This is a genomic window from Actinomyces acetigenes, assembly GCF_031296635.1.
In the GTDB taxonomy this organism is placed as follows: domain Bacteria; phylum Actinomycetota; class Actinomycetes; order Actinomycetales; family Actinomycetaceae; genus Actinomyces; species Actinomyces acetigenes.
Genome location: NZ_JASPFC010000020.1, coordinates 1 through 57671 on the forward strand (window position 1 = coordinate 1; position 57671 = coordinate 57671).

Sequence of the window (57671 nt, forward strand, 5' to 3'; positions counted from 1 at the left end):
GACACCGGCCACGGCTGAAGCCGTGGCCGCCTGTGTCCAGGCCCGAACTGACATCGAGGCACAAAACGGTGCACCATTGTCTCTGTGACTCATAGCGACCTCCCTTCCACTCCATCGGGCAGCAGCCATGAACCGAGTCTTGATGCCGATCGGCTCATGCAACAGTCCGGCGTCGTACTGCACCTGGGGCGACTCATGCTCGCCGCCGGTGCCGGCTCCTACCGCATCAAGTCCTCCATGGCCAGAGCCGCCTCGGCGGTCGGTCTTGACCGTCACGAGGCGACTGTGACGATGACCGAGATCGTCACTTCGTCCTACGTCGGCAACCGTTTCCGCACCGAGGCCTGTGAGGTGCGTTGGGTCGGCGTCAATGTCGACCGCTTGGAGGCACTGCGCAGGATCGTCCACGATCTGCGTGCACACGAGACCGTTGAGCATCTCGAGGCCAAGCTTGAACAGGTCGAGAAGATGCACGGCCGCTATAACGTCTTCGCCAACGCCGCAGCATCGGGTGTGGCCTGTGCCGGATTCTGCTTCCTCAACAAGGGCGGTTGGGTCGAGTGCCTCACGGTGCTCGTCGCGGCATTCCTGGGACAGCTCATTCGCAGGCAGATGCTTGAGCGTCACTACCAGCACTTCTTCACCTGGCTCGTGTGCGGCGTCGCGGCGTCGGGCACCTACATGGGCGTCGTCACCGCGCTGAACGCTTCTGGTGTGGTGTCAGGAAACCACCAGGGCGGCATTATCTCTGCGATCCTCTTCCTCATCCCGGGTTTCCCGATGGTCACCGCTATGCTTGACCTGTTCCGACAAGACTTCTCTTCGTCCCTCTCGCGCAGCGCCTACGTCCTCATGGTCATGGCTGCAGCGGGCGTCGCCGTCTGGACCGTGACCTTCGTCTTCCGTTGGGATGTTGCAGCGGCCAGCGACGCCACTCTTGATGGACCTCTTCTCTACCTTCTGCGGTGCTTCTGCTCCTTTATCGCCGCCTACGGATTCGCCATGCTGTTCAATGCAGGCGTGAAGGCCAGCATGCTGGCTGCGGTGGTCGGGGCCCTGGCCAATACCGGCAGACTGCTTCTCATTGACGTCTTCCACGTGCCATGGCAGCTCGCGGTGGGACTGGCTGCGGTCACGATTGGGCTGCTCGCCCAGCTCTTCGTCTCCCGCGCGTCCCTGTCCCGGGTAGCTCTTTCCGTTCCCGCTGTGGTCATCATGATCCCCGGGGTTCCCTTCTACAGGGCTATCTCTGCGCTCAACACGCTCTCTGTGGACAAAGGGGGCGTCGACGTCGGTGACGCGGCTACGAACCTGGCTGAGGTCTTCTTTGTCATTACGGCTATCGGCGTCGGTCTCGCTTTGGCGCGCATCATCACCGACCACAACTGGCGCCACGACGTGGCCACCTCGGAGCACATCACGCTGCCTCGCACACACGTTGAGGCGGCGGAGCAGCCTCTGGAGGACTGACGTTCGGTCTGCAGGCTCCCAGTTGAACAATGGTGGCCCGCCGCTGACATTCAGCGACGGGCCACCATCGATGATGCGAGACCGGTGAGCCTGCGGTGAGCGGGTCACAGCCCGCCGAGGACCTGCGCGATGAAGATCTTGACGATCATGGCCACGGGATAGACCATCGCGTACCCCAGCGCCACTCGGGGGTCGGCACCAGTGCGCTCGTTGGCGAAGGCCAGAATCGCCGGCTGGGTCTGGGCGCCACCGATGAGACCGGACAGGCGAGTGCCACCCATCTTGACGATCCAGCGCATGGAGGCGTAAATCCCTAGCCCCACAATGGTGGTGACGACGAAGCCGGTGACGAAGATCCTCCACCAGTCACCACCGGTGAACGCGTGCGCGATCTCCCCACCGGCCTTCGTGCCCGCCTGGGCCAGGAAGACCAGGAGTCCGAACTCCGAGAGCACCGCCGTCGCGGTGAAGGGCATGGCGGTCACGAACTTCCCGATGCGGCCAATGCGCCCGAAGATGAGCCCGACCAGGAGTGTTCCGGCTGCCGACCCGATGGAGAAAGTGGCGCCGGTGGGCGTGAGGAACTTCCACTCACCGATGACGATGCCCAGTGCCATCCCCAGCCCCAGTGCCACCGGGTTGATGGAGGACAGGCCGCGCGAGGAGTCGCCGAAGTACGTGGAGATCTCCTTCATGCGTCCGGTCGGGCCGACGACGCGCACCCGGTCTCCCTGCTGCAGCACCAGATCCGGGGTGCCCACCATGTCCACGTCGCCGCGGCGCACCCGCGAGATCGTCGCCCCGAAACGGCTGTCGATATCCAGCTCACCGATGGTGCGTCCGGCCAGCTTCGGGTCCGAGACCGTGATCCGGCGGAAGTCGAGGTACTTGCGGTCCTCGATGAGTGAGTGCGACGAGCCGTGGCCCACCGCCTTGATCGCCTGATTGACGGCGTCCTGGGTGCCGACGACGGTGATGAGATCGTCCTTGTACAGCCGGTCGTCATTCTTCGGTCGGGTGATCGGGCCCTTCTCGCCCCGACGCAGACGAGAGAATCGCAGCTGCCCTGAGATGGTCTCAACGATGTTGCCCAGGAGCGGGCCGTCCTCGCGCTCCACCCGGATGGTGCGGTTGATGAGCGGGGAGGGAGTGTCCTTGTCGCTGCGCCGGTAGCGCAGCGCCAGCAGGCAGAAGAACAGCATACCGATGACGCCGTAGAGGTAGGTGACGGCATAGGCCACCGTGGCCTCATCCGGCCCGAGCTTGTCGCCGGCCGTGGCGGCGGCGTTACCGGCTGCGGCCAGGGCGGGCGTGTTCGTGACGGCACCGGCGAAGGCTCCCGCGATCATCGCCGCCTTGAGCCCGAGGAGACGCCCCACGCCCACGGCCGCCAGGGCCGCGACGCCCAGAACGCCCAGGAGGATCGCCAACGGCCCGCCGGCGGTTCGGATGACGTGGAAGAAGTTCGGTCCGGACTGGATGCCGATGGCGAAGGTGAAGATCGCCAGCCCCAGTGCTCCCAGGTCCTTGTGAACCTCAATGGGGGTGGAGGCGGACGCTCCCCAGGCCGCCAACGCGATGCCGCTGAACAGGACGGCCGCCGCACCCAGGCTCACGCCCTTGATCTTGATGTGCCCGAGCAGCATCCCGGCGCCGACCAGGAGGAACAGGACGAGAACCGCGTTCTTGGACAAGTGGTACAGGATATTGGCGTGCGCCAGCTTCCAGATCAGCAGGGCGGTACTGCCGATCAGGAGGGCCGTCGCCGGGACACGTATGCTCCTGCGCCTGGCGCGCCAGAGCAGCAGCCCGGAGCCAACCATGAGCAGGACGATGACAACCGGGTTGTCCAACAGATAGTCCAGGACCATAGCCACGTCGCTAGTGCCGCCTTCCGTGTCGCCGCTGAAAGTGACGCAGCGGACGTTTTGTCAGGAGTAATAGGAGCATTGTGTCATCTCCACCTGCACTGATGGCGTACCAAGGTCCGTGATCCGCGAGGGAGTGGAGAAGCCCCTCGCGTGGAGAACGGTCATGCCACCGGATCCGTGATTCCACGATGTGAGATTGTGGCCGTCTCATTATGACTCTGTGCGGAGACTGATCTAACGTTCATTACCCGGCAGGTCGCCGGGCAGTAGGCACGGAGAAGGAGAGCGAGTGATGACATGCGATGACGCTCCCGCACGTCAGGGCCAACAGGTCATGACAGGCGCCCAGGCTCTGGTGCGCGCGCTGGAGGAGCTAGGCGTCACAGACATCTTCGGGATGCCGGGCGGCGCCATCCTGCCCTTCTATGACCCCCTGCTCGCCTCGACGAAGATCCGCCACGTCCTGGTGCGTCACGAACAGGGCGCTGGCCATGCCGCCGAGGGCTATGCCATGGTCACCGGTCGCCCCGGGGTGTGTGTCGTCACGTCCGGTCCCGGAGCCACCAACCTCATCACCCCCATCGGTGACGCCCACATGGACTCGGTGCCCATGCTGGCCATCACCGGGCAGGTCGGAAGCCGTGGAATCGGGACGGACGCCTTCCAGGAGGCCGATATCGTCGGTGCCACGATGCCCTTCGTCAAGCACTCCTTCCTCATCACCCGTGCCGAGGACATCGTCCCGCGCGTGGCTGAGGCCTTCCACATCGCCTCAACCGGGCGCCCCGGCCCGGTCCTCATTGACATCTCCAAGGATGCCCAGGAGGGGGCCACCGAGTTCGTGTGGCCCCCGGCCCGAGACCTTCCCGGCTACCGCCTGCCGGGCAAGCCCAACCAGCGGCGCCTGGCTCAGGCCGCCGAGGTGATCTCTGCAGCCGAGCGACCCGTCCTCTACCTCGGTGGTGGCTTGAGCCGGGCGCAGGTTCCCACCGAGGAGCTCGCCAAGCTCATCGAGCTCATCGGAGCACCCTTCGTCACCACTCTGACCGCCCTGGACGTTATGCCCAGTGAGCACCCGCTCAACCTGGGGATGCCGGGCATGCACGGCACTGTGGCCGCTGTCGGGGCGCTGCAGCGGGCCGACCTCGTCGTCTGCCTGGGAGCCCGCTTCGACGACCGGGTCACCGGTAGACCGGACACCTTCGCCACCAAGGCCTCGGTGATCCACGTCGACGTCGACCCCGCCGAGATCTCCAAGATCCGCACCGCCGACGTCCCGATCGTCGGGGACCTGGTCGACGTCGTTCCCGCACTGAGCGCCGAGCTCCGCGACCACGTCGCCGCCGAGGGGCGGGCGGACATCGCCCCGTGGCGCAGCGAGGTCGAGCGCATCCAGTCCACTTACCCCACGGACTGGACCGATACCGACGACGGGCTGCTCCAGCCTCAGGAGGTCATCACCCATCTCGACCGGGCCGCCTCCGAGGACACCATCTGGGTCACGGGCGTGGGTCAGCACCAGATGTGGGCAGCCCACTACCTCACTTTCCGCCACCCTCACACCTGGCTCACCTCAGCCGGCGCCGGCACCATGGGATACGGCCTGCCCGCCGCCATGGGCGCCAAGGAGGCCCGCCCCGACCGGCCGGTGTGGCTCATCGACGGAGACGGCTGCTTCCAGATGACCAACCAGGAGCTGGCCACCTGCACCCTCAACAACATCCCCATCAAGGTCGCCATCATCAACAACTCCTCGCTGGGGATGGTGCGGCAGTGGCAGACGTTGTTCTACGGGCAGCGCTACTCCAACACCGATCTGCATACCGGTGCCGGAACGGCACGCATCCCCGACTTCGTCACCATGGCCGAGGCCTACGGGGCCGTGGGACTGCGCTGCGAGCGCCTGGAGGACTTAGATGACGTCATCGCCCAGGCCAACGCCATCAACGACCGCCCCGTCGTCGTCGACTTCATCGTCTCCGCGGACGCCCAGGTGTGGCCCATGGTCGCGGCCGGGGTGTCCAACGACGAGATCCAGCACGCCCGCGGCATGAGCCCGGTGTGGGAAGAGGAGTGAGCGCCGTGAGTGAGAAGCACACGCTGTCCGTCCTGGTGGAGAACAAGCCTGGCGTCCTGACCCGGGTCTCGGCGCTGTTCACGCGCCGGGGCTTCAACATCCACTCCCTGGCCGTGGGGCCCACCGAGCACGAGGACATCTCGCGCATCACGGTGATCGCCGATGCCGAGGGACTGGCCATGGAGCAGGTCACCAAGCAGCTCAACAAGCTGGTCAACGTCCTCAAGATCGTCGAGCTCGACCCCGACACCTCGGTCGAGCGCGAGCTCTACCTCATCAAGGTGCACGCCGATGATGCCAACCGCACGGCGGTGCTCCAGGTCGTCGACCTGTTCCGCGCGCACGTCGTGGACGTCGCCCCCACGTCGGTGGTCATCGAGACCATCGGCTCAGAATCCAAGGTCAAGGCTCTGCTGACGGCACTCCAGCCGTACGGCGTCAAAGAGATTGTCCAGTCCGGTGCCGTGGCGATCACGCGCGGCCCACGATCCATCACCGATCAACTCAAGGAGAAGTGAGAAGCAATCATGGCAGCTGAGAAGTTCTACGACGACGACGCCGACCTGTCCGTCATCCAGTCCAAGAAGGTCGCCGTCATCGGATACGGTTCCCAGGGGCACGCTCACGCTCTGAACCTGCGCGACTCCGGCGTCGAGGTCGTGGTCGGCCTGCGAGAAGGATCTTCCTCGGTGGCCAAGGCGGAGGAGATGGGCCTGCCCGTCAAGCCGATCGCCGAGGCCGTCGCCTGGGCCGATGTCGTCACCGTCCTGGCCCCCGACCAGGTGCAGGCCGCCCTCTACCGCGAGGAGATCGAGCCGAACATCAAGGCCGGCTCCACCCTCCTGTTCTCCCACGGCTTCAACATCCACTTCGGTTACATCAAGCCGTCCGCGGACATCGATGTCGTCATGGTGGCCCCCAAGGGGCCCGGTCACACCGTGCGCCGCGAGTTCGAGGCCGGCCGGGGTGTGCCCGTGCTCGTCTGCGTGGAGCAGGACGCCAGCGGCACTGCCTGGGACCTTGTGCTGTCCTATGCCAAGGCCATCGGCGGCACCCGCGCCGGCGCCATCAAGACCACCTTCCGCGAGGAGACTGAGACCGACCTCTTCGGCGAGCAGACTGTCCTGTGCGGTGGCGTCTCCAAGCTCATCCAGTACGGCTTCGAGACCCTGGTCGAGGCCGGCTACCAGCCCGAGATGGCCTACTTCGAGGTCTGCCACGAGATGAAGCTCATCGTCGACCTCATCAACGAGGGCGGCATCTCCAAGCAGCGCTGGTCCTGCTCCGACACCGCCGAGTACGGCGACTACGTCTCCGGTCCGCGCGTCATCACCCCCGAGGTCAAGGAGCACATGAAGGAGGTCCTCGCCGACATTCAGGACGGGACCTTCGCCAAGCGCTTCATGGACGACCAGGCCGCCGGCGCCCCGGAGTTCAAGAAGCTCCGCGCCGAGGGCGAGGCGCACCCCATCGAGGCCACCGGCCGTGAGGTGCGTTCCATGTTCGCCTGGCGCGCCGACGTCGACAAGGACTACACCGAGGGTTCCGTGGCCCGCTGATGGAGTAGATGGCCGTGCCGTACGGCAGATTACTGTAGGCCTACCAGCGTATCCAGGCTGGTAGGCCTACAGTTGTCATGGACACAAGTATATTGTGTAGATTACACTTAATCTTGCGGTAGTATCAGGGGAGGACATTTCTATGCTTACGCGCTTTGAAGTATCGGGGTTTAAGAATCTTAATGACGTTGTCGTAGAATTTGGACCTTTCACCTGCGTCGCAGGACCAAATGCCGTCGGGAAGTCAAACTTATTCGATGCAATTCGTTTTCTTTCGGGTCTTGCGGACAGTACATTTACGGAGGTGTGCGCCGGGGTCCGTTCCGTGGAGAAGGGGTACTCCAGCAATCTAGGATCCTTATTCCCTGAGACTGTAATGTGGTGGGGGGGGCGAGAGCTTTCGTTTAGCTGCCGAAATGATTGTCCCCGGAAAAGTTGTTGATGACTTCGGTCAAGAAGTTTCTCCAGCAAGAAGTTATTTACGCTATGAGCTGGAGTTCAAGATTGAGCGAGATTCGAATGGTGTTTCGGGTAATGCTCGCTTACGTTTGGAGAATGAGAAACTTCAGCATGTGCGCATAAAGGAGCGTCCATTTTATTTCAAGGCTCATCCATGCTTGAAGAAATATTTGACTGGGTCAACTAAGCCTAAAGACTACATGACGCTTCACTCGAAGGAAGATCGCCCATACGTGTCGGTTCCTTTCGAGAAAAGTGGTCGTCCGAGGCAGATACCTATTGCGGATGCTCCAAGGACCATACTTTCTTCTCTAGCTTCAGCTGAGTATCCCACTCTACTTGCGGCCAAAACAGAGATGGTTTCGTGGCGCTTCATGGCGCTGGAGCCCACTGCGATGCGTGCTCCTGATGAGAGGATGGAGACTCGTCCAATTGATGCCGCTGGAGCGCATGTCCCGGCTTCTCTCTACCGGCAATCAGTTGCTGATGGAAATCAAGAGGTGTATCGGCTCTTATCTAATGATGTCGGCGAGTTAGTTGACATCAAGCAATTGCGTGTCGTCGAAGATAATGTTCGGCAGACACTTGAGCTACGTGCTCAAGTCGGAGGTGCGCCCGAGTTGCCTGCTCGTTCTCTGTCTGATGGTACGTTGAGGTTCCTCACTCTTGCTGCTATGGCATATTCGCCAGGGTATATTGGATTGCTGGGGATGGAAGAACCTGAAAATGGGATACATCCGGCAAAAATTCGCGCAATGCTTGATCTTCTGCTACGCCTTTCTCGGCCCAGGAATGGTTGTTTGAGTCAAGTTCTTATCAATACGCATTCTCCGTATCTTGTCCAAGGCGTATTGGAAGAAGGTGCCGATAAAGTGTTGTGTGCGGTTGCCTGGCGTCGTCAGAATAAAGGTGGGGGAGAACTGGTGTCGACATCATTTCATCCACTTCAGGATACTTGGAGATCTGAAAGACCTGGGGATTCGGAGGAGACTCTTCGGTCGCAGGCTCCGGTGTCTAAGTCGAAGTTGTTTGCATTTCTCAAGAGTCCTTCGAGCTGGGCGGAGTGCGAATCGTGAGTGACTGGTGGAGCTGCGGGTTCGTGGGTGAAGGAACTTCCGATGATGCTCTTGTAGATGTTCTTGGGAGGCTCACAATGAGTCTGCGTCCGGGTGACGACATCGACGTCTCTAAGCATCATTGGATTGAAAGACCCTCTGATCGCTCGGTGAAGGGCAAGGTTGAGGCATTGAGAACCGAGCCTTATGACTTGATATTTATTCACCGTGACTCCGATGCTATGGGGTGGGAACCACGAGCAAAGGAGATTCTGGGGTGCTGTGATGAGAGAGTGGTCCCTGTAATTGCTGTTAGGATGACAGAGGCTTGGGCAATTGCACATCTCTGGTCTAACGGGGAGTTTCGTGGCTGGGCGAAATCTAAAGGAGTTAGCCTGAAGGCAATTGAGAGTCAAGCCGATCCCATAAGGTTATTGAGAGAGCATTGTAGCCGTAACTTACGGGAGTTGATTCCTGAAGCCGAGTTTGGGTATGAGCGGGCTCGCATTATAAAGAGTATCGATATTGATGGTTGTGTCTCGGAGCTGAAGGCTTGGAAGAAGCTGTGTGAGCAAATAAAGGAAGCCATGGTGAGAGTCAAGCCTTATATTGCATGGGTAAACTAGTTTAATTGAACTTGGGTGTTATCGAGGCTTATTCGCGGCATCCGCCGAAGGTGCTGTGACCTGCGCAGATGCCAGCGTCGGCTAGCTCTGTGAATAAGCCTCATCGAGCTTGTGACGCTGGAGGCGAACGGCAAGGGCAACCAGCGCCATCACCGCGCCCATGAGACCCACGAGAAGCGCGGCGCCGCGTCCAGGTCCGGTGCCGACGACGGCCCCCAGGCCGGTGGACAGTGGCTGTCCGGACTCCAGCAGGGGCTGAAGCACCCGGTCGACCAGCACCCCGGAGCACAGATAGGCCACCAGGTATCCCATCTGGGTGACCAGACTGATAGTGCCCCAGGTGCGTGCCTGCCGAGTGTTGTCGACCTGCGTGCGCACCAGTACCTCCGCCCCAGCCTGGGACAGGGGTAGACAGGCGAAGGTGAGAAACCCGCAGGCGGCCACCCACCAGGCTCCAGGTCCCAGAGGGACCAGCACCATGGCGACACCGGTCCCGGCCAGCCCTGCGGCGAGCAACGTCGTGGGCTGAGCGCTCTTCCAGGCGGTGACCAGGGCCGCGCCCACAAGCATGCCGGCGGCTGCGACAGTCTCGACCACCCCCATCTCGGCGGTACTCACGGTGGGTAGGAGAATCGGCTTGATGAGGACCTGGATGACGCCGATAGCGAGGGTCGCCAGCGTCATGAGAACCACGAGGGTGCGCAGGCCGGGAGAGGCGGTGATGGTTCTCCAGCCCGCCAGGACGTCGTGGTCGTCACCGGGCTGGGCCGCTGCGCGTCGCGACGCACCTGCTGCCAGAGCCCGGCGCACTGTCATGGTGCACCCCACGGTGACCAGGCAGGTGCTGGCGTCCAGCAGGAGGAGGCCCCGGACGCCGACGAGCGGCATGAGGAACCCTGCCGCGGCCGGAGCCAGCAGGTACTTCGCCGCGGATGCCAGCTGAAGCAGTCCGGAGGAGCGCACGTAGTCCTCCTCGGTCACCAGGTCAGTGACGCTCGCCCGCAGCGCCGGCTCTGTGAGCGCCGCCAGGCAGGAGGAGATGACAGCCCCCGCGCAGACCCAGGCCAAGGACGGCCGGGGAGAGGACAGGGCCGCCAGGATGATGCCCAGGCCGAGGATCGAGCCGGCGTCGCCGATGATCATCATGAGGCGGCGGTCGTAGCGGTCTGCGAGGGCCCCGGCCAAGGGCGCCAGAAGAACAATGGGGGCGAAGGCGCTCATCTGGACGGCCGCCACTGAGGAGGCCGTTCCGTAGGTGCGCAGTATGACGACGGCCAGGCCGAAGGCGCTCAGCCCCGTTCCCAGCGAGTTGATGAAGGAGCCCAGGACCAGTAGTCCAACGTGCTTCACTGTTCTGCCTCCATCAGGAAGCCGAGGCTGCCGGGCTGAGCGCCCAGAAGCGTCTCGGTCGCCCAGATGAGACTCTCGCGGCGGCGGGCGAGCTCAGCGTGACTGGGCTTCATGATGTCGTGGTCCAGGAGGATGCCCGAGGCGCTCAGCAGCAGCTCGACGGCGTCATGGGGGCGCTCGGTGGTGAAGATCCCCTCGCTCACCCCCTGGGTGATGACCTCGGCCAGGACCGGAGTGAGGTGCTCGATCATTGCCGTGATGGACAGCAGGTGGAACTCCGCGTTGCCCGGCGCGTGGAACTGGTCGACGAGCTCGGTCTCGGTGTCCACCAGCTGCATCGCGTTCATGATCGCCGCGAGCTTGTCGGCCGCCGGGGCCGATGAGGCGGCGATCTCGCGGGCCTGCTGCTCGACCTGGCAGACGATGCGCAGGACCAGGGCCTTGAGGATCTGCTCCTTGCTGGGGAAGTGGTAGTAGAGCGTGCCCTTGGCGATGCCCACGATTCCCAGGATGTCCTCCATGGTCGTGGGTTGAAAGCCTTTGGTGGTGAACAGGGTGTGGGCGGCGTCGAGAATCTCCTCACGACGTTGCGCGGCAGGCCGGTGGATACGCGGCATGGCTCCTCCTTGGTGTATTGGTAAGAGAGTAACCGACTGTCGGTCGAAACGCGAGTACGGGTTTCCGTGATGCGGACGTCTCGTCTCGCATCCTGATCGTGCCCTAAGGTGGCCCCATGACGCAGACCATCAAGCTGGCAGTAATTCCGGGTGACGGCATCGGTAAGGAGGTCGTCCCCGAGGGGCTCAAGGTCCTCGAACGAGCGCTGGAGGGAACCGGGGTCACGGTCCGTCCCACTGCCTTCGACCTAGGGGCTGAGCGCTGGCACCGGACCGGCCAGACCCTCACCGACGAGGATCTCGAGGCCATCAAGACCCATGACGCCATCCTGCTGGGAGCTGTCGGCGATCCCTCCGTCCCCTCTGGCGTGCTCGAGCGCGGCCTGCTCCTGCGCCTGCGCTTCGCCCTGGACCACTACGTCAACCTGCGTCCTTCGGTCTACTACCCGGGCGTGCCGACTCCGCTGGCCGATCCCGGCGACATCGACTTCGTCGTGGTGCGCGAGGGCACCGAGGGCCTGTACTGCGGCAACGGCGGCGTCGTGCGCCAGGGCACGGCGCACGAGATCGCCACCGAGGTCAGCGTCAACACGGCGTACGGGGTGGAGCGCCTGGTCCGCTACGCCTTCGCCAAGGCCCGGTCCAGGGCGGCCAAGCACCTCACCCTCGTCCACAAGCACAATGTGCTTGTCCACGCCGGCGACCTGTGGCGGCGCACCGTGGAGGCCGTCAGCACCGAGTATCCCGAGGTCGCCGTCGACTACTGCCACGTGGACGCTGCCACCATCTACATGGTGACCGACCCGGGCCGCTTCGACGTCATCGTCACCGACAACCTCTTCGGCGACATCCTCACCGATGAGGCCGGTGCCGTCACCGGCGGCATCGGCTTGTCGGCCTCAGGCAACATCAACCCCGAGAGGGCCTTCCCCTCCATGTTCGAGCCCGTCCACGGCTCGGCCCCGGACATTGCCGGTCAGGGCAAGGCGGACCCGACTGCCACGATCAGCGCGGTGGCCCTCATGCTCGACCACCTGGGGCTTCCCGAGGCCGCTGCGAGGGTCGAGACCGGAGTCACTGCGGACATGGCGACCCGGCGCGGCGGCGCCCAGCGCTCCACCAGCCAGATCGGTGACGCCATCGCCGAGGCAGTGACGGCCAGGGCGGATACGTCATCGCATTGAGACCTCATGGCCCTCTTCGTGTCCGGAGCGTGACCGCAGTACACGAGCGGGTCGTTACATTCCGAGTATGTCGTTACGCGGTCCCCGACGTCGGATAGCCACCTGCCTCCTGCTCGCCGGTCTCACCGGCCTGTGCGGGTGCGACGCCCTGACTGACGCCCCGCTGACCGACTCCGAGATGTCCGCCTTCCTGGCTGAGGCGGACTCGCGTGCCACCCGATCGCGGGGGCAAGCCTTCCAGGTGACCGTGGTGGCGGCGGCGGATCAACGCTCCACCATTGCAGTGGCCCTGTCGCTCTCCCGGGGCCGGAGCGAGGCCGCTGCGGAGGCCGCGACGCTGGCCACCAGGGTCGGAGCCATCGCAGGCGACCTGAGCGAGGCGGAGTCCACCGGTCTTGAGAGCAAGAGGACGGCGCTCGACCAGGCGATTGAGGGCGAGGACGTCGAGGCGATCACGACAGCGCTCACGGACCTTCGTGACGCTGTGGCTGCGGCCGAGTCCGCGGTCTCGGCCCGGCGTTCCTCGGCGGGGCAGGACCAGGCGGCTCCGTCCACGCAGGAGAGCCAGCTGGGAGCACCCGGCGGGGCAGAGACAGGCGAGCCCGCAGGGGACGGCGAGTCCGCAGAGGCGGATCGGGAGGCGGACCAACCAGGGGAGGGGGAGTCCGAGTCCCCCGCTCAGGTCGGTGCCCCGCCCGGCACCGAGCCATCGGGGCCCCAGGACTCCGCTGAACCGGCGCAGGCCCCGCCTCCTTCTCAGGGGGAGCACTCTCAGGAGCCGTGAAGAGACGGGCTCACCCAGTGGCGGAGGCCGCCGGCGTCTCAGACCCGGGTACCCTCGTGGGCCAGCGGGACTGACCCGACAGACCGCCCACGGCGACGCCGCGAAGAAAGGCGACCCATGCCGCCTCATCGAAGGCCCCCTGCTGGCAGACCTGTGTCACCGACAGGGCCGCGCCGTCGGCCGACCACACCCGCACGAAGGTCCTCCCCGCGACCCGGGAGCCGCTGATACTGGCACTGAAGGACGTGGCGATGCCGACGTAGGGCCCAGAGCGGTTCGTCGCCGTGAGCTCCTCCTGGCCGGTTTGCCGGTAGTCCGGGTAGGTCCTGGCCAAGGAGGCGGACCAGTGCTCGGACAAGGCTCGGTCATCTCCGCCGGAGACGACCAGCGCCGGTGCGCTGCTCACCTCGGCGCTCACCTGGCATCCAGAAGTGCGCGAGGCGTAGGAGCGCGACCAGGATGCCTCCGGGAGCGACACGGTTGCGGGGCCGGAGGGGCCGGCCGGGCTGCTCGCAGAGGCGGGGGATGCGGTAGAGGCGGTGTAGCCGGGCAGGTCCGGGAAGCCGACCGTGAGCGTGGCCGCGGCCGTGGCCTGGGCGGTCGGCAGCGCAGTGGGCATCACCATCCGGGACGGGGCCGTCGAAGTGTGCGGCGCCTCGGCAGGAGACGCCGACCTCGATGCGGGCCCAGCGAGCTGATCCAGGTCCACCTGCGCGCATCCGCCCATCCCGGTCAGGAGGACGGTGCCGGCCGCCGCGCCCCGGATGAACCGGGCTCGAAGGCCTGGCCAGTGAGCGTCGACCCAGGGGCGCTGAACGGAACTCATGTCCGGAACCTAGCCCCGAGCCCGCCCGGCGGCCAGCATATGGGAAAGTCGTGTCCGAGTTGTGGCCTCGGCGGTAGGCTGGGCCTATGTCCGAGACAGACGCCACCTCAACCGACTTCGCATCCACCTCCTTGGCTCGTGCTGCCGAGGTCCCCGTCCCGGAGGCCGACCAGCTCGCAGGCCGATTCCCCCTGACCGCCAACCCCTCACCCGTCACCGAGGACGAGCGGGAGGCAGTCCTGGCGAGCCTCCATTTCGGTGACGCCTTCACCGACCACATGGCTCACGCCCGCTGGAGGCAGGGGGAGGGGTGGGGTGACTATGGCGTCATTCCCTATGGCAGTCTCAGCCTGTCCCCGGCTGCCGCCGTGCTCCACTACGGCCAGGAGATCTTCGAGGGCATCAAGGCCTACCGGCACGAGGACGGATCGGTGTGGACCTTCCGTCCCCGCTACAACGCGGCGCGCCTCAACGCCTCCGCCCGGCGCATGGCTCTGCCCGAGCTGGCGGAGGAGGACTTCGTGGCGTCCCTGGTGGATCTGGTGCGTGCCGACGCCGCCTGGGTGCCTTCAGGTGAGGGCGAGTCCCTCTACCTGCGTCCCTTCGCCTTCGCCTCCGAGGCCTTCCTCGGCGTGCGCCCCTCCTCCGTGGTCGACTACTACGTCATTGCCTCGCCCGCGGGCTCCTACTTCCCCCACGGCCTCGAGCCCGTCTCCATCTGGGTGACCACCGAGTACCACCGCGCCGGACGCGGAGGGACCGGGGCAGCCAAGACCGGGGGCAACTACGCCTCCTCCCTGCTTCCCCAGCAGGAGGCCTACGCGCAGGGCTGCGACCAGGTCTGCTTCCTCGACGACGTCTCGCAGAAGAACATCGAGGAGCTCGGCGGCATGAACATCATGGTCGTCGACGCCGACGGGACCGTGCGCACACCGCGCCTGACCGGGACGATCCTCGAGGGATCCACCCGCAGCGCCATCATCCGCCTGCTGCGCGACTCCGGGCGGAGCGTCGTGGAGGACACCATCAGCCTCCAGGGGCTGCTCGCAGACATCGAGTCGGGTCGGGTCAGTGAGGTCTTCGCCTGTGGAACCGCCGCCGTCGTCGTGCCTCTGGGGCATCTCAAGGGTGAGGGCTTCGACGCCCGCATCGAGGGCAGTGAGGTCACTCGGCAGATCCACGACCGGCTCACCGCCATTCAGTCCGGCCGCGCCGAGGACCCCTACGGGTGGATGTATCGGCTCGTTCCTCCTCGTTCATAAGACCACCGGCGATATTCCTTCTGAACGTCCAGAAAGATATTGTTGGCGTGACATGAAATGATGACAGGGAGATTGCGCCGGTCTCAGTTGCGTCTCATTTCATGAGCGTTTTGCCCGGAATTCCTAAAACCAAGGGATTCCGGGCAAAACGCTCGAGAAATATGTGGTGCCATTGGCTCATGACGCAGTCCCTCCTACCAGAACCCGAAAGCACCTCGATTGACAAGGGTGGTGCTGAAACGGCCTCATCAGAGGTCGACACGACCTCGGCGCGCAGCTCTGGCAGTGGTCGACGCCGTCCCGGACGGGGATGGAGGATCGCCCTTCTCAGTGTCCTGGCGATCTTCCTGGTTCTGACCCTGGCTGCGGGAGGCCTGGCCCTGTGGGTACGCCACTCCATCGCCTCCGGCATGGAGTTCATCGCCGATCCCTTCGCGGGCATTCCCACGCGGGCCCCGCAGCAGCAGGCGGCGGCGGGCGAGGAACCGGCCGTCAACATCCTGGTCCTGGGAACCGACTCGCGCACCTCCGCCTCCGACCCCTCCCAATGGCAGGAGGGCGCCCAGCGCACGGACGCGATCATGATCGTTCAGGTCAGCGGTGACCGTAAGACCGTCTCGGTCATGTCGATCCCCCGTGACTCCTGGGTGGAGATCCCCGGTCACGGCCAGGGCAAGATCAACGCCGCCTACTCCTACGGGGGACCCTCGCTGACGATCCACACCGTGGAGAACCTCACCGGCATCCACATCGACCACTTCGCGGTGGCGAACTTCGAGTCCTTCGTCGCGCTGACCGATGACATCGGTGGGGTGCGCGTCAACCTCAAGACGCCTCAGAGGCTCGCTGGCAAGGAGTTCGGCACGGGGACTCAGGTACTCAACGGGCAACAGGCCCTGGCCTACACCCGCGAGCGCTCCTCCCTCCCGAACGGGGACTTCGACCGTGTCAAGCGTCAGCAGACCTGGATGCGTTCCATCGTGAGCAGGGTCCTGAACAACGGCACCCTGAGCAGTCCCACGGCGCTGTACTCATTCCTCAAGACCGCCTCGCGCACAGTCGCCGTGGACGAGTCCTTCACGCTCAACCAGATGCAGTCCCTGGCCCTGGAGACACGCCACCTCCACAGCAACGACATCAAGTTCATGACCGTACCGACCTCCGGTACGGGAACCTCCGCGGACGGGCAGTCCATCGTCAAGCTCGACACCGCCGCGGACGCCCCCTTGTTCAAGGCCTTCGCCCAGGACCGGGTGAGCGCCTACCTCACCGAGCACCCCACCGCCGTCGAGCTGCTTCCCGCCACGGTGAACTAGAGGTGAGGACTCATGGCGCACGGCGCAGCGTCCCAGGGAGCTCCTCGTGGGGCGCGTACAGATGCATGGAGACTCATGACTGACACTGCTGAAGTGGTCGACGTCGCGGTCATCGGGTTGGGGTACATCGGCCTGCCCACGGCAGCGGTCCTGGCCCGCGCCGGGCTCGGCGTCGTCGGGGTGGACCGGGTCCGGGAACGTGTTGAGGCCGTCAACCGTGGAGAGCTGCCCTTCCTGGAGGAGGGGCTGGCCACTGTGCTGGCCGAGCAGGTCGAGGCCGGCCGCCTGCGCGCCCAGACGATGACGCCGTCGGCACGGACCTACATCATCGCGGTGCCGACCCCGTCGACGGGTCGGGACCACATGGCCGATCTGTCTCTGGTGGAAGCCGCCACCAGGCAGATCGCCCCACGTCTGACAGGCGGAGAGCTCATCGTCCTGGAGTCGACCTGCCCACCCGGCACCACTCGCGCTTTGGCCGAGACGATCGGCTCGATGCGCCCGGACCTGTCAACGGACGGCAGCGGCTCGCGTCCCCGAGTGCACCTGTCCTACTGTCCCGAACGCGTGCTGCCCGGCCACATCATGGCGGAGATGGTGACCAACTCCCGGGTCATCGGCGGCCTGACCCCCGAGGCCTCGCAGCTGGCCAGAGACCTGTACGCCACCTTCTGCGCCGGCGAGCTGGTCCTGACCGACGCCACCACCGCCGAGATGACCAAGCTGACGGAGAACTCCTTCCGCGACCTCAACATCGCCTTCGCCAATGAGCTGGCCCTGGTCTGCGAGCGGGTCGGGGTCGATGTCTGGGAGCTCATCGACCTGGCCAACCGTCATCCGCGGGTCAGCATTCTGCAGCCGGGCCCCGGCGTGGGTGGCCACTGCATCGCCGTGGACCCCTGGTTCCTGGTGTCCTGTGCTCCGGAGGAGACCAGGCTCATCCGCACGGCCCGCCAGGTCAACGACTCTCGGCCGGCCCACTACGTCGGGCGCATCCTTCAGGCCCTGGAGGCCGCCTCCTCGCCGACCGTGGCGGTGCTCGGCCTGACCTTCAAGGCCGACGTCGACGATCTGCGTCAGTCGCCCGCGCTCGCGATCACCGAGCAGGTGGCCGCCGCAGCGCCCCACGCTCGGATCCTGGTGGCCGAGCCGCACGCCAAGGAGCTTCCGCCATCTTTGGAACGGCGAGGCAATGTGCGGCTGACCGGGTGCCGGCAGGCCGTCGAACAGGCTGATGTCGTGGCGGTGCTGGTCGGCCACCAGGAGTTCGCCGACCTCGATCCGCTCCTGCTCGAGGGACGCAACGTCATCGACACCACGGGGCTCTGGCACTCCCGCGCTCCCCAGCTGACGGGGTAGAAGGACATGGGCGGCCGGCTTCTCAGACGCCTCATCGGTGCTGCTGCGCGGGGCATGCACCGGCCCCGACTCAGCGTCATCGTCCAAGCGGCGGGGGCCGGCCCTCACCTGGAGGGGGCCGTACGCTCCGTGCTCAACCAGACTTTCAGGGACCTGGAGGTCCTGGTCGTCGTCGAGCCGGGGGCCGATGCGCACAGCCCTGGCGAGCAGGTGGCCACTCGCCTGTCCGCCAGGGACCGGCGCGTCCGGGTCGTGCCCGCCGTCCGGGGCAGTGACCCGAGCGGCTGGCTGGATGCCGCCCTGAAGCGGGCCAGGGGGAGCCTGGTCACCGTCGTCGACGGCGGTGATGGACTGATCGCCGGTGCCTGCCAGTCGATGATTCGGTGCCTGGAGCAGTCGGGATCCCAGGCCGTCGTCGCGCGCTCGCGGCCCTTGACACCGGCAACCGGGGCCTGGCCGGGGTCGGAGCCTCCCCGCGCGCCTCGCCTCGCGCAGCCGCTGGCTCGGGCACCCGAGGCGGCTGAGGAGCTGGTGGCCGGCGCCGTCATGGCTCGCCGACAGCTGTGGGCGTCGTCGAGGTCGCCCGGTGCGCTCCGAGCCCCTGCGATGTCCCTGCCGGCCAGGACCCTCGCGGTGCTTCTGGCCGCGATGCGCACGGACGTGCTGGATGAGGAGGTCTACACCTGGCGCGCCGGCTCACTGGCTTGTGGCCCCGGTGCGCACACCGATCCCGGCGGCCTCCTGGCGGAGGTGGACGCCTTGGCGCAGCTGGCTGCCGACGCCCCGGAGGCCGTGCGTCGGTGCCTGGTCGTCGGACGCCTGAGCCGGGACCTGGTTCGTCTGGCCGAGCGCGCTGACCGGGAGGGGCCCGACTTCGCCGGCAGGCTGCGCCGCACCGCGAGAAGGGTACTCGCCGATGCCGGTGACTTCGTGTGGGAGTCGACCGGGCTGCTCGACCGGCTCGTGCTGTGGCTCCTCATCCAGCACGATCCGGCCTGCGCTATGGAGCTCGAGGAGCTGATCGGTCGACGCTGTGAGGACCTGGGCCGTCTTCCCCTGACCATCGAGGCGGGGACTGTGCGCCCTGAGCCGCGATTCCTGGAAGGGCTCACGGTGCCCCGCGGGCTTACCGAGGTCCGGGACGTTGACTTAAGGCTGCACGTCGGCGTTGACACGGTGCGCTGGCTGGGCCCCAGGACCCTGGAGGTGCGTGGCTGCGCCTGGGTCTGGGGAGTCGACCCGGGCCTGACCGACCGCCCGTTCGTTGAGGTGGTCGATGAGGCCGGGCGAGTTCGGGGCTGCACCGAGGTTGATCGCTGTGAGGCGCCCCGAGCCGACCTGGAGGCCGGCGACCCATGGCGCTCCTACCTCACTTCGGGGATCGTGGTGCGTCTCCAGCTCGAACCGGGTCGCTGCGCCTGGTTCCGGGTGGTGACCCGCGTGGCCGGGCGAAGGGTGCGGGCGTGGATGCCGCAACCGGCCGGCTCCAGCAGGAGCCGCCTGGCGCCGCCGGAGTCCGGGCAACGCCTGGAGGCGCGCGGTCAACGGGGGCTGCTCCAGGTCGCCCCGGCACCGAGTGGGAGACGGGGAAGCGTCACGCTGTCCGATGGGGAGATCGACGTCGTGCTCCTCTGCGCGCGCTTGGACATCGACACCGGGCTGGTGCTGAGTGGAACGGTGACGGCGGCCCCGGCGAGGCTGGACATCGTCCTGGGTGGCAGGGCCGCCAGGGGCGGGGCGATGACGGTGCCGGCCGTCCTGGCGCCGGGCGGCGGCTGGTCGGCGCGCATCGACCTGGCCGATCCCGATGTCGGGCTGGGGACTTACCCGGTGGGCTGGAGCGCCGTATCGCAGGGGGAGCCCGACCACCGTGTCGAGGGGACCTGTCTGGCCGGTGAGGGGATCGACGGCCCGGCCCTCGAGGTGCCCATCATTCCGGCGCCCAGCGGCTGCGTGGCGGTACCCGAAGATGGCGTCACCGGGGCGGGCTCCGGGCGCCCTGCTCGCCGTGCGCGGATCCTCACTCGCTTGGACGGCTCCGTGGCCGTGGCCGTCATTCCCCCGCTGACTCCTCACGAACGCTCACGACGGGGTCACCGGCTCCTCATCGAGCGCGCGGCGGGCCCCCTGAGGGCGGGCGTGTTCCTGGAGTCCTTCGGCGGGCGCAGCGGGGGAGACAACCCGGCCGCCATCTGCGAGGACCTGGCGGCCCACGGCGTGGCCGCGCCCCTGTGGTGGTCGCTTGTCGACGGGACGGTTCCAGTGCCGGCAGGCGCGCGTCCCGTCGTCGTCGGATCGCCGCAGTGGGTGGAGGCTCTGCGCACCTCTCGCGTCATCGTCACCAACGATCACCTCCCCTCCTGGTTCTCCAAGCGTGAGGGCCAGCACCTGCTCCAGACCTGGCACGGCACTCCGATCAAGAAGCTGCTGCGCGACGCCCCTGGAGCCGTCACCCCGAGATACCGGCGGCTCATGGACCGCCAGGTCCCCCAGTGGGACCTGCTGCTCGCCCAGAGCCCGCAGGCCGGTCGGCGCCTTCAGCAGGCGCTGGGATATCACGGGCCGGTTCGGGTCGGGGAGTACCCCCGCAACGTGAGGCTGCTCGGAGGTGCCCAACTGCGAAGGCGGGTGCGCCACGAGCTCGGTATCGGTTCGGGACGGCCGGTCGTTCTTTACGCCCCGACCTGGCGCGAGAGCCTGCGGCCTGCGACGGGTGCAGCCGGATGCGGTGCCGCGGGCGGGCCGCAGGCGGCGGGGGCGCTGGACGGGGCGCGTCTGGCTGATCACCTCGGTGCGGCGGTCCTCATACGCAGCCACCACATGAACCGGGCCGCTCGTGTCCGAGGGATGGTCGATGTCAGTGGGTACCCGAGTGTTGAGGAGCTCATGGTGGCGGCCGACGTCCTGGTCTCGGACTACTCGAGCATCTTCTTCGACTTCGCTCTGACCGGGAAGCCGGCAGTGGTCTACGCGCCCGACCTGGCCTCCTACCGAGATGTTGAGAGGGGCCTGTACGGTGACTGGCCCCTTGACTCGGGACTGCCCGTCGCCGTCGACTACGAGGGGCTCACCTCCCACCTGCGGCGGATCCTCGGCGATATCGACGACGCAGAGAGCGGCTGCGCTCTGCCGGAGGTGGATCCCGTGCCGATCCTGGACAACCTTGCCTGGATCCGTGGATGGGTCACTCGTTTCCTCAGCTGATAAGCGACCGGAAGGACGGATGAGCCGCAGCTCTCAAAAGAACTGGAAAGAACAATTGTCATGAGGGCGTGAGGAGACCAGGAAAGGTGGGGCAGGCCTCTTTGTGACATTCGATAGTGAACATCATGTATTTCGGTACCATATCGGTATGGCATCGATTCTATGACATCTTCGATATCGGTTCGGAGCATAGGGAATACTCACGGTGGTTTGTCCGGAGTGTTGTTGTGGGCGAGCCTCGAACGTCCAACCAGGAAGTGGCCACATGAAGCGCGTGATTACCTATGGCACATATGACCTGCTCCACTATGGTCATATTGCGTTGCTGAAGCGTGCGCGAGCGCTGGGGGACTTCCTGGTGGTGGCGCTGTCCAGTGACGAGTTCAATGCCGGAAAGGGTAAGCAGGCGTACTTCTCCTACGAGGAGCGCAAGGTGATGCTCGAGGCCATCCGGTATGTCGACCTCGTGGTGCCCGAGCAGACCTGGGGTCAGAAGACCGAGGACATCGCCAGGTACGGTATTGATGTCTTCGTCATGGGGGATGACTGGGACGGCGAGTTCGATGATCAGCTTAAGGGGTTGTGTGAGGTCGTCTACCTCCCGCGGACTCCGGAGGTCTCGACAACTCAAATCAAGAGTGATATGCGCCTGGGCTGAGTGGCATGCTGTGAGACGGCTTGCCGTGCGGGTTGAATCGGGCCGTCGAGTGGGGATCTGGTCGGGATTTGCTGCGTGCTGCGTCAACGGGTACAGAATTTAGTCCGTGAAATGTTCATGTTGAAATAAGGGTAATAAGGGCGATGATGATGAGCAAGGATGCTGTTCTCAGAAGAATGGGACGTGCTGTTTCCGGCCGCCTGCAGCTGCCGGCTGCCACCCGACTGGTGCGCTATGCCGCCGCCAGGGAGTACGAGGACGGTAACCTGGCGGAGGCCAAGCGCCTGTATGAAAGGCTCTCTGAGAGCGGCCACGACTCCGCCACGCGGCTGCGTCTGGGAGTCATCGCCGAGCGTCAGGAGCGGTTCGATGCCGCCTTGAGAACCTACACCGAGGTGGCCGACCGCGACCCCGCCTGCGGAGAGGCCTTCTACCGTGCCGGCTGCCTCCTCAAGCGTCAGGATGATCCAGAGGGGGCCTCCGTCTTCTTCTCGCGAGCTCTCTCCTCAGGGGTGCGGGACCGGCGCTACTCGGAGAACCTGCTCGCCTGCCTGCCCGCGAGCACCCCGCAGTGGCAGCGTCTGGAGGTTCTGCTCTCCGGTCTGCCCGAGCACGAGAACGACGCCGCCTGGTTGCGCAAGCTCCTTCAGGCTCAGCTCCACCTGGGGCTGAATGGGCCGGCCAGGTGCACCCTGGACGCCCTGGCCGACGTCGATGAGCTCAGCGCGCAGGAGCTCTTCGAACAGGGGGTCATCGCCCACCGCGAGGGTGATCGGGCCTCCGCCGCCGCCAGCTTCGCCGCCGCCTGCGAGGCTGCCGGAGGAAAGGCCCGCAGCAAGGGGCCGGCCCAGTTCGCGTGCTCCCGGGGAGACTGGAGGCTGGCGGCCGAGCTCTTCGAGATCTACCCGGGAGAGGGACTGTCCAGGGTGGAGCTGGCCTACGAGCTGGCCTACTGCCTCGACCGTCTGCGCGAGCACGAGCGGGCGCAAGGACAGTACGCCCTGGCCGCCTCGCTGGACACGGGCAACGGGCACACCCTGTACAAGCTGGGACTCGCCTCGGAACGCGTCGGCGACCTCGCCACCGCGGAGCGCTCCTACCAGGAGGCCCTGCGGACGCTCAAGAAGCCCGCACGCAGCTGGTGGAACTATCGCCGTGGCGTCTGCCTGGCAAGGCTGGGACGCTATGACGAGGCCCTGGAGTCCTTCTGGGCCTACCTGGGGCCGGCCCCGCGCGGGCTGGCATCGGTGTCGAATCAGCTGGCCAGCACGGGCTTCCTCGACCTGGTCCGCGCGAAGAGCACACCCCCGCCTCGGCAGCGGCCGGAGGATCTGGTCGAGTCCACTATCGGTGACATCATGCTCGGCCTTCACCAGGCTCTCGGCTCCCGCGACGCTACGGGCGATCCCGGCGCCGGTGAGGCGATCCCACCCGCGGCGGCGGGTAAGGCCGCTCAGTCCATCCGCCATATTCTCCCGCTGGTGCTCAAGGGGGACCGGAACCACCGCCTGGTCCTGGCCCAGCTGGCCCAGGACGCCGGACAGGCGGAGCTCGCCTGCGAGATCCTCGAGCAGGCCGAGGAGTTCGGCTGCAAGGACGGGCTGGACCCGCGGGCCTACGGGCGCACCGCGGGAGCTGCCCGCAACATCCGCTACGCCGAGGCCCTGGAGGTGCTTCCCGTCAGCCCCCACCTGGTGCTGTGGGAGTCCAACCACGGAGCCTCGATCGGCTGCCACCCCCTGGCCGTCTTCCGCTGGATGGTGGACCGGCCGGAGTACTCCCACCTCATCCACGTGTGGGCCGTCAACGACCTGGGCGCCATCCCCGCGGATCTGCTGGGGCGTCGCAACGTCGTTTTCGTCCCCCTGCACAGCACCGAGTACATGCAGTACCTCGCCACCGCCGGGTACCTCGTCAACAACGTCTCCTTCGCCCCCTACTTCGTGCGCCGCCGCGAGCAGCGCTACCTCAACACCTGGCACGGCACCCCCTTCAAGACCCTGGGGCGGTCCATGCGGGGAGGCCTGCTCGACTACGAGAACCTGCAGCGCAACTTCCAGCTGAGCACCACGCTCATGGCGCCCAATGAGCTCACCCGATGGGCGCTGGTCGAGGACCACGATCTGCTCGACGTCTACCGGGGCCGCACCATCATCACCGGTTCCCCCCGTCTGGACACCTCGCTGACGACGAGCGCTCAGGACCGCAAGGCGCTGCGGGGGCGCCTGGGACTGGCTGAGGACGATGAGCGCCGTCTGGTCCTGTTCGCCCCCACCTGGCGCGGCGGCGTCGGCAAGCGGGAGCTGGACCGCGAGGCCCTGGTCGCCGACCTGACCGCCATGGCCTCCCGCGACGACGTGCTCGTGGTCTACCGCGCCCACCGCCTGTCCGAGAAGCTGCTGGCCGGCGTCGATCTGCCGGTGAACGTCGTGCCCAAGGACATCGACACCAATGAGCTGCTGGCCGCCGTCGACGTCCTGGTGACCGACTACTCCTCGATCCTGTTCGACTTCCTGCCCCAGAAGCGCCCCATCGTGCTCTACATGCACGACATCGAGGAGTATCGGGCCGAGCGGGGCCTGTACCTCGATCCCGCGGAGGTCCCCGGGCTGGCCTGCTACGACCGCGGCGAGCTGGCCTCAGCCATCGGGCGAGCCCTGGACGGGGAGGGGGTCGCCCCCCAGGAGGCCCTCGCCCGCTACTGCCCCTACGAGGACGGGCGGGCCTCGTCACGCCTGGCTCGAGCCTTCTTCGACGACGACCTCGACCACGGGCAGCAGGCGATTATCAGGGACCATGCCCTTGACTCGCCGCTCGGCGACGGTGCTCGTAAGCGCCGCACCCTCCTGTTCCACGCCTCCATGATCCCCAACGGGATCGCCTCCGCCCTTCTGGCCCTCCTGGAGGCGCTCGATCCGGCGCTCTACTCGGTGAACCTCATCGTTGAGCCCTCCGTCCTACGCGACAACGAGGACCGTCAGGAGATCTTCCGACGCCTGCCCAGCCACGTCCACGTCATCTGCAAGCCCGGGGCCGCGCCCTGGCGGATCCACGAACGGGCCTGCGTCAACGACTTCGCCCGCCACCCCGACGCCTTCACCTCGCAGAGCTTCTGGGACTGCTACTGGGCCTACTACGAGCGCGAGACACGCCGCATCCTGGGCGACTTCGTGCCCGACGCCGCCATCGAGTACGACGGCTACGCCGAGACCTGGGTCTCGCTCATCGCGGCCTGGGGGCGTCGCGGATCGCGTACCTCCTGCTACCAGCACAACCAGATGGACAACGAGTACCGGGACAAGTACCCGGGCCTCAGGCGCGTCTTCGCCCTCTACGGAGATGTCGACGCCGTCGTCGCCGTCAGCCCGGGACTGGCCCGACACAACCGCAGTGGGCTGGCCGGGCTGGGCATCGACCTCTCCCAGCGCCAGGTCTCGGCCCGCAACCTCCTTGACGTCGAGCGGGTTCGCCTCGGGGCTCAGGCACCCGCCCCCGAGGCCTTCACCGCGCTGAAGAACGAGCACGACATCGTCCTTGCCACCATGGGGCGGATGTCGATGGAGAAGAACCAGGCGGCTCTCATCGAGGCGCTCGCCCTTCTGCGCGAGCAGGACGGCACCCAGGGCGGCACCGCTCAGGGGCTGAGCATCGGCCTGGCGATCGTCGGTTCCGGGGTGCTCGAGGGGACGTTGCGGGCCAGGATCGACTCTCTGGGCCTGTCCGGGCACGTCACGCTGCTGGGACAGATGGATAACCCGTTCCCGGTCCTGGGCGGAGCCGATCTGTTCGTCCTGCCGTCCCTGCATGAGGGGCAGCCGGTCACCCTGCTGGAGGCGATGACGCTGGGAACCGGGGTCGTGGCCTCCGACCTTCCGGGCAACCGGGAGCTGATCGCCCTCGGATACGGGGTTCTGAGCGGGACCTCGCCTCAGGACATCGCTCAGGCGATCCGCAAGGCTCTGGCCGATCCCCGCCTCGCCCACGGAGACTTCGACGTTCAGGAGCACAACGCGCATTCACTGCGGGACACCCTGGAGGCGGTGCTCGGCCCCGAGGCGCTCCACCAGCAGCCCAAGGGGAAGTCGGCTTCCAAGAGGCAGCGGCGCAAGCGTGCGGCCTCGCGAGGGACGTCCGCATGACGTGCCCCCACGGGTCACGGCCCGCATTGGCTCCCCGGGCAATGGCCTCCTCCTCGATGCCGGCCGGCAAGCCCTCAGTGGAGCTGGAGGAGGTCCTGCAGCACGTTCTGCAGGGGCTGGGCGGTGGGGAGGACACCAAAGCGGCGCCGCGTGTCGCCGTACTCGTAGACCACCCTCAGCCCCACCTGAGCAACTGCATCGCGCTGGCGCTGGGAGCGCGCGAGCTGATCGTCTACACGATGCAGGACGAGCAGGACGGGCGCCCCGGGGCTGAACCGATGGCGAGCTCCGGTCTCATCGGCCTTGCCCGGGTGGTTCCCTTCACGAACCAGATCGACCTGCACCAGGCCCTGGCCACTCATGGTCGGTTCGACGTCCTCGTGGACGCCCTCACCCACAGCCCCGGCATGCGTGCCTTGGCCGCCCAGCTGTTCATCGGTATTGTCCGCGACGGCGGGTACTACGTCGCCATCGACGGCGCAGCGCTGGGCGAGAGCTCCAACACCGCTGAGCTCGTCACCCGGGCCTCGCGCAGTCTCGCCGTCCTGCACGGCGCCAAGGGGGCGTTGAGCGGGGACGAACGGGCCTACGGCGAGCAGGTGGCCGCACTGACCGTCCTCGATGGCGGCGTCGTGCTGCGCAAACGAGGAGACGGCTTCGTCAAGCTCCGATACGCCGAGACCCCGCCGATCCTGTCCGCCCGCTACGGCGAGTCCTGGGGGCGTCCGCTGGAGATCCTCCCCGCCCGGGTCACCCCGCTGGAGGTCATCGGCGTCACTAACAACCGGGGGCTGTGCGCCAAGCGACTGCCGCGCGAGAACCGGATCCCCGAGACCTCGGTCCTGGAGTACCGGGACGTGTGCATCGCCCCCCGCCAGGTGCTTGTCAAGGATCATCTCCTGCTGCCCAACACCTTCCGCCTGGCCACGACCAAGCGACTGGTCAACACGGCGCTGAAGGAGCTCAACCACTACTACGCCGCGCCCACGGTTAACACGGAGTCGGCCCCAAGGCTCGGAGGAACCTTCTTCCACCTGGACCTTGAGTACAACCGGCACTTCGGCCACTTCATGACCGAAGCGGTCCCACGGCTCTACGCCTGGGAGCTGGCACAGGCGACGCACCCCGACATCCGGATCCTCACCAACAGCAGGGCTGACCGCGGCCGTCCCCCTGCCTACCAGCGCATCCTCCTGGAGGCCTACGGCATCGACGACGACCAGGTCGAGGTCATCACCTCCCCGGTGAAGGTCGACGCCCTCGTCTGCGCCATGCCCCTCATGCAGAACGGGCGATTCGCCGACCCGCGCCTGGCCCGCACCTGCCACCGGCTGCGCGACGGCCTGCTGGAGCGATCCGAGCCCAACGCGAAGCCCCACCGCAGGCTCTTCATCTCCCGCAAGCCCGATATGTGGTGCGAGTGCCTCAATCGTGACGAGCTCGAGGAGCGCTTCACCCGCAGGGGCTTCACCGTCATCCGGCCCGAGGGCCACTCCATCGTCGAGCAGGCCCGCATGTTCTACGAGGCCGACGTCGTGGCCGGCTACATCGGCTCAGCCCTGTACAACATCATGTTCGCGCGCCGCCCGATCGACGTCATCGGTTTCATCAACCAGTCCTACCTGGCCACCAACGAGTACCTCATCTGCTCGGCGCTCGGCCACCGCCTGCACCTGTTCTACGGTGACGAGATCACCGACGGCAGGGAGAAGGACTGTGAGGGCCGGGACCTGGGAGTCACCAACCGGGACTACGTCTTCAACGTCGAGCGCGACGGCGACCAGCTCGACGAGCTGCTCGACTCCCTGGACGAGACATGGGGGGAGTCATGAGCTCGCCGGAGAACCATACCTCGCCTCGGATCGCCCCCGAGCTGCGCCGCGCCCTGTGGCACCTGCGCCACTCCGGGGTGACGGGGCTGCGCGAGCACCTGCGCCGTCGTAGGGCCACCGCCTGGGCCCGCCCCCGCAGGCGGGCCTTGAGGAGACGGGGCCGGATGCTCCTGCCGGACTGGCCCCTGCCCTTGCCACAGGAGAACGGGCCGCATCACGACGTGACCGTCGGGGTGATCGCCGATGAGTTCACGGCGCTCGCCCTGGACTACGAGTGGCACTCCGTGCCCCTGACCCCCACCCGCTGGCGCGAGCAGGTTGAGCAGACCCCCATCGACCTGCTCTTCGTAGAGTCCGCCTGGCACGGCAATGACGACGCCTGGCGCTTCCAGGTCATCGGCTCCCAGGGTCCCTCGGGCCACCTTAGGGACATGGTCACCGCGCTGCGAGGCCAAGGAGTGCCGACGGTCTTCTGGAACAAGGAGGATCCCGCCCACTACGACGAGGCCATCGAGACCGCCCGCCTCTTCGACTGGGTCTTCACCACCGATGAGGCGATGGTGGAGCACTACCGGCGAGACCTGGGGCATGACCGCATCGGGATCCTGCCCTTCGCCGCCCAGCCCGCGATCCACAACCCGATCCGCCTGCTGGATGAGACGGGGCGCCCCGTACCCCTGAGGGATGTCGCCTTCGCCGGCACCTACTTCGCTCACAAGTACCCCGAGCGGCGCGCGCAGATGGAGATCGTCCTGGGCGGCGCCCACGACGTCTCGGCACGCCTGCCCCACGGGCTGGACATCTTCTCCCGGTACCTCGACGGTGACGACACCTACCAGTTCCCGCCTCCCTGGGACTCCCACGTGCGCGGCAGCCTCACCTACACCCAGATGCTCAGCGCCTACCGCGCCTACGCCGTCTTCCTCAACGTCAGCTCCGTGGTGGACAGCCCCTCCATGCTTCCGCGCCGCGTCATCGAGGTCCTGGCCTGCGGCACTCCCGTGGTGAGTACCCCGACGCCGGCCACCGACCGCCTTCTGCCCGCAGGAGCCCTGGCCAAGGTCACTGACCGTGCCCAGGCCGGGCACACCGTGCGCGCGCTCGTGACCAACCCGGTCCTCGGGGAGTACATGACCTACCTGGCGCAACGGGAGATCTGGAGCCGGCACACCTACAGCCACCGCGTGGAGACCGTGCTACGGGCTGTCGGCATGGGGGAGTGGGCCAGGCGCAGACCCACCATCGCTCCACTGGTGTCCACCATCCGGCCCGAGCAGGTCGACCACGTCCTTGAGACTCTGGCCCGCCAGCAGCAGGTGACGATGGCCCCGGTCATCCTCACCCACGGCTTCACTGTCCCGGCCCGCAGCAGGGCCCGCGCCCGTGAGCTGGGCCTCGAGATCGACTGGGTCACCGCTGAGACCAGCACTCCCTTAGGAGGCTGCTACAACCTCATGCTCTCGCGGGTCGAGGCCGACTACATCGCCAAGATGGACGATGACGACCTTTACGGCGATCACTATCTCTTCGAGTCCCTCGCTGCGGCCGACTACGCCCGTGCCGAGGTCGTGGGCAAGCACGCCCACTACCTGCACCTGACGGGCCCGGACCTGACGGTGCTGCGCTTCGCCGACTGGGAGCACCGCTATACGACTTTCGTCTCTGGGCCGACCCTGGTGGCTCGGGCGGACCTGGCGCGCGAGGTCACTTTTCCCGAGACAGCCACCGGGGAGGACACCGGTTTCCTCAGTGAGAGCACGCGTGCCGGGGCCCGTATCTATTCGGCCTCCCGATTCGGGTTCGTCCAGCGGCGAGGGACGACTTTCGGACACACCTGGGACATCTCCAACGCGGAGGTGCTGGCTACGTCCACCATTAGTCATTGGGGACCACCCCACGAAATGGAGATGCCCACCTCATGAACGCCCGCAGTACCGAGACCTTGCACGTCATCATCATCGGTTCCGCAGGTGGTCAGGACACACTCGACTCTCTTGACCAGGACTCGCCTGAAGGCGGGATCGTCCCCATCGGCTGCCCCGATCCGGCGGGGCTGGGCCAGGTTCTGCGCCCCCTGGCCGCAGGGACCCGGGTCCTGCTCCTCAAGGCGGGAGACAGGGTCGAGTCGGGCTATGTCACCTCATTGGCCCAGCCCGGCACTGGCAACGCCGTCGTCCTCACCCCGACCGTGACCATCCGCCCCGACGGCACCCGCGACGAGCGGCTGCAGTGGCGCTTCAATCACGGCAGCCGCACCGCTGACTTGACCGTCGAGCCCCACATCTTCCCGGACACCGTCAGCGGAGCGGTGCTCACCATCCCCCGCCGCGGCCTGCAGGACTGGGACGGATCGGGCGTCCTCCACGGCGTGGATGACGCCGTCGGCGCTGAGGCCACCGCCGCTGATGACGAGAACACCGCCCTGAGCGGGCTCATCGCCCACATCGTGGCCACCGGCAACCGGCTGGGTCTCCACGGCGGCCCGGCCGTCATCCGTCGTGCTCCCAAGCCTCCCGGACCCTGGGAAAGGATCGACCACTACCGCCACCTGCTGGGCACGGTGCTGCCGACGTGGCTGCAGGTCGGAAGTCCCCCACCCGCCTGGGTGCACCAGCTCATCATCCACCGCCTCATCCAGGTCACCGACGCCGATCGCGGACTGCGCTACCCCTCGGCGGGGCTCACGGCCGCCGAGCGCGCTGAGGTGGCCCAGCTTCTGCGCGCCGTCACCCGACGCGTCCCCGCTTCCCAGATCGAGGCGTACTGTTCCACGCCGCTGGCCGTGGGCCGTCGTACCGCCCTGGTCGCCATGGCCGCCGGCCCCATGCCGGCCCCGATCCTGCCCTCGGGGCGCAGGTTCCGCAGCGACCAGAAAGCCACCTACTTCTACACCGGTGACATGCCTCAGGAGCAGTGGAAGGTGGATGGCGCCTGGGCCCAGCCGACCAGTGCCAAGACGGTCGATCACCGCTACTTCGACGACGTGGTCCTCCACGAGCGCATCGTCTGGCTGCCCAAGGGCCAGATCACCGCCGTCATCAACGCCCGGGAGCTTCCCGTGGCCCCCTACCGGGGCAACCCCAGGCCGCCTCAGACGCCTCCGGGTCGAGGCCGCCCAGGAGCAGCCTCATCCGGGCTGCGCCGGCGCCTGGCCCGGCTCCTGCGTCACAGCCAGGCGCAGGAGAACCAGCGGGCCGGCGGCACCTCACCGGTCCCGCAGGCTTCTTCCGCAGCTGCCTCCGCGACCTCTTCGGCGCCCACCCCGTACACCGCCTCATCCCCCTCCGACTGGCCCCGCACCTGGCTCTACATGGACCGTCACGACAGCGCCGGCGACAATGCCGAGCCGCTGTACCGCTATGCCCGCACCCACGCTCCCAGCGTCCGGCACATCTTCGTCATCGAACGCAGCTGCCCGGACTGGGAACGCCTCGCGCAGGACGGCTTCGTCCTGCTGGACCCGACCGGTCCCGGATTCGACGCCGCATGGAGCGGTGCCGAGACCATCCTGCTGTCCGACATCGGCGACCCGCTCATCGCAGGCCGCCTCACCGGTGCGGGCGTCGGCCCCGACCAGCGCCTCATCTTCCTCCAGCACGGTGTGACCATGCGCGACATGTGGCGCTGGTTCAACGGCGTCCGCATGGACGTCGTCGTGTGCGCCACCGCAGCCGAGCAGGCCGGGCTGACGGCCGACCACACCTCCTACACCCTCACCGACCGAGAGGTCTGGCGCACCGGCTTCCCCCGCCACGACCACCTCCACAGCCTTCTGGGACGTGAACGCGACAGCATTCTGCTGGCCCCCACCTGGGATCCGGAGGTCTCACGCGCCCTGGAGAGCGACCCCGACGCCGTCGGGCTCCTCAGCACGCTCTACCGGCCCTGGCTCGAGCTGGCCGCGGGCCTGACCCAGGACGGTCACCGCACCGTCCTGTTCGCCCATCCCAAGCTGGTGCTGCACGCACCCGAGTGGTTCAGGGCCCTGGGCGTGCCCGCCGTCACCGGCCGCGACCTGCCCGAGACCCTGGTCCGCTCCTGGGCAGTCGTCTCTGACCGCTCATCCGTCCTCGACGAGGGCATGATCGCCGGCTGCGTCGGCATCGTCTGGGACCCCCGAGCACGGCCGGACACGGATCGCTATCGCGTCCGTCACGAGGCCATCGGAGCCATCGGCGTCGACACCTCCGCACAGGTGCATCAGGCGGTGGAGGACGTCGTCGCCGGCCGGCTCACCGCCCCCGAGGACCTCATCCTGCTCGACGCCGGAGCCTGCGCCCGCCTGACCGCGCTGCTCCGACGCGACGTGATCTGATGCGGGCCCCGGTGCCGGGGACCCCGCCGATGCGCCGCCGCACGCCCCTGGTCAGCCTCATCGTCCCCGTCTACGGGGTGGCCCCTTACCTGCCCCGCTTCCTGAGCTCGCTCGACGCCCAGGACCACCCGCACGACCGTCTCCAGGTCGTGCTCGTCCTGGACGGGGCCTGCGACGACTCACCGCGGGTCTGCCGGAGCTGGGCGAGGCGAACCGACCTCGACGTCGAGGTCGTCGAGACGGACAACGGTGGACAGGGCCGCGCCCGAAACCTCGGGATGGGACGGGCCCAAGGGCAGTGGATCGGCTTCCCCGATCCCGATGACTGGCTCGCCCCCGACTTTCTCACCCGGCTCCTGGCCGCCAGGCGCCGTGGCGACGTCCTCCTGGCCGGGCGTACCCTCATCCACCAGGGCGGCGCTGAGATCCCCCACCCCCTCGACTTCCGCTTCCAGCTCGGGACGGCTCGGGCCGACGCCGCCCAGCAGCCGCAGGCCATCCAGCTCTCCGTCCACGAGTGCCTCATCCGGGCCGACCGGGCGCTCGCGGCCCGATTCCCCGAGGACCGCGAGGCACCCACCTTCGAGGACGCGCTCTACCTGGGACGCATCCGAAGCCGCTGGGGCCGGATCGTCTACGTGCCCGAGGCCGTCTACCACTATGACAAACGGGTCTCAGGGGACTCCGCGGTCCAGACCGCCTGGTCGAGGCCGGGCCGCTACGTCGCTCAGATGCGCACGCGCTACCACGCCCTTCTCGATGCCGCCGGTGGCGCCCCCTGGGCCCAGCAGACGATCCTGTACGACCTGGGCTGGTACTTCGGGGTCGTCGACGCCGGCCGGATGCCCCCCGAGCCACCCGGACTGGGGCAGGAGCACGCGGCCGAGATGCGCAGGCTGGCGCAGCGCCTCGACTCCGAGCAGATCCTCCGCAGCCCCTGGGGGAACCTCGGAGCCCGGGACCGGGCCCGTCTCCTGCTGTGGAAAGGCCGGCCCGAGGTGGCGGTCGTGCGCGACGGCGAGGTCACCGAGCTGTGTACCGCCGAGCCTGCCGGCCGGCAGGCGGAGCCCCTGGGCTACGCCGGGACCGACGTCGGCTGGGTCCTCACCGGGGTCGAGGCGGCGCAGTGCTACTCCGGCACAGACGTCCCCCGCATCCCCCTGTGGCCCCGCCGGCCACGGCTGGCTGATCCTGGCCCGGCCAGGACGGTGCGCCTTCGCAGGCTGCTGGGGCGTCGTCGCTGAAGCGGGCCGGTCCCAACCGGACCGACGCCGCCTGCCGCACGCGGCGCAGCTCAGAGCGCCGGGGCGAGGCTGCGCGGTGCCAGGGCGATCTCCAGCTCGTCGGCGACCCACGAGTACAGAGAGGCGGCGTAGTGGAAGGGGGCGGCCCCCCAGCGGTGCGCGTCGTCGGCCACCACGAGCTCATCGGGCACCTGCAGGATCCGCAGGTCGGTCTCCTGGTAGACGAGGTCGATGTAGCGGGTCATGACCCAGTTGGCCTCCATGGCCGTCTGCCCCCAGCTCGGGACGGTTGACATCCCCGAGGTGGTCCGCGTCGCCCAGGGAACGTTGATGAGGATCGTTCGCCTCGCCAGGTCGAGCCGCTCCAGGAGGGCGTGGAAACGCAGCAGGGCGGGGCGCCACAGGTGCAGGTGCTCGGCCGTCCCCAGCTCGAGGAACCTGGCGGGAAGCCCCTCGTAGAGGCCGGCCGTCAGCGCCTCGGTCGAACGCGTCAGGAAGGCCCCGGGGGAGGTCTCCAGGACTCCGAGCCGCTCGTCGGTCAGGTCCCACAGCAGGAGGTCGGTGTATGAGGCGACGGCCGTCAGCTGCGCCTCCAGGTTGCCCACCATGTCGGACAGGAAGGACCGGCGGGCGAAGGACGATCTGAGCAGGGACAGATCGAGGTCTCCCACGTCGGCCGGGCGCCCCGCGCTGATGAGGGACTGACGGGCGATGTAACGCTCCACGCTCCAGCCCCGCTGCTCCATCTCACTGGCCACGTCCCTGGCCACGCAAGAGCCGTAGACCGTGATTCGTCCTGCTGTCATCGTGCTTTCCTCACTGTGCATGGTCATACTCCTCGAGCGTGTCGGTAGGGCAGCGTGCGGCTCTCCGAGCGTTGGATCCGCACTTCCGCCGGTTTCCACTTCTCCCGGCACTCGGCCAGGATCGTGGCGGCCTTGTCCGGCTTGTTCTTGGCGATGTTCCAGGACCACCAGCGGTAGTCGTGGGCGATCTGGGGCCCCGGGCCATCACCGATGAGCTCGCCATCCATGAGCCACAGCGCCCGGGTGCACATCTCCTCGATGACCTGTGCGGCATGGTTGACGATGAACACCGTCCCGGCGGCGCACCGCAGCTCGGTCATCTTGTTCTCGCTGCGCTCCTTGAACGCGGCGTCACCGGTGGACAGGGCCTCGTCGATGAGGAGGATGTCCGGGTTCGCCGCGGCGGCGATCGCGAACCGCAGACGCGAGGACATTCCCGAGGAATAGGTCTTCATCGGGCGGTAAATGGCCTTCCCGATCCCGGCCAGCTCAATGACCTGCGGAATGATCGCCTCGATCTGCTGGGGAGTCAGCCCCATGGCCAGGCATCCCAGGCGCACATTGCGCTCGCCGGACAGCTCGGGGACGAGGGCCGCGTTGACGCCCAGGAGCACCGGGGTGGAACGGGCGCTCACCGTTCCCGAGGTCGGCGTCTCCAAGCCGCCCATGACGCGAAGCAGTGTGGACTTCCCCGCGCCGTTGCGACCCAGGATCCCGATCGACTCCCCGGCGCGCGCCACGAAGGAGATCCCCTTGAGGGCCTCGACCCTCACGTTGGGCCTGTGTCCGGTCAGCCCCAGGACGATCTTCCGCGCCACGGAGGCGGCGCGCAGCTCCTCGACGTCCGTGGAGGGCGCCCGGTAGCTCACCCGAATGTCGTCGACGACGACGGTGGCGGTGCCGATGCCGGCCTCGTGACTGTCGGCCGCGGTCATGACTGCGGCAGACGAGTCGCCATCGGGTGTCATCGTGACGATGGGGGAGGGCGTCGTCGTATCCTCCGGCTCGCCGGCCTGAAGGGTCGCAGACTCGTTCCTCAGTCCGGTCTCAGCGTTCGACACCGTAGGCCTCCTCCTTCTCCCAGAAGAACACGAAGGAGACGGCGGTCAGCCCCAGTGACCAGGCACCGAGGATGAGCCACATGCGCATCTGCGGGACGCGCTGGTACAGGATCGCGTCCCGATACATTGTGATGATGAGGTATCCGGGGTTGAGGTCCATGGCCCGCAGCATCAGCGGGTGATTGATGAACCGTTCGTAGGAGAAGAAGACCCCGGAGGCGTAGAACCAGAACTGAGTCAGGAAGGGCCAGATGTTCCGCATGTCCGGGACCGTCGTCGTGATACGGGAGGCCGCCAGCGTCAGCCCCAGGCTTAAAAGCACCTGAAGAGCCAGGACCGGGACGATGAGGACCCAGTGCCAGCTCGGCCAGGTGTGAGGGGGAAGGACCACCACGAGAACGAGGAGCGCGATCATCGGCGGGACCAGGTCGATCGTGCAGCGAATCGTGTACGACGCGGGCAGGGCGGCCCGAGGGAAGGAGAAGCCCCGAATGAGGTTCCTCCCGGCGACGATCACCTGGCTGCCGCCGGTGACCGCCCGCTGCAGCGGCGGGAAGAACGTGACGCCGATGACGAGGTAGCCGATGAAGTTGTCAATACCGCGGCTCGTTTGCAGGAGCAGCCCGAAGACGAGGAAGTAGACGATCGCGTCGAGCATCGGCTTGGCGATGAGCCAGGCGTTCCCCAGGAAGGTGCCCCGTTGAGAGCCCAGGGCCTTGGCCCGGGCGTCGGCCCAGATGAAGTGCCGGCGTTGCCAGAGCTGGCGGATGTAGGCCACCAGCGGTGGGCGCCGTCCCACCGGGTAGAGCTCGCTGAGCTCGACGACGCTGACACTGACCTGCGAGCTTTGCCCCCAGAACGGCTGCCCATCGGGCCACGGGGTCCAGGACACCCTGCTCATACCAGCTCCTTGTAGATCTCGGCTTGACGGACTGCGTTGCCGCTCCAGGTGGGCAGCGTCTGATGTGTTGGGGGCAGAAGCTCTCCAGCGGCCAGTCGGGTCAGCACGTGGCTGAGCGCCTCCACGTCGCCGGCCGGGAAGGACCGATTTGCTGATAGGGCGGTGATCTCGTTGAGCGCGGGAAGGTCGGAGGCCACCACCGGCCGGCCCAGCGCCATTGCCGTCATCGGCTTGAGCGGTGTCACCAGCCGGCACACCGGTGTATCCAGCCTCGGCACGCAGAAGACGTCCAGGGCCTGGTACCAGTCCAGGGCCTTGGCACGCTCCACCCGTCCGGGAAGGACACACGCCGAGGTCTCCAGCCCCAGCTCTCCAGCCAGGGCCACCAGCCCGGGACGGCTGCCCCCGTCACCCACGACGGCGCACCGCACGTCGACCCCTCGAGCGCGGCAGAGTGCCACGGCCCGCATCAGCACGTCGAATCCCTCGTAGCCCACCATGGAGGAGACGCTGCCCACCCACAGGCCGTCGCGGGGCAGTCCCAGCCGTTGGCGGGCATCTGCCGGCGAGTACCTGGTGGCCTTAAGGGCCTCCTGGTCCACGGCGTTGGGAACGACCGTGATCCGGCTGGGCTCGACCCCCCGGACCGCGAGGTCCTCGGCCTGGACCCGTGAGAGGACGACGACGGCGTCGGCCCGCCTGGCCATCTCTGCCTCCTTGGCTCGTAGCAGCGCGAAGCGCTCAGAGCTCAGTGCCTCGGCCTGCTGACTCACCGGCCTGGAGGCCACCCAGGTGCACTCCAGTACCCCGCGCATCTCGTAGACCCAGGGCAGGCCGTAGGAGCGGGCCACTGCCTGGGTGACCAGGGCGTTGACGTAGTTGGTGGTCGTGTGCAGCACGTGGGGGCGGAACGCCTCCACCTCCCGTGCCAGCAGGCGGCTCATCTGAGTCAGCCGGGCTATCGGTGCGGCCTGGGTGCGTGCGGGAAGAAGCCTCCGGTAGGTGACTGCGTCGACGACGTCGGTGGCCTGAGCCGCGGGCCTGCCGATGATGACGGGGTAACCGATGCGTGTCACCGCCCGCACGTCGATGCCGGCGCTGGACTGGGCCTGCAGGAGCGCGTGCGAGCGCACGGTGTAGCCGGACTGAGTGTGGGGCAGAGAGCTGGTCAGCAGGTGAAGGACTCGCAGCGGTTCACCGGGGTCTGGGACGGTCCAGCCCGGTGAGGGGGACAAGCGGGGCAGGTGGAAGCCCTGGCTCATCATGGCGAGCTGGGAACGCAGACGGGCCCACTGTGCCCCGGAGCCGGGCGCTGCCTCCAACGTGCTGAGCGCGGCGCTCAGGTGTCCGCGGGACCACAGGTCTCGCGCGCGCACCGCGGGGCTCAGGCCCTCGGCGTCAAGATGCCTGCGCTCGGCGGAACCGAGGTGGATCGCCATCTCGGCGGCGAGCCGCCGGCCCAGGGCCGATCGCGGTACCGCCCGGCTCAGCGCGTCACCGGCGCAGTCCGGTCGGTCGGCGATGAATGCCGACAGCGCTCGGCGCACCTCGCGCTCGCCGGCCCCGATGCCGAGTGCCCGTGCGCACCGGCCGCGCCAGGGCTCAGGCAGCCGACGTGCTCCCTTAAGAGCCAGGAGCATCGGATCCTCGACCAGCTGCCGGGTGGCGGAGGTGCTCAGCAGCACCAGGTTCCTCAGGATCTGGACGTCAGTCACCGGCCACCTGCCTCAGGAGGGACTCGTAGCGGTCGGTCATGGCCTCGGCGTCGGCGTGGTCCGCCAGCCAGCGCCGTCCACCCGCCACGTCCAGACGGCTGCGGTCAGCGGCCAGGGCGCCCCACAGGGACGCCAGGGCCTGCGGGTCCTGCGGGGCGGTGACGTCACCGCAGCCGGCGTCCTCCACGATGCGCCGGGCCTCCCCGTCCACCGAGGCGCACACGTGCACTCCGGCGGACATGATCTCGTAGAGCTTGGACGGGACCGTCACGGACATGGCCGGCCAGTTCTGCAGGCTCACCAGGGCCGTATCGGCCCAGGCGTAGTGCTGAGCCACCTCGGTCCAGGGCACAGCAGGATGGATCTCCACGGGGGCCCCGAGCCTGCGGGCAAGGGTCGCGACCTCCTGGAGCTGAGCACCGTCGCCGACGATCCGCAGGACGACTGGGGTGCCGTTGCGCTGAGCGATGTGCGCGGCCCTCACCGCGAAGCCCAGTCCCTGAGCGCGCCCCACTGTCCCCAGGTACAGCACCTTCAGGACGCCGTCCGAGCGGTGTCGGTCGGCACCTGTCCGGCCCGCCTGCACCGTGGCGCCGGTGTTGCGCACCGTCACTACGCGGCGTACCCCGCGGGAGCGCAGGACCTGGGCGAAGGAGTCCGTCGTTGTCACCACAGCCGCGGCCTCCCGCTCCAAACGGGTGATGAGCGGCGGTAGGAGGCAACGCGCACCCCGACCGACGACGTGAAGCCGGCGGGCTCGGCGGGCCTGTGTGATGGCCGATGGGCAGTCGGGGGACTGGGACCACTGCGCGGCCGATAGGAGCAGATCCGGCCAGGCGTCGCGCAGCTCCACCACGACCGGACGGTGCAGGACCCTGCCGACGGCGAGCGCAGCCGGGAGGGTGGGGAGCCCGGGAACCGAGCCGAGGACGACATCGGGGCGGTTCACTCCCCGGAAGCGCCCCACCCCCAGGCGCACGGAGTCGGCTGCCGCGACCATCTGATCGACGCCTCGTGCGCACACTCCGCTGCTGTAGAGGCGGAAGATCGTGCGATGCACCATGGCTCCGGTGACGTCCCGCCTGATCGAGCCGGCCATGTGGGCCTGGCCGCCCTGCAGGAGACGACCTCCCGGGTAGTGGGGAGCCGGAGCCAGCACCGCCAGCTCGTGGCCCCGTGAGATCAGCGCCTTGGCCAGCCGGTTCCAGCGGCGTTGAGGAGCGCCGACCTCCGGTGCCCAGTAGTGCGTGAGCAGAAGGATGCGCATGTCCTCACCTCGCCCTTCGAAGGGTGGGGAAGGGGCCGGGCGCTCCGACGATGGAGGGCATCCGCAGGTAGAGGATCAGGACTGCTGCCATGGCGACCTGGGGCATCCAGAGCCGGCTGCCGGTCAGGAGGCTGCCCGCCGCCAGGGCGGAGCACGAGGCTGCGGCCAGGGTCACCAGGAGAGCCGATGCCCAGTGCGGCCATCCGGCGCACACCAGGCGCTGGTAGACATGAAGCCGGTGCGACTCGTACCAGCACTGACCTGCTCTCAGCCGCATCCACAGGGTGTAGCCGGTATCCGCCAGAAGCACGAGGACGGGGGCGAGCGCCGCCTCCACGGCCACACCCCGGGCGAGGCAGGCCGTCACGGCGAAGGCCCAGGCGCCGCCCAGAGCGTAGGAACCGGAGTCACCCAGGAACACCTTGGCGCGAGGCGTGTTGAATGGCAGGAATCCGAGGCAGGCTCCGGCCACCGAGACCATGACGAGTCCCAGCCCGGGAACCGGGGCGACGATCGCCACCTGGACATACCACAGGGAGGTCATCAGGGCGTGGCTGCAGGCCAGGCCATTGGCGCCGTCCATGAAGTTCGTGGCGTTGACCAGTGCGGCTGTGCCCACGCAGATCGCCGGGGTCCACCACAGTGAGACCTCGAAGGCGCTGTGCGCTACCAGCCCGAGCCCTGCGCCCAGGGCGAGCTGGAGAACCAAGCGAGTCCTGACGGACACAGAGAACAGGTCCTCGCTCAGTCCGAGCAGCGCGAAGGCGAGCACGGTCGCCAGCCCCATGAGTGCGACGTCGAGTCCGGTCATCGCGTGGACCGCGCCTCGCTGGTGCACCGCAGCGAGGACGGCCGTCCAGGTGGCCAGTGAGGCGGACAGGACGATGGCGAGTCCACCACCGCGGGGAACAGGAAGCCGGTGGAGGGATCTGTCCCCGGGGACGTCAATGGCGCGGGCTCTCCTCAGAAGCGGGATCACGGCCGCGGTCAAGGAGGCGCTGACAGCTGCCGTCACGGCGAGCCCGCTCAGGAGCAGGGTGGTCATGAGGCCGCCTCCAGGGGCCGCCGTGCGTGAGCCCGCCATCTGAGTCGGAGCCGCCACTGATCCGTCACCGCGACGGCCGACCCGGCCAGGCTGGCGGTCCACGGAAGGAGGTGAACCTTCGTCGCGAGGTCGAGGAAGCAGGAACCCAGTGCGAACCCGGCCCCCGCCACGATGACGAACGGCATGACCCGTGTGGAGGCCCACGGCCAGTAGTGCCAGGTCACACACCAGGCGGTCATCTGAATGAGCGCGGCGGCCGCGACCCCTATCAGGAGCAGGCGCGGATAAAGAATTCGATGCGTTGATAAGAGCGTCCTGATAAGGGTCGCCAGGAAGAGCCATAGTGCCCAGGAGGCGATGTCTCGACTCACCGCTGAGAAATCGGACGGGAGGCCGGGCGCTGAAGCCGCCATGGAGGGGACGCTTGAGGCAGTACGGGAGGGGGTGGCAAGGGGCCGGGCAGGAGCTACTGCGACCACTGGTGACCTCCGGTCTTCTGGGGCGGGAAAGGCCTGGGGGTGGCCTTCTTTACTAGCTTTCTTATAACGGTAGTTGTGTCGCAGAGTTGGAAAAGCGACAGTGGTCATGATTGGCTTGTCTGCAATCAGACTGTGATGTTCGGGGCTTATCGTGACGGCGCCGAAACCGCTCGTAATCGTTGTGATATCGCGGAATACCAGGGTTCTGTCACATGATGGCCTCAGCTTGTAGCGGCCCGGTGCGAGGAGTGGGTCGGCGGTTTCGCGCATTCATTGGGTTAAGTGATAGTGGGTGACGGCCGACATAGTTGAAAGCCTGCTTCAGAGGGATAACAAGGGAATTTTGGGGGGTGCCTCGTGCCTAGACTTAGTGGCGAGCGCGTTCAACCGCCATACGCGCAACCAACGACAATGCCATCGATTCTTGTGTGATTCATACAAAAACGATGGACCAACCCGCGAGGACAATCCTAATGAAACGCATCATCACCTACGGCTCCTTCGATCTGCTCCACTACGGGCACATCGAGCTGCTGCGCCGGGCCAAGGCTATGGGTGACTACCTCATCGTCGCTCTATCGACCGATGAGTTCAGCGCCTCCAAGGGGAAGCGCTCCTACTTCTCCTATGAGCAGCGCAAGGCGATGCTTGAGGCCATTCGCTATGTCGACATGGTCGTTCCCGAGCAGACCTGGAGCCAGAAGAGCCAGGACGTCGACGAGTACGGCATCGATGTCTTCGTCATCGGCGACGACTGGATCGGCACCTTCGACGAGCAGCTCGAAGGTCGCTGCGAGATCGCCTACCTCCCGCGGACCCCGGAGATCGGCTCCGCTCAGGGACGGCCGTGCCACGAGAGTCAGGAGGACGCCCAGGAGGCTCTCGTGCGGTGAGCGCCCCTCAGACGTGACGATTGTGTCCGGGGCCGAAGTAGACGTCGTCGAGCGTGACAGTCTGCAGGGAGCGCTGACGCAGGATATCGATGATCTGACCGTAGACCTGAGTGACGGTGGGGAAGTTCGCGTGACCGATGACGATGTGCTGTGCGAGCAGCCACTTCTGCGCCTCCCCGAGAAGGACCTCCGGCGTGAGCAGGCCGGAGTCTCCGAAGGAGCCGTACCACATGGTCGTGGTCGTGTAGCCGACCTTGGCGCAGACCGAGTCGGTGTAGGAGCTGCGGCCGCCGTAGGGCGGCCGGATGAAAGGGGCGCCCGTGACGCCGTAGGTGTTGCGCAGCAGGTTCTCGCACTGGGTGAGCTCCTCGATGATCCCGCCCTCCGACAGCGTCGTCAGGTCGGGATGCGTCCAGGTGTGGTTCGCCAGCTGAACCTGCCCGGATTCCACCAGGGGCCTCATCTTGTCCCGGTTGTCGGTCCAGCTCGGATAGCTGCCGGTGACGAAGAAGGTCAGGCGGACTCCTGAGTCCTTGGCGAAGTCCAGGTAGGCGTCCACGACTGAGGAGTCGACGCCGTCGTCGATGGTGATGGCCACGACGTTGCCGACGTTGTCCGGCAGGCCGGTGATGGGTGAGTCCGCCGGACTGGGGGCGGGCAGTGGTGGAGGGCCGTCCTGAAGGTGGAGCGGACTGAGGGAGGGGGTCGGTGAGGGCGTGGCTGAGGGGGACGGCGAGGCCAGGGGCGAGCCCTGCGCCGGGGGTGAGGCCGGTGAGGCGGAATGGGCTGCCTGCTGTGCGGTGTTGCAGGCGCTGAGGCAGCCTGCGGTTCCGGCGGCCAGGGCGAGCAGGAAGTCACGGCGTTGCATGGGAGGGACTTTCTCGAAGGTGGGTTGTCAGGGCACCGAGCACCTGCTCCGCCGGCCGAGGCGGTGCAGTCAGGGAGCTGCCTGTTGATCGGGGCGCAGTGGAAAGGCTGGAGCCTTCGCTGTCAGCAGCATGCCTGCGCCACGAGGTGGCAGCGTCATTTGCTGCCGAGGAGGGAGAGGGGAAGACGGGATGATCCGCCATCAGTGGGGTGGCTGACGGGGTTTGAACCCGCGACCTCCTGGACCACAACCAGGCGCTCTGCCGACTGAGCTACAGCCACCATGTACGGCATCACCGCAACGAATCGGTACTGTATCCGCTCCTCTCCCCGCACACCAAACTGGACTCGGTGCACTACGTCACGTCCGGCAGGTGCGCAGAGGGTGCCGTCGCCCCGCTCACCTGGTGGGTGTGCGCAGGATCCGCTCAGCCGCGTCCTTGCACTCCTGAGAGCTCGGGCCCTCCCCGTCGGGGAACAGGACCTCGCGGTAGTAGCGCAGCTCGTCGATGGACTCCAGGATGTCTGCCAGCGCACGGTGCCCGCCGACCTTCTTCGGTGCGTGGAAGAAGGTCCTGGGGTACCAGCGCTTAGCCAGCTCCTTGAGGGAGGAGACGTCCACGATCCGGTAGTGGAGGTGCTGGATGAGCTCTGGCATGTCGCGGGCAAGGAACGCCTTGTCCGTGCCCACGGAGTTGCCCGCGAGCTGGGCGGTACGCGGCTCGGGCACCAGGGAGGTCACATAGTCCAGGACCGTGGCGCGGGCGGTCTCCATGGTCACTCCGTCCTCCAGGGCAGTAAGGAGGCCCGAGGAGGTGTGCATGGTGCGCACGTAGTCATCCATCTGCTCCAGCGCGGCGGCAGGAGGCTTGATGAGCACATCGATTCCCTCCGCCAGGGGCTTGAGCTCATAGTCGGTGACGACGACGGCGACCTCGATGAGCGCGTCGGCGCTCAGGTCCAGGCCCGTCATCTCACAGTCGATCCACACCAGCGGGTCAGAGGTTGTCATCTGCTTGCTCACGGGAGCCACTGTAGTCATCTCGGCGAGCTTCAGGCCCCTGGACCCTCCCATGGGAGTGGTGAGATTCGAGGCGCGATGGGCGCCCATGTCCTGGCGGAGCAGTCCGGTGGTGCGAAGATCGCGATAAGGTCTCCATGAAGTCTGGCCGCCCTTGAGCAACACGGAGCACTGATGTCCCACAGCCCCGATCCCCGTCACCTCGGAAGCTCCTACATCATGGAGACCCGGATCGGTGCGGGTGCCCAGGGAGAGGTCTGGCGCGGTCGGCGTACCGACTCCCGTGAGACCCTGGCCTTCAAGGTTCTGCGTGCGGACCTGGTGGAGAATCCCGACGTCGTGGAGCGCTTCATCAAGGAGCGCTCCACTCTGCTGCGGGTGCGCAGTCCCTATGTCGTCGCCATTCGTGACGTCGTCATCGAGGGCTCCACCTTCGCGATCGTCATGGACTATGTCAACGGCGGTGACCTGCGAGATCTGCTGAGGGCACATGGCTGCCTGCCGCCTGCGCAGGTGGCGTCCCTGGGGACGCGTATCGCTCAGGGACTGTCCTCGGTCCATCAGGCCGGTGTGATCCACCGGGACATCAAACCCGCCAACGTCCTGCTCAGCTCCCGTCCCAGCCGGGGCGGCGATCCGGCTGAGACGGTCGCCGTCGGTGTCGCGCCGGGAGGGGAGGTGCCCGAGACTGTTGTGCCCCGACTGGCGGACTTCGGGGTGGCGCGTATCTGCGACACCTTCTCCGCCTCCCACATCACGGGGGCCATCGGTACACCGCTGTACATGGCGCCGGAGATCCTGTCGCTGCAGGCTCCGACCTCTGCCGCCGACATCTACTCACTGGGCATCATGCTCTACGAGATGGTGTGCGGGACGACGCCGTTCGTGGGGGAACCCGCCCAGCTGCTCAGCCAGCACGCCCGACGTGACGCGGGCCGGCCCCAGGGAGTGCCCGACCCGCTGTGGGAGCTCATCGCCTCGATGATCTCCAAGCAGCCCGACACGCGCCCTTCCATTGAGGACGTCGCCCAGCATCTGGACGTCATGCAGTCCACTCTGGCCGGCCTGCCGGCCGCACCACGACTCGCCTCGCCCCCGCAGTCAACGGCCTCGCTCGTTCCCTACGACTGGGATACCCTGCCTCCTGCGGCTCCCGCGCCGCCGGCGACGCTGCCGAGTCCCTCGGCGACCTCAGCCACGATGCCTTTCGCCCCGGATGCGCCGACCCTGGTGGGCGGGCAGCAGTACGTCCCCGGCCTCGGACAGGCTCCTGTCAGCCCGGGAACGGTGGGGACCGCCGGCTTCGCGGTTCCTGAGATGTCGACCAGCCCCGGTGTCTCCAGCCCATCCGCGCCCGCTTTCTACAGTCAACAGGGCCCGCAGTACCCGGAGGCTGCGACGGGCGGACCGCAGACCGGTGCGCATCGGCGGTGGTGGCGGCGCCGGTGGGTGGCTGCGGCTGCCGTGGTCACCGTCCTGGCAGTAGTGGGGGCGAGCGCGACCTGGTGGTACTTTTTCTCCGGAGCGGAGACCGGCAAAAGGTGGGCGGTGGACCTGCCTGCCGGCAATGGTGTCCGGGAGGAGCTGCGCTACTCGGATGTCTCCGACCCCGTCATGTCCGCAGACGGGACCACGATGGCCTTCGAGCAGGGTAGCGATGCGAGGCTCGTCGATCTCACGAAGAGCACGACGACGCCGGTGTGGAAGGGCGAGTGCTACAAGGTCCGGCCCTGGGTCGGTGGCTCGATGCTCTGCACCAAGACCAGTGACGAGTCCACGGTGATCGGGGCTGCGGGCAAGACCTCCAAGGTGCCTTTCTCCAAGGACTCCTTCTACATCGGCGCGACGCCGGAGCTCGGCATGGTCTCCGACAAGGGGGAGGGTTTCGACGGAGGCCCCATGAGGGCGTACGACGCCTCCGGCAAGGAGAAGTGGCGGATTTCTGGCGACTACAAAGGAGGCCGGGTCGATAACGGCTTCATCCTCACCTACGAGATCAAGTCGAGACAGTTCCAGGTGCTGTCGGCCAAGACCGGCGAGGTCCTCGTCTCCGAGCACGGCGAGCAACCGGACTCGGAGTTCGACAAGGACACTCGGTTCCCCGGTGGATTCAACATCGAATCCGGGCCGCAGGCCTTCTCCCGAGTGACGTCCTCGGGTGCCACCATCTACAAGGCCAACGGCAGCGAGGCATCAACCGTCTCGGGGAAGTTCTCGGAGAAGCACTGGTGGGCCGCGTCTGCGCCACTGGATGCCTCGTCACTGAAAGACGCCTACTCCTCCTTGGCGAAGGCATCGTCCTCGACCACCCCGGTCATCGGTTCCGACGGCACGGTCAACGTCGTCGTCGACACCAGTGCCTGCACGGCCAAGGTCGGCAGCAAGCAGCTCGCGCTGCCCGAGTTCTCGCATTCCGATGGTTGTCACATCAAACCCGTTGGGCTGCTCCGTGACGGACAGGTGCTGATGGAGGTCGGGAAGTACAGCTTCTTGAGTAGTGATCCAGGGAACCTGGTCGTCGCCGTGTCCCCGGATACGGGCAAGGTCGGCTGGAAGACCCCCGGAGCCTACGATGGCACCATTGTTCCCGCCGAGGGCCAGAGCGACGCCCGCCTCCTGGTCGTACAGGGCTCCTCCTTCAACTTCGACCTAGTGGTCTCCCGCATCACCAGCAAGTAGGAGCATCTGTGATACACGGCCGATACGTGGCGCCGGGGTGCGGACCATCTCTGTGGTCGGCACCCCGGCGCTCACGTCGGGAGGACTGGGAAGAGTCAGCGACGCCCGCGGCGGGCTAGGGCGACGTAGCACACCACCATGCAGGCCAGGCCGATGGCTGAGAGCAGGCCGTAGTCCGTCAGCCACTGTGCGGTCTCGTGCTTCCACAGTGCGTCGTCGCGGTTGGGCAGGATGGCAAGCATATCCAGGGTGGAGGAGGCCATCGCGTAACCCCACCGCGATGGCATGAACCAGGCGAGCTGCTCGAAGACCGCCCGTCCCGCGATCGGGATGATGCCGCCGGACAGGACCAGCTGGGCCATGATGGAGACCACCAGGACCGGCATAACCTGCTCGGAGGAGGAGACCATCGCAGAGACCGCCAGTCCCAAGAGCCCGGAGACGAAGGCGACGGCCCAGCAGCAGAAGGCCAGCTCCAGACCCGGCCACCCCTCCAGGATGACGGCGTCAGTGGGGCCCTTGTTGAGGGCCAGGGCGATACCCACCATCAGTGCGGTCTGAATGGTGGTGATGAGCGCCAGGATGGTTGCCTTGGAGAACAGGTAGGCGCCGGCTCTCAGGCCGACGGCCTTCTCCCGCAGGAAGACGTCCCGCTCCCCGATGAGATCGCGGATGGTCGCCGACATCCCGGAGAACGCCGCCCCGGTGATGAGGATGACCAGCAGCTGCAGGGCCTGGCTGGAGTACCTGATGATCGGGGGAGTGGGGTTCTCCGGCGTCGGGGGAGTGGGCTCCGGATAGTGGGGGACCGCGAAGCCGTCGCTGCCCTCGATCGCCTTGGTCAGCAGTCCCATGATGATGGGTAGCAACAGCATGAAGGCGAGGTAGGACGGGTCCGCCGCCACGATCCGCAGCTGGCGCCGAACGAGGGTCGAGACCTGCCTGAGCACGGACTGCTGCTTGGGCGGCTTCTCCTGCGTCGCCGGTCCTGCGGCCGCTGCGGGAGCCCCTCCGCGCCGCGTCGAGGGCACCGTGGCCTCCATGTACTGACGCAGCTCCGCGGTGTGGTTGCGGATGAGGGCGTAGACGTCGGCGTAGCCGTCCACCGCGGGCGGGTCGGGCAGAGTGCCCTTCGGCGTGTTGAGCAGCAGGCGGCCCTGAGAGGCAATCTCGTTGAGCCTCTGGCGGAAGTAGGGGAGCACCTCGCGGGGGGAGCCGTAGTAGACGGGCTTGCCGCCCGCAGCCAGGATGAGGACCTTGTCCGCGCGGTCGATGTGGTTCTCATTGTGGGTGACGACGACGACCGTGCGGCCGCTGTCACCAGGACGTGTCCCGTGAGCCAGGGACGCCAGCAGGTCCATGACGTCACGGTCCAGCTGGGGGTCCAGACCGGAGGTGGGCTCGTCGAGGAACAGGAGGCTGGGGCGTGTCAGCAGCTCGATGGCGGTGGAGACCCGCTTGCGCTGTCCTCCGGAGAGCTTCTTGACCCGCTTGTCCACATGCGCGGTCAGGTCGAGATCCTCCAGGACCTCGGCAATGCGCTGGCGCCGCTCGGCCTTGGACACGTCCTTGGCGAAGCGTAGCTCAGCGGCGTACTCGAGGGTCTTGCGGACAGTGAGGGCTGAGTGAATGACGTCGCTCTGGGGGACCACGCCGATCTTGTTGCGCATGACCGGGTAGTGCTCGTACACGTCCAGCCCGTTGAAGAGCACCTGGCCCTCCTGGGCCTTCTGCTCACCGGTGAGGGCCTTGAGCAGCGTCGACTTCCCGGCTCCCGACGGGCCGACGACGGCCAGCAGCTCATTGCCCGGCAGGGAGAAGGAGATGCCGTCAAGCAGCGTCATGCTGCCGTTGTTGACGCGGAAGGTCAGGTCCTTACCCACCAGCTCGCCGCCGGCTCCGCCCGCAACCTGGACCTCGCACAGACCGTCCGGGCTCAGGGCGATGAATGTGGAGCCCAGTCCCAGAAGCACGGGCTGGGTGACCTGGACCTGTGACACGCGCTGCCCAGCGACATACAGGCCGTTGGTGGAGCCCAGATCGGTGACGACCATTCCGTTGGGGGAGACGTCGATACGGGCATGGTGCTTGGAGATGAGCGGGTCGTCCAGAACCAGGGTGTTGTCGGGCGCGCGCCCGATGGTGCCCGAGGAGGTGACGCGGAAGGACTTGAGCGTGTGCCGCGAGGTGGGGAAGGCGCCCGAGCTCGCTGAGCTCGATGAGGGCGGCGCCGGGCGGCCCGGGGGTGCCACGTAGGTGGCTGCTGAGGACGCTGATGCCATGGCCTGGGGCACGGGCGCGGCCTGCGCCGAGAGGGCTGCGGCCGGGGACTGGCCGGCAGGGCGCTGGAGGAGGGGAGCGGCTTGCGGGGCGGAGGCCGCACTCGGCTGCGAGGGGATGAAGGGGGCGCTCGGCGCGGATGGCACGGGCTGGCCCATCGGCTGGGACTGGACGGGGGCGCCGGTCTGAGGCGCGCTGCCGGAGACGACCGGAGTGAGCCCCAGCGCAGGCCCGGAGGCGTCGCCCAGCTGGATACGAGTGCCTTGAGTCACGAGTGCCTCGCGCGTCACGGCCCCGTTGACGAGCATGCCGTTACGTCCCTGGCACCTCACCGCCCACCCGGTCGGGGTGGGGGTCACCTGGAGGTGGGTGCGGGAGACCAGGGGGTGGACGATCTGAACATCGCTGTCCGGTGAGCGTCCCACGGTGAAAGGCGCGGTGAAGGTGTGGGGCTCCAGTGATGCCTGGGCAGAGAGGGAGCGCACGATGAGTGCGGGAGTGGGCAAGGGGCGGTCCTTCCGGAGGGGTGGGATGGGGGCTTCCGGCCACGATACTGGTGTTTCGGCGTCGTCGCTAAGAGTGAGGACTCCCCGGCGTGAGGTTGGATACATGCTGATGGCGTCGTCGGGGCGGGTACGGGGATCTCCGAGGTGTCGATCGAACCGGTCACAGGGCCGTTGCAGTGCGATCACGGTCGTATTGCGGCGCGGGCGCTGAGTGGCGTGAGGCATGACCGTTGTGGCTATGCAGAACCGATCGGCCGTTCGGATCGATGCACGCTCGTCATGGCAGCGTGATCTTCTCGAGATCGTCTTCTGGTGCTGACAACAGCGCTGGGGCGCCCCTCTCGTCGGGGGCGGGGCCACCGGGTTGATGGCGTAGGCTGGTGAGGCGCTTCGCGCACGCCTCCGTAGCTCAATGGATAGAGCATCGGCCTTCTAATCCGCAGGTTGCCGGTTCGAGTCCGGCCGGGGGCACTGGCTGTCGAGACCGAGAAGGTTGATATTCCGCGGACTATCGACCGTTCGGGTCGCCGGATCGCAGGCACTGAGGCGACGATGTCGCACTCATCGCCTCCGGCTTTATCCGGCTTGGACGCCGCAGTCGGAGGCTGAGTTCCGGGCACGCCTGAGGGGCGGATGTTCTTCTCGTGCGAGATTCGGTGCGCGCTCTCAGTGGTCACAGCGGGGTGACAGGAGACTCTCACTGGGCTTGCGACACATGTGGTGTGAACTGTCGAGATCAATCGTCGACTCCGCTGCGCTGTGCTCATAGTGTTGGCACATGCCCGCTCCTGTCCCCTCGCGCCACTCCCAGGACGACGCCCCCGTCTCCGCCCTGAGTCGCGCTCAGCTCCTCGATGTCCTGTCCGACCTGGTCCGGGATCTTGAGCGCCTCGACCTGGCTCTGAGTGCCGACGGCATTGAGGCTGCGCGCACGTTGCGCGACGGTCTCATCGGGCAGGTCCGTGACCAGGTCATTCCTCGCCTCCAGGATGCCGACATCCCATCCATCGTGGTGATCGGCGGATCGACGGGTGCCGGGAAGTCCACGCTCGTCAACTCCGTGCTCGGTCAGGAGGTCTCAGTTGCCGGCGTGCTCAGGCCCACCACTCGAACTCCGGTGCTGGTGGCCAATCCTGAGGATATGGGTTCACTGTCCGAGCACCCTCTGACCCAGGTGTGCCGGCAGGAGGTCTCCGCTGCCATTCCGGCCGGCCTGGCCCTGATCGATGCCTCGGACCTGGACTCCGTGCACGAGGCCAACCGGGCTCTGGCCGGCAGGCTGCTGGAGGCGGCCGACCTGTGGCTCTTCGTCACCACCGCGGCGCGTTACGGCGATCAGACACCGTGGACGACGCTGGAGGAGGCCGCACGCCGTGAGACTCCCATCGGCGTGGTTCTTAACCGGGTGCCGGCGAAGATTCTGCCCGAGGTGCGTCGGGATCTCATCACCCGCCTGCAGGGGCTGGGACTGTCGGAGGCGCCCTTCTTCGTCGTCCCGGACGCCGGGCCACACGAGGGGCTCCTGTCGGGTGATGGCGTCAGCGAGCTGCGCGACTGGCTGCAGCTCCTCGCCGGGCGTCACCGTGCAGCCGGTCTCGTGCGTCGTACCGGCAGAGGGGTGTGGAGCACACTGCGCGCCGACCTGGAGCGCCTGGCCGACGACGTCGACGCCCAGGACGCGGTGGCCCAGGAGCTGGAGAGGACGTGCCAGGAGCTGAGGGAGACCGCCATCGAGGCCATGAGCGCCGACATCAGGGCCGGCGTTGCAGGCCAGGGCGCCACCGCTACCCGGTGGATCACCCTGGCCTCCTCCGGGGGCCCGCTGGCCTCGCTGGCCCAGGGGGGCAAGTTGCGCAGAGGGTTCCTGGGACGGGCGGGCAAGGCTCGCGCCGAGGGGCTCTCCCAGCTGGCCAACGATGCTCGCCAGGCCCTGGCCAACCAGCTTCAGGCCGCTATCGTCGCCTTGAACGCCGAGGCTCGAAGGGCCTGGGCCGAGGTGGGGGCCGAGGAACGTGCGCACAGGATCCTGGGGCAGGGTGATGACGCGGCCGCGACCATTGAGGCCTGGGTCGGCTACCTGGAGGCCAATATCGAGAGCCCGCAGGACATCCGTAGACTGAGCCCCGGCAGTGTCATCGACCTCCTCATCTCCGCCGCAGCCGGCGTTGACGGGGCTGTTTCAGCCGCCAGACGCCTGGGACTGGAGGAGCAGACCGCTCAGGCCAGCGCCCTCCTGGTGGAAGCGGTCACGGAGGCGCTGACTGCCACAGTCCCCAAGGGGGCGGCCACCTCGCTCGCCCCCGCCCCTGGGTTCGCCGCTGCGCTGCGTCTGCGCTCGGGCGAGCTCAAGCCCTTCACCCGTCCCGGAGCCACAGCATGAGCCATTCCGAATCCGTCCCCTCCACCTCGGCGCACAGAGGTTTCGAGGTGCTCGACGCCGAGCACCTCGATGCCCGTCTGAATGCGGTTCGAGAAGCCCTGCGCCTGTGCCCCACGGAGGTTCCGGCCTCCCTGTCGATCCCTGCCCACAAGGCGCTCGATGCCGTGGCCCAGCGTCTGGCGCTGGGAGTGGATCACACCGTCGTGGCGCTCTTCGGGGGCACCGGTTCGGGCAAGTCGTCGCTGTTCAACGCCTTGACCCAGCTGAACTTCGCAGATGTCGGCGCGCGTCGTCCCACGACGTCGCGGGCGGCCGCCTGCTCCTGGGGTGACGACGCCGGCCCGCTCCTGGACTTCCTCGGGGTCTCCTCGGAACGGCGTATCCGGAGGGACTCGATTCTCGACGCCGAGGACCAGGGCTCCATGTCCGGCCTGGTCCTGCTCGATGTTCCCGACTACGACTCAGTGACGACCGAGCATTCCCTGCAAGTGGATCGCCTCGTCCCGTTGGCCGACATCCTCGTGTGGGTGGTTGATCCTCAGAAGTACGCCGACGCGGCCCTGCACGACGGTTACCTGCGCGGACTGGGGGCCCGTCAGGAGGACATGCTCGTCCTGGTCAACCAGGTGGACACCCTTCCGGAGAGCGGCTTGGCGAGTCTGCTGGACGACGTCGGGTCTCTTCTCAAGGACGACGGGCTCAGTCGGGTTCAGGTGCTCCCGGTCTCGGCCGTGCGCGGCGACAACCTCGACGTCGTGCGCAGCATGTTGCGCCAGCGCGTCGCACGGGAGTCCAACGCGGCACGCACGGCCTCGGCCGAGCTTGACGCGATCACGCGTCGTCTGCGTCCCACGGTGGCCCGCAACAAGGTGGAGCTCAATGCCGAGCTCACCGAGGAGACCACCAAGGTGCTGCTGCAGGCTTCTGGCGCCCAGGCGGTGGAGGACTCGGTGAGAGCCGGGCTGTCCAGGGTGCTGCCCAGGGCCCTGGCCCGTCCCGAACCGCCCTCGCGTACCGCAGTGTCCTCGGCCCACTCCACATGGGTCCACCGCACCTCGCAGGGGCTGCCGCCTACATGGGCCCGGAGTCTGGAGGCCGCCGTCGTCTCCCCGGAGACCTTGGCGGGGCAGACTGCTGAGGCGGTCGGTTCCGTGGCGCTGCCAGGGCACCGACAGCCGCTGATCGACCTGCTGTGGTGGGGAGGCCTGCTCATGGTGCTCGGTGGGGTGTCGTGGCTGTCCGCCTCCGTGGTGCGCGAGGGGCTCGAGGTCCTGCACCGCAGTATCGAGATCGTCCCGGTCTGCTTTATCGCTGTCGGACTCATAGCGGTCCTGATCGCCACGGTGCGCCGGCGCAGCAGAGCGCGCCGCGAGGCGCAGCGCTATGGACAACGGGTGCGTGACCGCCTGGAGTCCGTGGTTGAGCGGGGACTGAGCCGGCCGGCCGCCAAGGTTCTGGACAAGCACCGGGTGCTGCAATCGGCTCTGGGGCTCTAACCCCGTCTGTGCCAAGGCCACCGCGTGGCCACAGCCCTCAGCCTGCCCTCCGGGCAGAGTCATGTGGGGAGTAAGCCCGGGTCCGGCTGGGCACCTGAGGGGCGGGCCGAGCACCGTTGTGGTGCAGGGGCGGCAGAGGGCCGCCCGCCCACAACCAAGGAGCCCCCTCATGACTCGTCAGCTCGACCTCACCGTTCAGGGCGTCGTCGGAACCAGTCCGGTCCTGTCCCGTGTCGGGGACAGTGCCCGTCCCTACTGTCGTTTCCGCGTCGCCGTCACCCCGACCTACCGCACTGAGCAGGGCTGGAACAATGCCGAGACGATCTGGTTCACCGCCAAGGCATGGGGGCAGCTCGCCGCCAATCTGAGTCACTCCCTGCGTAAAGGGGACGCGGTCCTGCTCACCGGACGTTTCTCCCAGGAGTCCTGGGAGAGCAACGGCAGGAAGCACGAGACCAACGTCATCACGCTTCAGGCCGCCGGTCACGACCTGACCAGAGGGGAGTCCCGCTTCGCGCGCGTGAAAGCCGTGGAGTCGGCGCCTTCGGCCTCCTCGGGCGGTGGAACCGGTGATGTCGAGCCCGAGCCCGGTGGCGACGAGCACGTCTCATCGGATCACTGGGACGTCGAGACGGCGGCCTCAGGTGCCCCGGCTTCACCGGTCCCGGGGCCCGCAGCCCCCCAGGAGTCCTCCAAGTCCACTGAGCCCACCGGGTTCGGCGGGTCCGGCGCGACGCACGCAGAGAGCTCCGAGTCCTTCGTCGTCGATCCGGCCAGCGTGCGCACCGAGGACCAGACCGGGGAGCCGTGGCCCGCCTACGAGCTCGCCGATGATCTCGTCGAGCAGGCCGCAGGGGTCAACTGATGTCCGAGTGCGCGCGCAGGAGGTAGTCGAGGTCTGCGGGATGGGCGACCTCGAGCACCTCGATGAGGATACGGGCCACCAGGTCGGCGGTCTCGTCCGCGTCGGACAGCAGCCTGGCGAAGACATGATGGCTCTCCTGCCAGCCGATCGCCCCCAGGATCCTGCGCTCGGTGGGGCCGAGCAGCACCCGTCCCTGCGCATCGAGCTCAGGCAGCGAGACCTCGATGCCGTCGGAGCGTCCGACGAGGACCACGCCCGGCAGGTCCGGGGAGGGAACAGGGGGAGTGATCAGGGACAGTCTTGCCAGCAGCTGCGACCAGCGCCCCTGGGGAGCCAGCTCCTCGGGCTTGACCATGGGGACCGGGGCAGTCAGCAGCAGGGTCCCGCCGGACGGGTCAATGGCGGCCTCGACGGATTCTCCCCGCTGCGCGGACGGCCTGCACACCTCGTCGAGGAACCGGGCCAGCGACGAGGTGAAGCCCGCCCAGGAACCCAGGTCGACGCGATCCTCGAAGGCACGTGACAGCGCGGGCGATAGGGGGGTCTCACTCATGCTCCCAAGCCTAGGGCGCGTTGCCGGTCAGTGGTTGGAGCTTGGGGCTGTCGAGGTCTGTGATCACAGGAGGATCACACCGCGTCCCGGCCATCACAAGCCACATCGATGCTGGGCGTGTCACGGCGGAAAAATGGCGTGTCGACGCATACGGTGGCCACAACGCCATGAACCCGAGTGCCGTGCTCGGGGCGCAGCAGGGGAGCAACGAGCAGATGATCCGCTTCAACCACGTCTCGAAGGTCTATGACCGGGGGATGCGTCCGGCGCTCGACGACGTCGACATCAAGATCAATCGTGACGAGTTCGTGTTCCTTGTCGGCGCCTCGGGATCGGGCAAGTCGACATTCCTGAGGCTGGTCATCCGGGAGGAACGTCCCACCAAGGGACGCATCCACGTCCTGGGACGTGACCTGTCGCAGATCTCCTCATGGAAGGTTCCCCAGCTGCGACGGGAGATCGGCTTCGTCTTCCAGGACTTCCGGCTCCTGGAGAACAAGACCGTCCTGGAGAACGTGGCGCTGGCCTCCCAGGTGATCGGTAAGCCGCGCCACTACATCCTTTCCGCTGTGCCCGAGGCCCTCGACCTGGTGGGGCTGGCGGGCAAGGAGAGGCGCCTGCCGCACGAGCTCTCCGGGGGTGAGCAGCAGCGCGTGGCGATCGCCCGCGCCATGGTCAACCGGCCCAAGCTCCTCCTGGCCGATGAGCCCACCGGGAACCTGGACCCCTCGACGTCGGTCGGCATCATGCGTCTGCTCGACCGCATCAACCGGCAGGGGACCACGGTCGTCATGGCGACTCACGACGACGAGATCGTCGACCAGATGCGTAAACGCGTCATCGAGCTCAAGGGCGGCGAGGTCGTGCGCGACCAGGACCGCGGCGTCTACGGCTCGGACCGCTGAAGGAGAAGAACTGTGAGACTGCGTTTCGTCCTGTCGGAGACCGCCAAGGGCATGTACCGGAACCTGGCGATGACGGTGTCGGTGATTCTCGTCGCCTTCGTGTCGCTGCTCTTCGTCGGGGCCTCGTCGCTGCTGCAGAGCCAGATCTCGACCATGAAGGGCGACTGGTACGACAAGGTCGAGGTCTCGGTCTACATGTGCCCCAAGTCGTCGGCCTCCTCCAACTGCGCCAACGGCGAGGCCACCGCCGCCCAGATCAGCGAGGTCGAGAACCTCATCACCAGCGGCGCCCCCTCCGGCTACGTCAAGTCCTACCAGATGGAGACCAAGGCCCAGGCCTACCAGAACTTCATGAAGGCCTACGCCAAGTCCGCCGTCGGGAGGAACGCGACGGAGGACATGATGCCCGTGTCCTTCCGCATCAAGCTCAAGGACGCCGAGAACTACAAGCTGGTGGCCGAGCAGTTCGAGGGGCACAGCGGCGTGGAGCGGGTGGTCGACCAGCGTTCCACCCTCGAGCCGCTCTTCCTCGTGATGAACCGGGCCTCCTGGATCACGGGAGGGCTGGCGACAATCATGGCGGTGGCCGCGGTGCTGCTCATCTCGACGACCATCAGGCTGTCGGCCATGTCCCGTTCCCGACAGACCGGGATCATGCGCCTGGTGGGGGCTTCGAACCTCTTCATCCAGCTGCCCTTCATCCTCGAAGGAGTCATCGCCGCCCTCACCGGGGCGATTCTCGCCGTGGCCACGCTGTGGCTAGGAGTGCGCTACGTCGTGGAGGGGTGGCTCGCCTCATCCATCTCCTTCACGAGCGCCTTCATCAGCACCAGGGATGTCCTCCTCCTGTCGCCCTGGCTGATTCTGGCCGCCATCGCCCTGGCCGCGGTCTCCTCCGCCTTATCCCTGTCCAAGTACACGAGGATCTGATCTCACATGCTGTCTCGTCTGTTCCTGCACCGCTCACGCCGGCGTGCCGCAGTCTGCGCCCTGGCCGCCGCCAGCCTCGTCTTCTTCTACTCCGGGGACATCTCCCTGGCCGATGAGCGAGACGACGCCGTCGCCAAGCAGGATGAGGCGCAGCGCAAGCAGCAGCAGGTGATCTCCTCGCTGGAGGGGGTCAGCGCCGATCTGGGGCAGGCCTACATCTCGCTTCAGAACGCCCAGGCCTCCTTGAGCACCGCGGAGACACAGCTGACCACCGCTGAGACGACTCTGGCCGCCAAGGAGAGGGAGCAGCAGATCGCCAGTGACCGCCTGAACACGGCGCAGAACAGCCTTGAGACGGTAAAGAAGGAGTCCGAGGCATCCAAGAAGACGGCCGAGGAGACCTCCGGCTCCGTGGCGGAGATCGTCGTGTCCACCTATCAGGGGGACAACTCGGTGACCTCCTGGAGCTATGTCCTCGCCTCCCAGGACGTCGAGGAGCTCAGCCAGCGAGCCTCAGCGGTTGAGATCGGCTCAGGGGTCCAGGAGGCGGTACTGTCCGCCGCCGAGGTCGAGCGCGCTCAGAACGCCAACCGTGAGGCCAGGCAGAATGCTGCCACCACGCGAGTCAGCACGCTCAAGACCGAGGCCGACACCGCCGAGGCGAACGCCAAGGCGGCCCGGGACGCGGCCAAGACCAAGCGGGACGAGGTCGCCAAGCTGGCCGCGCAGAAGAAGTCGGCCGCCGAGGCGTTGGAGAGCCGTAAGAGCGATCTGCAGTCCCAGCTCGACCAGGCCAACGCCGATGCCGCGGCCGCGGCATCGCGAGTCGCCCAGATCGACGCCGCCAACCGGGCTGCGGCCAGCGCCGGAACGATGCCCTCGGTCCCCGCGAGCTCGATCGGCGCCGACTCCCTGGGAAGCGGGTACATCGGTCACCCGATCACCGGCCCGCTCGAGGTGACCTCGCCCTTCGGGTACCGCGTCCATCCGGTCACCGGTGTCGCAACAGGGCACCAGGGGGTCGACTTCGCCGCGAGTGAGGGAACGCCCCAGTACGCGGCGGTCTCCGGAGTGGCCACCTACTGGAACTCCGAGTCCTGCGGCATCGGCATCGACATCAACGGTGGCATCATCGAAGGGCACTCCTACGTCATCACCCTGTGCCACCTCTCCTCGCGCAGCATTGCCGACGGTCAGCAGGTCAATCGCGGCGACGTCGTCGGCGCGACCGGCTCAACCGGCTACGCGACCGGGGCGCACGTCCACTTCCAGGTGGCTCAGGACGGGGTGTACATCGACCCGATGTCCCTGCCCGGCTTCTAGGCGAGTCCGTCTTGACTGGGCCCGTAGACTCCTGTCCCTGCGTATCGTCGTGTTACGCCACGATGCCCCGGTCGGGCTCGGTCCGCTCGGAGGAGGCTCCGGGTCGTTCTGACAGGGGAGCGCCAGCCATCCCGTACTCGTGAAAGGACAGGCCGATGACCCCTGCCTCCAAGTCTGCTCGGGCGTCCAAGCCGACGGCCGGACAGAAGGCGAAGGCCGCCTCCGACGCCCACAAGACGGTGGCCCGTAACCGCAAGGCGACCCACGACTACTTCATCGAGGACCGCTACGAGGCGGGACTGGTCCTCACCGGCACCGAGGTCAAGGCGCTGCGCATGGGGCGGGCCTCGCTGACCGAGGCCTGGATCGAGATCGACCGCCATGGCGAGGCCTGGCTCCAAGGGGCTCACATACCCGAGTACCTGCAGGGGACGTGGAACAACCACTCCCCGCGTCGCAAGCGCAAGCTGCTCCTGCACCGCAGCGAGCTGG

Annotated in this window: 42 protein-coding genes and 2 tRNA genes (1 of these 44 running past the window's edge); 29 read left to right on the forward strand and 15 right to left on the reverse strand. The window is 67.2% G+C overall.

Annotated elements, in window-relative coordinates:
- Positions 1-84 precede the first annotated feature (84 nt).
- On the forward strand, positions 85-1470 hold the full coding sequence (locus RIV14_RS08895; protein ID WP_075371672.1) for a threonine/serine exporter family protein: 1386 nt from the start codon (positions 85-87) through the stop codon (positions 1468-1470).
- 104 nt (positions 1471-1574) lie between these two features.
- On the opposite strand, the gene RIV14_RS08900 is transcribed toward RIV14_RS08895, so the two are convergent.
- A complete protein-coding gene (locus RIV14_RS08900) occupies positions 1575-3341 on the reverse strand; it encodes an aspartate:alanine exchanger family transporter (protein ID WP_256699059.1) in 1767 nt (588 codons plus the stop codon).
- A gap of 292 nt (positions 3342-3633) precedes the next feature.
- Between RIV14_RS08900 and RIV14_RS08905 the strand changes: the two genes are divergently transcribed.
- The 6 genes from RIV14_RS08905 (at position 3634) to RIV14_RS08925 (ending at position 9117) form a co-directional block, all read left to right on the forward strand.
- Complete coding sequence (locus tag RIV14_RS08905) at positions 3634-5418, forward strand: acetolactate synthase large subunit (RefSeq protein ID WP_075371673.1); 1785 nt, start codon at positions 3634-3636, stop codon at positions 5416-5418.
- Positions 5419-5423: 5 nt separating this feature from the next.
- Positions 5424-5936 carry an acetolactate synthase small subunit gene (gene ilvN, locus RIV14_RS08910; protein WP_003784785.1) on the forward strand — a complete coding sequence of 171 codons (513 nt, stop codon included), beginning with the start codon at positions 5424-5426 and terminating at the stop codon, positions 5934-5936.
- Positions 5937-5945: 9 nt separating this feature from the next.
- Complete coding sequence (gene ilvC, locus RIV14_RS08915) at positions 5946-6977, forward strand: ketol-acid reductoisomerase (protein ID WP_070661795.1); 1032 nt, start codon at positions 5946-5948, stop codon at positions 6975-6977.
- Between the two features lie 142 nt (positions 6978-7119).
- Entirely contained in the window at positions 7120-7419 is a 300-nt protein-coding gene (locus RIV14_RS13750; RefSeq protein ID WP_075371674.1) for an AAA family ATPase, read from the forward strand.
- A complete protein-coding gene (locus RIV14_RS08920) occupies positions 7394-8512 on the forward strand; it encodes an AAA family ATPase (RefSeq protein WP_081381784.1) in 1119 nt (372 codons plus the stop codon). Before RIV14_RS13750 ends, RIV14_RS08920 begins: the two co-directional genes overlap by 26 nt.
- 23 nt (positions 8513-8535) lie before the next feature.
- On the forward strand, positions 8536-9117 hold the full coding sequence (locus RIV14_RS08925) for a hypothetical protein (RefSeq protein WP_143224173.1): 582 nt from the start codon (positions 8536-8538) through the stop codon (positions 9115-9117).
- Positions 9118-9198: 81 nt separating this feature from the next.
- On the opposite strand, the gene RIV14_RS08930 is transcribed toward RIV14_RS08925, so the two are convergent.
- The gene (locus RIV14_RS08930) at positions 9199-10467 is read right to left on the reverse strand and encodes an MFS transporter (RefSeq protein WP_075371676.1); all 1269 of its coding nucleotides are present in this window, start codon (positions 10465-10467) and stop codon (positions 9199-9201) included.
- On the reverse strand, positions 10464-11084 hold the full coding sequence (locus RIV14_RS08935; RefSeq protein WP_075371677.1) for a TetR/AcrR family transcriptional regulator: 621 nt from the start codon (positions 11082-11084) through the stop codon (positions 10464-10466). Before RIV14_RS08935 ends, RIV14_RS08930 begins: the two co-directional genes overlap by 4 nt.
- Before the next feature lie 116 nt (positions 11085-11200).
- Here RIV14_RS08935 and RIV14_RS08940 point away from each other — a divergent pair, with 116 nt between their 5' ends.
- Together RIV14_RS08940 and RIV14_RS08945 are read left to right on the forward strand one after the other, a co-directional pair.
- On the forward strand, positions 11201-12268 hold the full coding sequence (locus RIV14_RS08940; RefSeq protein ID WP_075371678.1) for a 3-isopropylmalate dehydrogenase: 1068 nt from the start codon (positions 11201-11203) through the stop codon (positions 12266-12268).
- A gap of 67 nt (positions 12269-12335) precedes the next feature.
- Positions 12336-13052: a hypothetical protein gene (locus RIV14_RS08945; RefSeq protein ID WP_075371679.1), complete on the forward strand. Its 717-nt coding sequence runs from the start codon at positions 12336-12338 to the stop codon at positions 13050-13052.
- A gap of 10 nt (positions 13053-13062) precedes the next feature.
- Here RIV14_RS08945 and RIV14_RS08950 read toward each other — a convergent pair whose 3' ends face one another.
- The gene (locus RIV14_RS08950) at positions 13063-13878 is read right to left on the reverse strand and encodes a gametogenetin (protein ID WP_075371680.1); all 816 of its coding nucleotides are present in this window, start codon (positions 13876-13878) and stop codon (positions 13063-13065) included.
- 86 nt (positions 13879-13964) lie between these two features.
- Between RIV14_RS08950 and RIV14_RS08955 the strand changes: the two genes are divergently transcribed.
- The 10 genes from RIV14_RS08955 to RIV14_RS09000 all read left to right on the forward strand — a co-directional run bounded on the left by RIV14_RS08955 (position 13965) and on the right by RIV14_RS09000 (position 33207).
- Positions 13965-15140 (forward strand): branched-chain amino acid aminotransferase, encoded by a 1176-nt coding sequence (locus RIV14_RS08955; RefSeq protein ID WP_075371681.1) that lies wholly within the window; start codon positions 13965-13967, stop codon positions 15138-15140.
- A 179-nt stretch (positions 15141-15319) separates the two neighbouring features.
- A complete protein-coding gene (locus RIV14_RS08960) occupies positions 15320-16456 on the forward strand; it encodes an LCP family protein (RefSeq protein WP_075371682.1) in 1137 nt (378 codons plus the stop codon).
- A gap of 75 nt (positions 16457-16531) precedes the next feature.
- Complete coding sequence (gene wecC, locus RIV14_RS08965) at positions 16532-17815, forward strand: UDP-N-acetyl-D-mannosamine dehydrogenase (RefSeq protein WP_075371683.1); 1284 nt, start codon at positions 16532-16534, stop codon at positions 17813-17815.
- A gap of 6 nt (positions 17816-17821) precedes the next feature.
- The gene (locus RIV14_RS08970; protein WP_075371684.1) at positions 17822-21019 is read left to right on the forward strand and encodes a CDP-glycerol glycerophosphotransferase family protein; all 3198 of its coding nucleotides are present in this window, start codon (positions 17822-17824) and stop codon (positions 21017-21019) included.
- Between the two features lie 265 nt (positions 21020-21284).
- Positions 21285-21677 (forward strand): glycerol-3-phosphate cytidylyltransferase, encoded by a 393-nt coding sequence (tagD, locus tag RIV14_RS08975; protein ID WP_075371685.1) that lies wholly within the window; start codon positions 21285-21287, stop codon positions 21675-21677.
- A gap of 176 nt (positions 21678-21853) precedes the next feature.
- On the forward strand, positions 21854-25816 hold the full coding sequence (locus tag RIV14_RS08980; protein ID WP_256698985.1) for a CDP-glycerol glycerophosphotransferase family protein: 3963 nt from the start codon (positions 21854-21856) through the stop codon (positions 25814-25816).
- Positions 25813-27648, forward strand: a complete 1836-nt coding sequence (locus tag RIV14_RS08985) for a glycosyltransferase family 61 protein (protein WP_081381785.1) — start codon at positions 25813-25815, stop codon at positions 27646-27648. The genes RIV14_RS08980 and RIV14_RS08985 overlap by 4 nt, the downstream gene beginning before the upstream one ends.
- Complete coding sequence (locus RIV14_RS08990; RefSeq protein WP_075371885.1) at positions 27645-29570, forward strand: glycosyltransferase; 1926 nt, start codon at positions 27645-27647, stop codon at positions 29568-29570. The genes RIV14_RS08985 and RIV14_RS08990 overlap by 4 nt, the downstream gene beginning before the upstream one ends.
- Positions 29567-31963 (forward strand): hypothetical protein, encoded by a 2397-nt coding sequence (locus RIV14_RS08995; protein ID WP_075371687.1) that lies wholly within the window; start codon positions 29567-29569, stop codon positions 31961-31963. Before RIV14_RS08990 ends, RIV14_RS08995 begins: the two co-directional genes overlap by 4 nt.
- 29 nt (positions 31964-31992) lie before the next feature.
- Positions 31993-33207, forward strand: a complete 1215-nt coding sequence (locus RIV14_RS09000; RefSeq protein WP_256698988.1) for a glycosyltransferase family 2 protein — start codon at positions 31993-31995, stop codon at positions 33205-33207.
- Positions 33208-33257: 50 nt separating this feature from the next.
- On the opposite strand, the gene RIV14_RS09005 is transcribed toward RIV14_RS09000, so the two are convergent.
- Genes RIV14_RS09005 through RIV14_RS09030 form a run of 6 tightly spaced genes read right to left on the reverse strand, consistent with a single transcriptional unit; the run spans position 33258 to position 40002 of the window.
- The gene (locus RIV14_RS09005) at positions 33258-34034 is read right to left on the reverse strand and encodes a DUF6270 domain-containing protein (protein ID WP_075371689.1); all 777 of its coding nucleotides are present in this window, start codon (positions 34032-34034) and stop codon (positions 33258-33260) included.
- Positions 34035-34036: 2 nt separating this feature from the next.
- Positions 34037-35074 (reverse strand): ABC transporter ATP-binding protein, encoded by a 1038-nt coding sequence (locus RIV14_RS09010; protein WP_075371690.1) that lies wholly within the window; start codon positions 35072-35074, stop codon positions 34037-34039.
- Positions 35061-35975, reverse strand: a complete 915-nt coding sequence (locus RIV14_RS09015) for an ABC transporter permease (protein ID WP_075371691.1) — start codon at positions 35973-35975, stop codon at positions 35061-35063. The genes RIV14_RS09010 and RIV14_RS09015 overlap by 14 nt, the downstream gene beginning before the upstream one ends.
- Positions 35972-37690 (reverse strand): glycosyltransferase family 4 protein, encoded by a 1719-nt coding sequence (locus tag RIV14_RS09020; protein ID WP_075371692.1) that lies wholly within the window; start codon positions 37688-37690, stop codon positions 35972-35974. Before RIV14_RS09020 ends, RIV14_RS09015 begins: the two co-directional genes overlap by 4 nt.
- Positions 37683-38957, reverse strand: a complete 1275-nt coding sequence (locus RIV14_RS09025) for a glycosyltransferase family 4 protein (protein ID WP_075371693.1) — start codon at positions 38955-38957, stop codon at positions 37683-37685. Before RIV14_RS09025 ends, RIV14_RS09020 begins: the two co-directional genes overlap by 8 nt.
- A 4-nt stretch (positions 38958-38961) precedes the next feature.
- Positions 38962-40002 carry an MraY family glycosyltransferase gene (locus tag RIV14_RS09030; RefSeq protein ID WP_075371694.1) on the reverse strand — a complete coding sequence of 347 codons (1041 nt, stop codon included), beginning with the start codon at positions 40000-40002 and terminating at the stop codon, positions 38962-38964.
- Positions 40003-40954: 952 nt separating this feature from the next.
- Between RIV14_RS09030 and tagD (RIV14_RS09035) the strand changes: the two genes are divergently transcribed.
- On the forward strand, positions 40955-41374 hold the full coding sequence (tagD, locus tag RIV14_RS09035) for a glycerol-3-phosphate cytidylyltransferase (RefSeq protein ID WP_075371696.1): 420 nt from the start codon (positions 40955-40957) through the stop codon (positions 41372-41374).
- A 7-nt stretch (positions 41375-41381) separates the two neighbouring features.
- Here the strand turns inward: tagD (RIV14_RS09035) and RIV14_RS09040 are convergent, their stop codons facing one another.
- The 3 genes from RIV14_RS09040 to orn all read right to left on the reverse strand — a co-directional run bounded on the left by RIV14_RS09040 (position 41382) and on the right by orn (position 43253).
- Entirely contained in the window at positions 41382-42242 is an 861-nt protein-coding gene (locus RIV14_RS09040; protein WP_075371697.1) for a polysaccharide deacetylase family protein, read from the reverse strand.
- Positions 42243-42447: 205 nt separating this feature from the next.
- A tRNA-His gene (locus RIV14_RS09045) sits at positions 42448-42523 on the reverse strand.
- Positions 42524-42641: 118 nt separating this feature from the next.
- Positions 42642-43253: an oligoribonuclease gene (gene orn, locus RIV14_RS09050; protein WP_075371886.1), complete on the reverse strand. Its 612-nt coding sequence runs from the start codon at positions 43251-43253 to the stop codon at positions 42642-42644.
- 183 nt (positions 43254-43436) lie between these two features.
- Between orn and RIV14_RS09055 the strand changes: the two genes are divergently transcribed.
- On the forward strand, positions 43437-45941 hold the full coding sequence (locus tag RIV14_RS09055; protein WP_075371698.1) for a serine/threonine-protein kinase: 2505 nt from the start codon (positions 43437-43439) through the stop codon (positions 45939-45941).
- 95 nt (positions 45942-46036) lie between these two features.
- Here the strand turns inward: RIV14_RS09055 and RIV14_RS09060 are convergent, their stop codons facing one another.
- Complete coding sequence (locus tag RIV14_RS09060; protein ID WP_075371699.1) at positions 46037-48727, reverse strand: ATP-binding cassette domain-containing protein; 2691 nt, start codon at positions 48725-48727, stop codon at positions 46037-46039.
- 398 nt (positions 48728-49125) lie between these two features.
- Between RIV14_RS09060 and RIV14_RS09065 the strand changes: the two genes are divergently transcribed.
- The 4 genes from RIV14_RS09065 (at position 49126) to RIV14_RS09080 (ending at position 53468) form a co-directional block, all read left to right on the forward strand.
- Positions 49126-49198 (forward strand) — tRNA-Arg (locus RIV14_RS09065).
- Positions 49199-49505: 307 nt separating this feature from the next.
- Positions 49506-51107, forward strand: coding sequence for a GTPase domain-containing protein (locus RIV14_RS09070; RefSeq protein WP_075371700.1), 1602 nt, complete (start codon positions 49506-49508; stop codon positions 51105-51107).
- Positions 51104-52603 carry a GTPase gene (locus RIV14_RS09075; RefSeq protein ID WP_075371701.1) on the forward strand — a complete coding sequence of 500 codons (1500 nt, stop codon included), beginning with the start codon at positions 51104-51106 and terminating at the stop codon, positions 52601-52603. The genes RIV14_RS09070 and RIV14_RS09075 overlap by 4 nt, the downstream gene beginning before the upstream one ends.
- A gap of 169 nt (positions 52604-52772) precedes the next feature.
- The gene (locus RIV14_RS09080; RefSeq protein WP_075371702.1) at positions 52773-53468 is read left to right on the forward strand and encodes a single-stranded DNA-binding protein; all 696 of its coding nucleotides are present in this window, start codon (positions 52773-52775) and stop codon (positions 53466-53468) included.
- Here the strand turns inward: RIV14_RS09080 and RIV14_RS09085 are convergent.
- Positions 53461-54021: a TY-Chap domain-containing protein gene (locus RIV14_RS09085; RefSeq protein ID WP_075371703.1), complete on the reverse strand. Its 561-nt coding sequence runs from the start codon at positions 54019-54021 to the stop codon at positions 53461-53463. The two genes, RIV14_RS09080 and RIV14_RS09085, sit on opposite strands and share 8 nt — an antisense overlap.
- Before the next feature lie 215 nt (positions 54022-54236).
- On the opposite strand from RIV14_RS09085, the gene ftsE reads away from it, so the two are divergent.
- The 4 genes from ftsE to smpB all read left to right on the forward strand — a co-directional run.
- Positions 54237-54926, forward strand: a complete 690-nt coding sequence (gene ftsE, locus RIV14_RS09090; protein ID WP_075371887.1) for a cell division ATP-binding protein FtsE — start codon at positions 54237-54239, stop codon at positions 54924-54926.
- Positions 54927-54938: 12 nt separating this feature from the next.
- The gene (gene ftsX / locus RIV14_RS09095; RefSeq protein WP_075371310.1) at positions 54939-55856 is read left to right on the forward strand and encodes a permease-like cell division protein FtsX; all 918 of its coding nucleotides are present in this window, start codon (positions 54939-54941) and stop codon (positions 55854-55856) included.
- A 6-nt stretch (positions 55857-55862) separates the two neighbouring features.
- Positions 55863-57179 (forward strand): peptidoglycan DD-metalloendopeptidase family protein, encoded by a 1317-nt coding sequence (locus tag RIV14_RS09100; protein ID WP_075371704.1) that lies wholly within the window; start codon positions 55863-55865, stop codon positions 57177-57179.
- 155 nt (positions 57180-57334) lie between these two features.
- A protein-coding gene (smpB, locus tag RIV14_RS09105; RefSeq protein ID WP_075371705.1) for an SsrA-binding protein SmpB crosses the window boundary here: on the forward strand, positions 57335-57671 show its 5' portion. It continues 200 nt past the right edge of the window; 337 of the gene's 537 nt are visible here — the first part of the coding sequence; it begins with the start codon at positions 57335-57337; its stop codon lies off the right edge, out of view.

Excerpts from the sequence above, each read along its gene's own strand:
- RIV14_RS09055 (WP_075371698.1), top strand. The coding sequence starts at position 43,437 with ATGTCCCACAGCCCCGATCCCCGTCACCTCGGAAGCTCCTACATCATG.
- RIV14_RS09005 (WP_075371689.1), bottom strand. The coding sequence starts at position 34,034 with ATGCACAGTGAGGAAAGCACGATGACAGCAGGACGAATCACGGTCTAC.
- RIV14_RS08905 (WP_075371673.1), top strand. The coding sequence starts at position 3,634 with ATGACATGCGATGACGCTCCCGCACGTCAGGGCCAACAGGTCATGACA.
- RIV14_RS09025 (WP_075371693.1), bottom strand. The coding sequence starts at position 38,957 with ATGCGCATCCTTCTGCTCACGCACTACTGGGCACCGGAGGTCGGCGCT.
- wecC (WP_075371683.1), top strand. The coding sequence starts at position 16,532 with ATGACTGACACTGCTGAAGTGGTCGACGTCGCGGTCATCGGGTTGGGG.
- RIV14_RS08935 (WP_075371677.1), bottom strand. The coding sequence starts at position 11,084 with ATGCCGCGTATCCACCGGCCTGCCGCGCAACGTCGTGAGGAGATTCTC.
- RIV14_RS08985 (WP_081381785.1), top strand. The coding sequence starts at position 25,813 with ATGACGTGCCCCCACGGGTCACGGCCCGCATTGGCTCCCCGGGCAATG.
- RIV14_RS08960 (WP_075371682.1), top strand. The coding sequence starts at position 15,320 with ATGACGCAGTCCCTCCTACCAGAACCCGAAAGCACCTCGATTGACAAG.
- ilvC (WP_070661795.1), top strand. The coding sequence starts at position 5,946 with ATGGCAGCTGAGAAGTTCTACGACGACGACGCCGACCTGTCCGTCATC.
- RIV14_RS09075 (WP_075371701.1), top strand. The coding sequence starts at position 51,104 with ATGAGCCATTCCGAATCCGTCCCCTCCACCTCGGCGCACAGAGGTTTC.
- ftsE (WP_075371887.1), top strand. The coding sequence starts at position 54,237 with ATGATCCGCTTCAACCACGTCTCGAAGGTCTATGACCGGGGGATGCGT.
- RIV14_RS08940 (WP_075371678.1), top strand. The coding sequence starts at position 11,201 with ATGACGCAGACCATCAAGCTGGCAGTAATTCCGGGTGACGGCATCGGT.
- RIV14_RS08950 (WP_075371680.1), bottom strand. The coding sequence starts at position 13,878 with ATGAGTTCCGTTCAGCGCCCCTGGGTCGACGCTCACTGGCCAGGCCTT.
- RIV14_RS09030 (WP_075371694.1), bottom strand. The coding sequence starts at position 40,002 with ATGACCACCCTGCTCCTGAGCGGGCTCGCCGTGACGGCAGCTGTCAGC.
- RIV14_RS08980 (WP_256698985.1), top strand. The coding sequence starts at position 21,854 with ATGGGACGTGCTGTTTCCGGCCGCCTGCAGCTGCCGGCTGCCACCCGA.
- RIV14_RS08970 (WP_075371684.1), top strand. The coding sequence starts at position 17,822 with ATGGGCGGCCGGCTTCTCAGACGCCTCATCGGTGCTGCTGCGCGGGGC.
- RIV14_RS09015 (WP_075371691.1), bottom strand. The coding sequence starts at position 35,975 with ATGAGCAGGGTGTCCTGGACCCCGTGGCCCGATGGGCAGCCGTTCTGG.
- RIV14_RS08955 (WP_075371681.1), top strand. The coding sequence starts at position 13,965 with ATGTCCGAGACAGACGCCACCTCAACCGACTTCGCATCCACCTCCTTG.
- RIV14_RS09070 (WP_075371700.1), top strand. The coding sequence starts at position 49,506 with ATGCCCGCTCCTGTCCCCTCGCGCCACTCCCAGGACGACGCCCCCGTC.
- RIV14_RS08945 (WP_075371679.1), top strand. The coding sequence starts at position 12,336 with ATGTCGTTACGCGGTCCCCGACGTCGGATAGCCACCTGCCTCCTGCTC.
- tagD (WP_075371685.1), top strand. The coding sequence starts at position 21,285 with ATGAAGCGCGTGATTACCTATGGCACATATGACCTGCTCCACTATGGT.
- RIV14_RS09100 (WP_075371704.1), top strand. The coding sequence starts at position 55,863 with ATGCTGTCTCGTCTGTTCCTGCACCGCTCACGCCGGCGTGCCGCAGTC.
- RIV14_RS09080 (WP_075371702.1), top strand. The coding sequence starts at position 52,773 with ATGACTCGTCAGCTCGACCTCACCGTTCAGGGCGTCGTCGGAACCAGT.
- RIV14_RS09085 (WP_075371703.1), bottom strand. The coding sequence starts at position 54,021 with ATGAGTGAGACCCCCCTATCGCCCGCGCTGTCACGTGCCTTCGAGGAT.
- RIV14_RS08900 (WP_256699059.1), bottom strand. The coding sequence starts at position 3,341 with ATGGTCCTGGACTATCTGTTGGACAACCCGGTTGTCATCGTCCTGCTC.
- RIV14_RS13750 (WP_075371674.1), top strand. The coding sequence starts at position 7,120 with ATGCTTACGCGCTTTGAAGTATCGGGGTTTAAGAATCTTAATGACGTT.
- tagD (WP_075371696.1), top strand. The coding sequence starts at position 40,955 with ATGAAACGCATCATCACCTACGGCTCCTTCGATCTGCTCCACTACGGG.
- RIV14_RS09000 (WP_256698988.1), top strand. The coding sequence starts at position 31,993 with ATGCGCCGCCGCACGCCCCTGGTCAGCCTCATCGTCCCCGTCTACGGG.
- RIV14_RS08990 (WP_075371885.1), top strand. The coding sequence starts at position 27,645 with ATGAGCTCGCCGGAGAACCATACCTCGCCTCGGATCGCCCCCGAGCTG.
- RIV14_RS09040 (WP_075371697.1), bottom strand. The coding sequence starts at position 42,242 with ATGCAACGCCGTGACTTCCTGCTCGCCCTGGCCGCCGGAACCGCAGGC.
- orn (WP_075371886.1), bottom strand. The coding sequence starts at position 43,253 with ATGACAACCTCTGACCCGCTGGTGTGGATCGACTGTGAGATGACGGGC.
- RIV14_RS08920 (WP_081381784.1), top strand. The coding sequence starts at position 7,394 with ATGATTGTCCCCGGAAAAGTTGTTGATGACTTCGGTCAAGAAGTTTCT.
- RIV14_RS08995 (WP_075371687.1), top strand. The coding sequence starts at position 29,567 with ATGAACGCCCGCAGTACCGAGACCTTGCACGTCATCATCATCGGTTCC.